At 47.0% G+C, this 57,671-nt stretch carries 53 protein-coding genes, 1 tRNA gene and 1 riboswitch (1 of these 55 running past the window's edge); of the genes, 20 read left to right on the top strand and 34 right to left on the bottom strand.

The genetic code is table 11. From position 1 onward, the window contains the following. On the top strand, nt 1-182 hold the 3' end of the coding sequence (locus ACH3Y6_RS14925; RefSeq protein WP_490836426.1) for a (4Fe-4S)-binding protein. The gene continues 265 nt to the left of window position 1, outside the view; only the last 182 of its 447 coding nucleotides appear in the window; the start codon falls outside the window, past its left edge; it ends in the stop codon at nt 180-182. Between the two features lie 152 nt (nt 183-334). On the opposite strand, the gene ACH3Y6_RS14920 is transcribed toward ACH3Y6_RS14925, so the two are convergent. From ACH3Y6_RS14920 to ACH3Y6_RS14910, 3 genes are all read right to left on the bottom strand, one after another. After that, nucleotides 335-679 (bottom strand): translation initiation factor, encoded by a 345-nt coding sequence (locus ACH3Y6_RS14920; RefSeq protein WP_490836425.1) that lies wholly within the window; start codon nt 677-679, stop codon nt 335-337. Nucleotides 680-761: 82 nt separating this feature from the next. Beyond that, a complete protein-coding gene (gene nadC / locus ACH3Y6_RS14915; RefSeq protein WP_490836424.1) occupies nt 762-1,622 on the bottom strand; it encodes a carboxylating nicotinate-nucleotide diphosphorylase in 861 nt (286 codons plus the stop codon). Between the two features lie 80 nt (nt 1,623-1,702). Then, nucleotides 1,703-2,083 carry a DUF4783 domain-containing protein gene (locus ACH3Y6_RS14910; RefSeq protein WP_490836423.1) on the bottom strand — a complete coding sequence of 127 codons (381 nt, stop codon included), beginning with the start codon at nt 2,081-2,083 and terminating at the stop codon, nt 1,703-1,705. Between the two features lie 116 nt (nt 2,084-2,199). On the opposite strand from ACH3Y6_RS14910, the gene gpmI reads away from it, so the two are divergent. The 3 genes from gpmI (at nt 2,200) to yihA (ending at nt 4,967) form a co-directional block, all read left to right on the top strand. Then, nucleotides 2,200-3,720, top strand: a complete 1,521-nt coding sequence (gpmI, locus tag ACH3Y6_RS14905) for a 2,3-bisphosphoglycerate-independent phosphoglycerate mutase (RefSeq protein WP_490836422.1) — start codon at nt 2,200-2,202, stop codon at nt 3,718-3,720. Between the two features lie 18 nt (nt 3,721-3,738). After that, nucleotides 3,739-4,233, top strand: a complete 495-nt coding sequence (locus ACH3Y6_RS14900; RefSeq protein ID WP_490836421.1) for a heme-binding domain-containing protein — start codon at nt 3,739-3,741, stop codon at nt 4,231-4,233. Nucleotides 4,234-4,322: 89 nt separating this feature from the next. After that, nucleotides 4,323-4,967, top strand: a complete 645-nt coding sequence (gene yihA / locus ACH3Y6_RS14895) for a ribosome biogenesis GTP-binding protein YihA/YsxC (RefSeq protein ID WP_490836420.1) — start codon at nt 4,323-4,325, stop codon at nt 4,965-4,967. A 62-nt stretch (nt 4,968-5,029) separates the two neighbouring features. On the opposite strand, the gene ACH3Y6_RS14890 is transcribed toward yihA, so the two are convergent. Beyond that, the gene (locus tag ACH3Y6_RS14890) at nt 5,030-5,503 is read right to left on the bottom strand and encodes a ribonuclease H-like YkuK family protein (RefSeq protein WP_490836419.1); all 474 of its coding nucleotides are present in this window, start codon (nt 5,501-5,503) and stop codon (nt 5,030-5,032) included. A 195-nt stretch (nt 5,504-5,698) separates the two neighbouring features. Between ACH3Y6_RS14890 and ACH3Y6_RS14885 the strand changes: the two genes are divergently transcribed. After that, nucleotides 5,699-6,577, top strand: a complete 879-nt coding sequence (locus ACH3Y6_RS14885) for a glycosyltransferase family protein (RefSeq protein ID WP_490836418.1) — start codon at nt 5,699-5,701, stop codon at nt 6,575-6,577. 10 nt (nt 6,578-6,587) lie between these two features. Next, entirely contained in the window at nt 6,588-7,559 is a 972-nt protein-coding gene (locus ACH3Y6_RS14880) for a class I SAM-dependent methyltransferase (protein ID WP_490836417.1), read from the top strand. Nucleotides 7,560-7,604: 45 nt separating this feature from the next. Here the strand turns inward: ACH3Y6_RS14880 and ACH3Y6_RS14875 are convergent, their stop codons facing one another. Beyond that, complete coding sequence (locus tag ACH3Y6_RS14875; protein ID WP_490836565.1) at nt 7,605-8,498, bottom strand: glycosyltransferase family 2 protein; 894 nt, start codon at nt 8,496-8,498, stop codon at nt 7,605-7,607. Nucleotides 8,499-8,512: 14 nt separating this feature from the next. Then, entirely contained in the window at nt 8,513-9,568 is a 1,056-nt protein-coding gene (locus ACH3Y6_RS14870; protein ID WP_490836416.1) for a glycosyltransferase family 4 protein, read from the bottom strand. Nucleotides 9,569-9,706: 138 nt separating this feature from the next. Here ACH3Y6_RS14870 and ACH3Y6_RS14865 point away from each other — a divergent pair, with 138 nt between their 5' ends. Then, nucleotides 9,707-11,509, top strand: coding sequence for an ABC transporter ATP-binding protein (locus ACH3Y6_RS14865; RefSeq protein ID WP_490836415.1), 1,803 nt, complete (start codon nt 9,707-9,709; stop codon nt 11,507-11,509). 82 nt (nt 11,510-11,591) lie between these two features. On the opposite strand, the gene ACH3Y6_RS14860 is transcribed toward ACH3Y6_RS14865, so the two are convergent. Further along, nucleotides 11,592-12,035: a DUF2721 domain-containing protein gene (locus ACH3Y6_RS14860; RefSeq protein WP_490836414.1), complete on the bottom strand. Its 444-nt coding sequence runs from the start codon at nt 12,033-12,035 to the stop codon at nt 11,592-11,594. Nucleotides 12,036-12,176: 141 nt separating this feature from the next. Here ACH3Y6_RS14860 and ACH3Y6_RS14855 point away from each other — a divergent pair, with 141 nt between their 5' ends. Beyond that, nucleotides 12,177-14,453 (top strand): TonB-dependent receptor, encoded by a 2,277-nt coding sequence (locus ACH3Y6_RS14855; protein WP_490836413.1) that lies wholly within the window; start codon nt 12,177-12,179, stop codon nt 14,451-14,453. Nucleotides 14,454-14,458: 5 nt separating this feature from the next. On the opposite strand, the gene ACH3Y6_RS14850 is transcribed toward ACH3Y6_RS14855, so the two are convergent. Beyond that, a complete protein-coding gene (locus tag ACH3Y6_RS14850) occupies nt 14,459-16,888 on the bottom strand; it encodes a TonB-dependent receptor (protein WP_490836412.1) in 2,430 nt (809 codons plus the stop codon). Between the two features lie 48 nt (nt 16,889-16,936). On the opposite strand from ACH3Y6_RS14850, the gene ACH3Y6_RS14845 reads away from it, so the two are divergent. Further along, the gene (locus ACH3Y6_RS14845; protein WP_490836411.1) at nt 16,937-17,353 is read left to right on the top strand and encodes a hypothetical protein; all 417 of its coding nucleotides are present in this window, start codon (nt 16,937-16,939) and stop codon (nt 17,351-17,353) included. A gap of 55 nt (nt 17,354-17,408) precedes the next feature. On the opposite strand, the gene ACH3Y6_RS14840 is transcribed toward ACH3Y6_RS14845, so the two are convergent. Together ACH3Y6_RS14840 and ACH3Y6_RS14835 are read right to left on the bottom strand one after the other, a co-directional pair. Beyond that, complete coding sequence (locus ACH3Y6_RS14840) at nt 17,409-18,977, bottom strand: DUF1501 domain-containing protein (RefSeq protein ID WP_490836410.1); 1,569 nt, start codon at nt 18,975-18,977, stop codon at nt 17,409-17,411. 10 nt (nt 18,978-18,987) lie between these two features. Then, a complete protein-coding gene (locus ACH3Y6_RS14835; protein ID WP_490836409.1) occupies nt 18,988-20,661 on the bottom strand; it encodes a DUF1800 domain-containing protein in 1,674 nt (557 codons plus the stop codon). A gap of 187 nt (nt 20,662-20,848) precedes the next feature. On the opposite strand from ACH3Y6_RS14835, the gene ACH3Y6_RS14830 reads away from it, so the two are divergent. The 4 genes from ACH3Y6_RS14830 (at nt 20,849) to uvrC (ending at nt 25,382) form a co-directional block, all read left to right on the top strand. Then, complete coding sequence (locus ACH3Y6_RS14830; RefSeq protein WP_490836408.1) at nt 20,849-21,430, top strand: RNA polymerase sigma factor; 582 nt, start codon at nt 20,849-20,851, stop codon at nt 21,428-21,430. A gap of 18 nt (nt 21,431-21,448) precedes the next feature. Then, the gene (locus ACH3Y6_RS14825) at nt 21,449-22,891 is read left to right on the top strand and encodes a hypothetical protein (protein WP_490836407.1); all 1,443 of its coding nucleotides are present in this window, start codon (nt 21,449-21,451) and stop codon (nt 22,889-22,891) included. Nucleotides 22,892-22,980: 89 nt separating this feature from the next. Continuing rightward, on the top strand, nt 22,981-23,565 hold the full coding sequence (locus ACH3Y6_RS14820) for a hypothetical protein (RefSeq protein ID WP_490836406.1): 585 nt from the start codon (nt 22,981-22,983) through the stop codon (nt 23,563-23,565). Between the two features lie 8 nt (nt 23,566-23,573). Continuing rightward, nucleotides 23,574-25,382, top strand: coding sequence for an excinuclease ABC subunit UvrC (gene uvrC / locus ACH3Y6_RS14815; protein ID WP_490836405.1), 1,809 nt, complete (start codon nt 23,574-23,576; stop codon nt 25,380-25,382). 186 nt (nt 25,383-25,568) lie between these two features. Here uvrC and porN read toward each other — a convergent pair whose 3' ends face one another. The 7 genes from porN to ACH3Y6_RS14780 form a co-directional block, all read right to left on the bottom strand. Next, complete coding sequence (gene porN, locus ACH3Y6_RS14810) at nt 25,569-26,603, bottom strand: type IX secretion system ring subunit PorN/GldN (RefSeq protein ID WP_490836404.1); 1,035 nt, start codon at nt 26,601-26,603, stop codon at nt 25,569-25,571. Between the two features lie 8 nt (nt 26,604-26,611). After that, a complete protein-coding gene (gene porM, locus ACH3Y6_RS14805; protein ID WP_490836403.1) occupies nt 26,612-28,162 on the bottom strand; it encodes a type IX secretion system motor protein PorM/GldM in 1,551 nt (516 codons plus the stop codon). Nucleotides 28,163-28,226: 64 nt separating this feature from the next. After that, complete coding sequence (gene porL, locus ACH3Y6_RS14800; RefSeq protein WP_490836402.1) at nt 28,227-28,994, bottom strand: type IX secretion system motor protein PorL/GldL; 768 nt, start codon at nt 28,992-28,994, stop codon at nt 28,227-28,229. Between the two features lie 111 nt (nt 28,995-29,105). Continuing rightward, the gene (gene porK / locus ACH3Y6_RS14795; protein ID WP_490836401.1) at nt 29,106-30,389 is read right to left on the bottom strand and encodes a T9SS ring complex lipoprotein PorK/GldK; all 1,284 of its coding nucleotides are present in this window, start codon (nt 30,387-30,389) and stop codon (nt 29,106-29,108) included. A gap of 211 nt (nt 30,390-30,600) precedes the next feature. Next, nucleotides 30,601-32,649, bottom strand: a complete 2,049-nt coding sequence (locus ACH3Y6_RS14790) for a thioredoxin domain-containing protein (RefSeq protein ID WP_490836400.1) — start codon at nt 32,647-32,649, stop codon at nt 30,601-30,603. Between the two features lie 118 nt (nt 32,650-32,767). Then, nucleotides 32,768-33,568, bottom strand: a complete 801-nt coding sequence (locus ACH3Y6_RS14785) for a uroporphyrinogen-III synthase (protein WP_490836399.1) — start codon at nt 33,566-33,568, stop codon at nt 32,768-32,770. Between the two features lie 25 nt (nt 33,569-33,593). Beyond that, entirely contained in the window at nt 33,594-34,619 is a 1,026-nt protein-coding gene (locus tag ACH3Y6_RS14780; RefSeq protein ID WP_490836398.1) for a DUF4271 domain-containing protein, read from the bottom strand. Between the two features lie 100 nt (nt 34,620-34,719). On the opposite strand from ACH3Y6_RS14780, the gene hemW reads away from it, so the two are divergent. Then, on the top strand, nt 34,720-35,841 hold the full coding sequence (gene hemW / locus ACH3Y6_RS14775; RefSeq protein WP_490836397.1) for a radical SAM family heme chaperone HemW: 1,122 nt from the start codon (nt 34,720-34,722) through the stop codon (nt 35,839-35,841). 134 nt (nt 35,842-35,975) lie between these two features. On the opposite strand, the gene ACH3Y6_RS14770 is transcribed toward hemW, so the two are convergent. The 5 genes from ACH3Y6_RS14770 to ACH3Y6_RS14750 all read right to left on the bottom strand — a co-directional run bounded on the left by ACH3Y6_RS14770 (nt 35,976) and on the right by ACH3Y6_RS14750 (nt 42,585). Then, entirely contained in the window at nt 35,976-36,980 is a 1,005-nt protein-coding gene (locus tag ACH3Y6_RS14770) for an NAD(P)H-dependent glycerol-3-phosphate dehydrogenase (protein ID WP_490836396.1), read from the bottom strand. A 108-nt stretch (nt 36,981-37,088) separates the two neighbouring features. Continuing rightward, nucleotides 37,089-38,450 (bottom strand): HlyD family secretion protein, encoded by a 1,362-nt coding sequence (locus ACH3Y6_RS14765; RefSeq protein WP_490836395.1) that lies wholly within the window; start codon nt 38,448-38,450, stop codon nt 37,089-37,091. Between the two features lie 53 nt (nt 38,451-38,503). After that, a complete protein-coding gene (locus ACH3Y6_RS14760; RefSeq protein WP_490836394.1) occupies nt 38,504-39,967 on the bottom strand; it encodes a TolC family protein in 1,464 nt (487 codons plus the stop codon). 84 nt (nt 39,968-40,051) lie between these two features. Next, nucleotides 40,052-41,227, bottom strand: coding sequence for a trans-sulfuration enzyme family protein (locus tag ACH3Y6_RS14755; protein ID WP_490836393.1), 1,176 nt, complete (start codon nt 41,225-41,227; stop codon nt 40,052-40,054). Nucleotides 41,228-41,229: 2 nt separating this feature from the next. Continuing rightward, nucleotides 41,230-42,585: an APC family permease gene (locus ACH3Y6_RS14750; protein WP_490836392.1), complete on the bottom strand. Its 1,356-nt coding sequence runs from the start codon at nt 42,583-42,585 to the stop codon at nt 41,230-41,232. A 233-nt stretch (nt 42,586-42,818) separates the two neighbouring features. After that, a riboswitch (cobalamin riboswitch) is annotated at nt 42,819-43,060 on the top strand. Between the two features lie 115 nt (nt 43,061-43,175). On the opposite strand from ACH3Y6_RS14750, the gene ACH3Y6_RS14745 reads away from it, so the two are divergent. The 6 genes from ACH3Y6_RS14745 to ACH3Y6_RS14720 all read left to right on the top strand — a co-directional run bounded on the left by ACH3Y6_RS14745 (nt 43,176) and on the right by ACH3Y6_RS14720 (nt 47,436). Next, complete coding sequence (locus tag ACH3Y6_RS14745) at nt 43,176-45,101, top strand: TonB-dependent receptor plug domain-containing protein (RefSeq protein ID WP_490836391.1); 1,926 nt, start codon at nt 43,176-43,178, stop codon at nt 45,099-45,101. A gap of 4 nt (nt 45,102-45,105) precedes the next feature. Further along, nucleotides 45,106-45,321, top strand: coding sequence for a cysteine-rich CWC family protein (locus tag ACH3Y6_RS14740; protein ID WP_490836390.1), 216 nt, complete (start codon nt 45,106-45,108; stop codon nt 45,319-45,321). Nucleotides 45,322-45,413: 92 nt separating this feature from the next. Beyond that, nucleotides 45,414-46,016 (top strand): alpha-ribazole phosphatase, encoded by a 603-nt coding sequence (gene cobC, locus ACH3Y6_RS14735; RefSeq protein ID WP_490836389.1) that lies wholly within the window; start codon nt 45,414-45,416, stop codon nt 46,014-46,016. Between the two features lie 152 nt (nt 46,017-46,168). Beyond that, nucleotides 46,169-46,747 carry a MarC family protein gene (locus ACH3Y6_RS14730; RefSeq protein WP_490836388.1) on the top strand — a complete coding sequence of 193 codons (579 nt, stop codon included), beginning with the start codon at nt 46,169-46,171 and terminating at the stop codon, nt 46,745-46,747. A gap of 34 nt (nt 46,748-46,781) precedes the next feature. Next, the gene (locus ACH3Y6_RS14725; RefSeq protein WP_490836387.1) at nt 46,782-47,072 is read left to right on the top strand and encodes a DUF2752 domain-containing protein; all 291 of its coding nucleotides are present in this window, start codon (nt 46,782-46,784) and stop codon (nt 47,070-47,072) included. Nucleotides 47,073-47,079: 7 nt separating this feature from the next. After that, nucleotides 47,080-47,436 (top strand): TM2 domain-containing protein, encoded by a 357-nt coding sequence (locus ACH3Y6_RS14720; RefSeq protein WP_490836386.1) that lies wholly within the window; start codon nt 47,080-47,082, stop codon nt 47,434-47,436. A 102-nt stretch (nt 47,437-47,538) separates the two neighbouring features. On the opposite strand, the gene ACH3Y6_RS14715 is transcribed toward ACH3Y6_RS14720, so the two are convergent. The 12 genes from ACH3Y6_RS14715 to rfbC all read right to left on the bottom strand — a co-directional run bounded on the left by ACH3Y6_RS14715 (nt 47,539) and on the right by rfbC (nt 57,605). Further along, nucleotides 47,539-47,610: transfer RNA gene (locus tag ACH3Y6_RS14715), tRNA-Arg, on the bottom strand. A gap of 33 nt (nt 47,611-47,643) precedes the next feature. Continuing rightward, a complete protein-coding gene (locus ACH3Y6_RS14710) occupies nt 47,644-48,807 on the bottom strand; it encodes a lycopene cyclase family protein (protein ID WP_490836385.1) in 1,164 nt (387 codons plus the stop codon). Between the two features lie 80 nt (nt 48,808-48,887). Beyond that, nucleotides 48,888-49,376, bottom strand: a complete 489-nt coding sequence (locus tag ACH3Y6_RS14705) for a sterol desaturase family protein (RefSeq protein WP_490836384.1) — start codon at nt 49,374-49,376, stop codon at nt 48,888-48,890. 1 nt (nt 49,377) lies between these two features. Further along, nucleotides 49,378-50,061, bottom strand: coding sequence for a carotenoid biosynthesis protein (locus ACH3Y6_RS14700; RefSeq protein WP_490836383.1), 684 nt, complete (start codon nt 50,059-50,061; stop codon nt 49,378-49,380). After that, a complete protein-coding gene (gene crtD, locus ACH3Y6_RS14695; RefSeq protein ID WP_490836382.1) occupies nt 50,058-51,542 on the bottom strand; it encodes a 1-hydroxycarotenoid 3,4-desaturase CrtD in 1,485 nt (494 codons plus the stop codon). Before crtD ends, ACH3Y6_RS14700 begins: the two co-directional genes overlap by 4 nt. 21 nt (nt 51,543-51,563) lie before the next feature. Next, nucleotides 51,564-52,094 (bottom strand): isopentenyl-diphosphate Delta-isomerase, encoded by a 531-nt coding sequence (gene idi, locus ACH3Y6_RS14690; RefSeq protein WP_490836381.1) that lies wholly within the window; start codon nt 52,092-52,094, stop codon nt 51,564-51,566. 29 nt (nt 52,095-52,123) lie between these two features. After that, complete coding sequence (locus ACH3Y6_RS14685) at nt 52,124-52,960, bottom strand: phytoene/squalene synthase family protein (RefSeq protein WP_490836380.1); 837 nt, start codon at nt 52,958-52,960, stop codon at nt 52,124-52,126. A 97-nt stretch (nt 52,961-53,057) separates the two neighbouring features. After that, the gene (locus ACH3Y6_RS14680) at nt 53,058-54,551 is read right to left on the bottom strand and encodes a phytoene desaturase family protein (protein WP_490836379.1); all 1,494 of its coding nucleotides are present in this window, start codon (nt 54,549-54,551) and stop codon (nt 53,058-53,060) included. Nucleotides 54,552-54,575: 24 nt separating this feature from the next. Continuing rightward, nucleotides 54,576-55,076 (bottom strand): RNA polymerase sigma factor, encoded by a 501-nt coding sequence (locus tag ACH3Y6_RS14675; protein ID WP_490836378.1) that lies wholly within the window; start codon nt 55,074-55,076, stop codon nt 54,576-54,578. Between the two features lie 139 nt (nt 55,077-55,215). Next, entirely contained in the window at nt 55,216-56,094 is an 879-nt protein-coding gene (locus tag ACH3Y6_RS14670; RefSeq protein WP_490836377.1) for a MerR family transcriptional regulator, read from the bottom strand. Nucleotides 56,095-56,183: 89 nt separating this feature from the next. After that, the gene (gene rfbA / locus ACH3Y6_RS14665; RefSeq protein WP_490836376.1) at nt 56,184-57,044 is read right to left on the bottom strand and encodes a glucose-1-phosphate thymidylyltransferase RfbA; all 861 of its coding nucleotides are present in this window, start codon (nt 57,042-57,044) and stop codon (nt 56,184-56,186) included. A 3-nt stretch (nt 57,045-57,047) separates the two neighbouring features. Further along, nucleotides 57,048-57,605: a dTDP-4-dehydrorhamnose 3,5-epimerase gene (rfbC, locus tag ACH3Y6_RS14660; RefSeq protein WP_490836375.1), complete on the bottom strand. Its 558-nt coding sequence runs from the start codon at nt 57,603-57,605 to the stop codon at nt 57,048-57,050. Nucleotides 57,606-57,671: the final 66 nt, after the last annotated feature.

The following is a 57,671-nucleotide window of genomic DNA, read 5'->3' as shown; positions in this document are numbered from 1 at the left end:
AGATATTGAATATACAGATCAAACCAAACGGCCCGATCCTGATAGAGACCGATTGCCGCATCACACACAGCAATGGGAACGTGGAAGTCAAGAAAGGAAGAACAGCCCTCTGCCGCTGCGGCGGGTCGGCCAATAAACCGTATTGTGACGGATCACATAAGACCAATGGTTTCGAGGGGTGAATCGTCAATCGTGAGTGGTGAGTGGTGAGTAGGAAGTGAATGGGCAATGATGAATTGTCAATTGTCCTATTGGCCATTCACCATTGCCCATTGACACGAAAGGCAGGGATCCATTACCCATTCGCAAATACTCACTACTCACCACTCACCACTCACGCCCTCTTCGATCCCGAATACCCGTTCTTGAGCAGCCATTGCAATACCTTGTCCCGCTGATCGCCCTGCACAATGGCTTCGCCGTCTTTTACACTGCCACCGGTACCGCAAAAGTTCTTGAGTTTTTTTCCCAGGTCTTCCAGGTCCTCGTCTTTTCCAACAAAACCGGTGACCAGCGTTACTGCTTTGCCTGCTCTTTGTTTGGTATCCAACCGGATGCGCAGTTTTTGCTGGTTGGCGGGTAAAGTATCCTGCGTTTCCGCTGCCTCCTCTTCAAAACGGAAAGAAGGATCGGTGCTGAACACAAAACCTCTGGTATCGGGTCTGTTTTTTTTGCTCATTGCGTTTTGAATAAAATTTGATCAATAATTCGGGTTACGTGAGGGTTGCATTATTTGCTCGCAAAGGCGCAAGGGCACAGTTTTACAGGAGTATGGCTTTCAGGCTAAGATCGATGCTTTGTGCCTGGTGTATCAGGCCGCCCACACTCACATAATCCACACCGGTTGCGGCATAGGCCTCGATCGTGTCTAAATGAATGCCGCCGCTGGCTTCCGTCTCAAATGCGCTTTTGATGATCTGCAAAGCTTCCGTGATCAGAGCCGGTGTAAAATTATCCAGCATGATACGGAACACTTTACCCTTGCCCATTTCGCAAACCGTTTGTACATCTTCCAGACTGCGTGTTTCCACTTCTATGCGAAGGGGGTTCGCCATTTTCTGCGTATAGGCATACGCCGCCTCAATGGCCTGCGTTATGCCGCCGCAATAATCAATATGGTTGTCCTTCAGCATGATCATATCATACAGACCGAAACGATGGTTCACCCCTCCGCCGATCTTCACTGCTTCTTTCTCCAGCAGGCGGAAATTGGGTGTGGTTTTGCGGGTATCCAGCAAACGGGTATGATAGCCCTTTAGTTTTTCCGTGTAGCGATGGGTAAGGGTAGCGATACCGCTCATGCGCTGCATACAGTTCAGCACCAGTCTTTCGCAGGTGAGGATGGTATGTACACTGGCTTCCACCTCGAAGGCTTTTTCGCCGCTTTGTACGGCGTCACCGTCTTTCTGAAAAGCAGTGAAGACCGCACCGGGCTCTTGCATACGAAAGATCTTTTCGGCAACAGCCATACCGGCCAGTATACCATCCTGTTTGATCTTTAATACGGCTTTGCCTCTTTTCTGCGGTGGTATACAGCTGAGGGTGGAATGGTCACCATCGCCCACATCTTCCTGCAAAGCTTCATTTACCAGGTGTTCCAATTGTTCGTCGAACGATTTCATGTTGTAAATGTAGGGGCTGCTAAATGAAAATCCCGCTCGGGGTTTCGAAGCGGGATTTTTTAGTGTTTTTCTATCGCTTATCAGCTGATCCGCAAAGTGATGATCTGCCTTTTACCATCTTTTACCTTGAGCATGATGGTGATATTATGCCCTTTGGCATTGTTCAACAATTTACCAGCCAGGTACATGGTGGTGCCGATCTCACGTTCGGAGGTCTTTTCAAAGCCCTTGATGCCATTTTCTGCAAAAAAAGCCTTCAGGGTAAGGGTAGCCTGGTTACGGCCTATGTTTTTTACCTCATCTTTATCAAGTAGTTTGATATCAACATAATCATCAAAATAATTGCCCACCTGGCCTGCATCGGCCGATCTGAACGCATTCACAATGGCATCTACATCGCCCTGGGCGGTAAAGGACATCAATCCCACTACCAGACCGGTCAATAAGAGTAACTTTTTCATAATACACGATTTGTTACACCCCACCGGTTGCCAAAAACATGCCAAACTCAGGTATACAGGGTATTGGGATAAAGTTAACATCTATTCATCAATTGTAAATGCAGTAATTTTATCCCATGAGCAAGAAAGTCATTTTAGTTATTATGGACGGCTGGGGCCTGGGAAAGGTCAAATCAGCCGATGCTATCCAGAACGCGAATGTTCCGTTCGTAAGTTCTTTGTATGGGAAATACCCCAATACCACCCTGGTCACCTGTGGCGAAGAAGTGGGTTTACCCGACGGACAAATGGGTAACAGTGAAGTAGGACACCTGAACCTGGGTGCAGGCCGTATCGTTTATCAGGAATTACAACGCATCAATGTAGCTATACGCACAGGTGAATTTGCTGAGAACAGCCAGTTGCTGGGATCGATCCGTTTTGCCAAAGAGAACGGCAAACCCTTACACCTGTTAGGACTGGTGAGTGATGGTGGTGTACACTCTCACCTGAACCATATCAAAGCCATTTGCGATGTCTGCAAAAAAGAAGGCCTTCATGAAGTATATATTCACGCATTCACTGATGGCCGGGATACCGATCCCAAAAGCGGACTGGGTTTTCTGACCGAATTGCAGCAACACCTGAACAACTCGGTGGGAAAGATCGCATCGGTAAGTGGCCGGTACTATGCCATGGACCGCGACAAACGCTGGGAACGCGTAAAACTTGCCTATGACTGTCTGGTAAAAGGTGTAGGCCCCAAAGCAACTGATGCGCTGGCGGCCATTGAACAATCCTATGCAGCCGATATCACCGACGAGTTTATCAAACCCACCGTTATTGTTGATGAAGCGCAGCAACCGCTGGCAACCATCAAAGACGGGGATGCCGTTATCTGTTTCAATTTCCGTACCGACCGCTGCCGCGAGATCACAGAAGTGCTCACGCAAAGCGATAACCCGGAATTTGGCATGGAGAAGCTGATCCTGCACTATACCACCATGACGATGTACGACCAGAAGTTCCAGAACGTACATGTGATCTTTGAGAACGATAACCTTAGCAATACCCTCGGCGAAGTACTGGCTGCCCATGGCAAAAAACAGATCCGTATTGCCGAAACGGAAAAATACCCACACGTGACTTTCTTTTTCAGTGGCGGCCGCGAAGAACCTTTTGCAGGTGAGAGCCGTATCATGGTGCCATCACCCAAAGTAGCCACTTACGACCTGCAGCCGGAGATGAGTGCCGTAGAGATCACAGATAAACTGGTTCCGGAAATCGAGAAGGAATCGGCCGACTTTATCTGTCTCAACTATGCCAACACCGATATGGTGGGACATACCGGCGTTTTCAGCGCCGCTGTCATTGCAGCTGAAACCGTAGATGCCTGTGTGAACAGGGTGGTAAGCGCCGGCCTGGAACATGGCTATACCATTTTCCTGACAGCTGACCATGGCAATGCGGACTACCTGGTGAACGAAGATGGCAGTCCGAATACCGCGCATACCCTGAACCCCGTTCCCTTCTTTATCATCGACAAAGAATGGAAAGGCCAGGTAAAAGCCGGCAAACTGGGCGACCTGGCTCCCACTATTTTAACAGTTATGGGATTACCCGTTCCGAAGGAAATGACGGGAAATATCTTAATTTAAATGTCTAAACCTGCTTATATGAAAATGCTGAAAAAGGTTCTGATCGTATTACTGGTGCTATTTGTGGCGGCTCAGGCATTTCGGCCGGCCAAAAACAATTCGAACGACACCAGCAAGGATATTTCCAAGAGTTATGTAGTTCCGGAGAATGTGAAAACCATTCTTGCCAAAGCCTGTTATGATTGTCACAGCAACAACACGAAGTATCCCTGGTATGCAGAGGTACAACCTGTGGCCTGGTGGCTGAATGACCATATCAAGGATGGAAAAAAACATCTGAACTTCAATGAATTTGATGGCTACCGCATTGCACGCCAGTACAAAAAACTGGAAGAATGTATGGATGAAGTAAAAGATGGAGAAATGCCAATGACATCCTATACCATCATCCACAAAGAGGCCAAACTTACCGACGACGAGAAGCAGGCGCTTTTTACCTGGTGTGAAATTGTAAGAGACAGCATCAAGGCAAGATACCCGGCCGACAGCCTGGTTCTGCCCAAAAGAAAATAACACTACCGGCTAAACTGAAGTCTGGTATCGGGATTGGGAGTTGTAAAAAAACTTCGGGCTCCTGATGCCAGACTTCTAACTTTACACCCATGCAGATCAACTCAGCCAAATACCTTATTTCTTCCGCTTTGGTAAGTCAATGCCCCAAGCCCGACAAGCCGGAATATGCATTCATTGGGAGGAGTAATGTGGGTAAATCATCGCTGATCAATATGGTTACCGGTCAGAAAAGTCTGGCCAAAACATCGGCCACGCCCGGCAAAACCCAACTGATCAACCATTTTGAAGTGGAGAGCAGTTCGGGAGATAAGAGGCCGAAATCCAGGTGGTTCCTGGTAGACCTGCCGGGTTATGGATACGCCAAGAGATCACAGACCGAACGGAAAAAATGGGAGGAGATGATCAATGGTTACCTGCGCAAAAGAGAGAACCTGGTTCAGGTTTTCGTGCTGATCGACAGCAGGCATGCACCCCAGAAGATCGACTTGGAATTTGTGAACCAGCTGGATCACTGGAAAGTGAATTTCAGCCTGGTATTCACCAAATCAGACAAGGAAAAACCCGGTGTTGTGGCAAGAAATGTACAGGCTTTTTTAGATAAGTTGAGAGAGACCTGGCAGTTCCTTCCCCGCCATTTCGTAACCAGCTCAGAGAAAAAACTGGGTCGTGATGAGATCCTCCGGTTCATTGATGATTGTAACCGAGAAATACTGGAGAATAACAGGACCGCATAAGGGAGACGGTGCCACTTTCATAGCCGGACGGCTACAAATCAACGTTATCAAACAACAACGGTCTAATTCACGGCCTTATCGGCACAACAGCTGCTGGCGAATGCTTCCGGTTTAGCCTTGAATGCAAAACCCATACCCAGGATATAACCCATGGCTTCCCGCAGGGCATCATTGCTTTTGAACTGAGGGTTGGTGTTGATGTCGGCATGCACTTCCATATCCACCTGGTGCTCAATAAAAAGATTACAGAGTTCGTAGGCAATTTCGATGCTCTTGGCTACTTCCACCAGCATGCGTTCCTTGATGTGATACTTCTGTTTTGTCTTCTCATTGTGAATGTACATGAACCCGCCATTGTGTTCCCGGAGGAATACGATAACGGTGGCGAATTCTGTATCCTCGCCCTTTACCTGGCTGTCGGTACCAATACAGACTTTCAGTTTGGTTCCCATGGCACGCTCCCGCTCAATGGCTTCTTTCACCGCATCTTTGATAGGAAGCTGAATGTGCTCTCCGTTGAATTTTCTCCAATGCATATGTTATGAGGTTTCCCTAATTTACCGATTTGTAGCCAGCTTATCCCTTTTTACAGATGATGTTATTATTAACATGCGTGGAAAACGAGAGAAAGGCGACAGTTTGTGGTTTGTAGTTTGGGGTTGTTGACGGTTAAAATAACTACAGACCACAAACTATAAACCACAAACTGCCTTACATAGTATATTTGTTGCATGAGAGTGGCCGGTTTTACCTTTATTAAGAATGCAGTGCAGTTTGATTACCCGGTGGTGGAGTCGATCCTCTCAGTCCTGCCGCTATGTGATGAGATGGTGGTGGCTGTGGGCGATTCCTCGGATGCCACAAGGGAGCTGATCCTTTCAATTCCCTCTGACAAGATCCGGATCATTGATACCGTATGGGATTCTACCCTTCGGGAAGGTGGCGCGGTACTGGCCGATGAGACCAATAAGGCTTTCCGTGCCATCAGCGGGCATGCGGACTGGTGTTTCTATATCCAGGGTGATGAAGTGTTGCACGAACAATACCTCGAGACCGTCCGGCAGGCCATGTTACAATGGAAAGACCTTCCGGAAGTGGATGGACTGCTGTTCAAATACAAACATTTTTATGGATCCTTCGACTATGTGGCCAGTTCCTCTGACTGGTACCGGAACGAGATCCGGATCATCCGTCACAATACTAATATCTATTCATACCGGGATGCACAGGGTTTCCGGAAAGACAATGACCAGAAGCTGAAGGTAAAAGCCATGGATGCGTTCATCTATCACTATGGATGGGTAAGACCCCCACAGACCATGATGGATAAGAAACGAAATTTTGGTAATTACTGGGGGGGCGACCGGGTAGACGAGACCTTCCTGAAAACCTATTCAGGTGAATTTGATTACTCGCAGATAGATGCGCTGGAAAAGTTCACCGGTACGCATCCCCGGGTGATGAAGGAAAGAATTGACAGGATGAACTGGCAGTTCACCTACGATCTCTCTTACAACAACCTGAGCCTGAAAGACCATTTCAAGAACTTCATGGAAAAATGGACAGGTGTCCGGCCTTTTGATTACAAAAACTATATTCTACTCAGGTAATACATACACCATGACAACACCCTGCCTGCTTTGTGGCAACACGGAAAACAACCAGCTGTTCAAGGTAAAAGAACTGCAACTGGGTCTGGATGAATATTTCAACTACCAGTTATGCGGCCATTGTGGCAGCATGCAATTACAGGATGTGCCTGCTGATCTTGGAAAATATTACCCGAACGAAGATTACTATTCCTTCAAGCTCGATTTGAACATCCGGAAAAAAGCCGACACGCTCCGTAAGATCAAAGCCGATTATTTATTGTTCGGAAAGAACAAAGTGCTGGGTGGCCTGCTTTCGATCGGCTACAAATTACCCGAACAGTTCCAGTGGATGAAAGACCTGGGAGCCCGGTACGATGACTCCATACTCGATATCGGTACAGGGAATGGTAGTCTGCTGGCGCGTTTGTTCCAGATAGGTTTCACCAACCTAACCGGCATTGATCCTTTTATCAATGAAAGTCATGACTATGGTTCTATCCGTATCCTGAAAAAGAATATTTACGAGGTAACTGAACAATATGATATCGTAATGATGCACCATTCGCTGGAGCATATGTTCGAGCCGGGGAAAGTATTGACACAGGCGATGAAGATTACCAAACCTGGTGGCGCGGTGATGGTCCGTATCCCCATCATGGGCAATTATGGATGGCAAACTTATGGCGTGTACTGGTGTGGCATTGACGCACCCCGGCATATCTTTATCCCATCGGCCAGGCAAATGCGGAAACTGGCAGAAGAAGCAGGCTTCACCATAGAAAAATTCTATTACGACAGCAGCGATTACCTGATCTGGAGCAGTGAACAATACAAAGTGGGTATGCCGTTACATGATCCCAAAAGCCATATGTTCAATAAAGATGGCAGCAGTATGTTCTCAAAGGAAGATATCAAGCGATTCCGCGCCATCATGAAAACCCAGAACGAAAAAGGGAACGGAGATACGGCAGTGATCTGCCTGCGGAAACCTGCGGTATAAATTAACTGTACTACGCAAACCTTCAGCCTGTCGTTTTAAGAATTGTTATTTGCGCTCACCCCTGCTCAATTTCCTGATCTCGATCAGGCGGCTGAGGGAAGATTTACGGGTGAAAGAAAATAATTCTTCCTGGTACTGCAGCAAAAAGGCAAACAACTTCCAGACAAACCTGCCCTTGGCTTTCAGTGAATACAATTCGTATAACCTGGCATAAAATAATTTCCGGTTACCATTTTCAGAATCCCTGATCAATCCGATCCAGTTCAGTTTGTCTTCAAAATCACGGTATCGTTGCTCATGTTTACGGGTAACCGCTTTCTGCGCAAGGGTGGTCGTCACCGTTTTTGCATGCTGTCGATATAAAGTCAAGGGTTCATCCAGATAACGAATACCCGTATAAATAGTGGCCCGCATAGCGAACCAGATATCATGGGGTACTCCAGCCGGAATGGGCAATACATGCGGCATCAGGTCACGGATCACCAGCATGGCATGCCCCCAGACCACATTGCTGAAAACGAAACCCCGTGTATCAGCCCCGCTATACATATTGCGTAACTGTGAAAGATTTTTCTGTAAACTCAGACCATCTTCATTCACAAGGATACTGTCGCTGTATATCAGCCAATGATCGCCGATGGCCCTGTATAATTTTTCGATCTTCTCCGGCAACCAGATATCGTCCTGGTCGCAAAAAGCGATATAAGCGCCAGTTGCCTGCCTCGCAGCAAAATCAAAATTAGACACAGCTCCCAGGTTCTGCGGCTGGTAAGTGATGCGAAAACGCGGGTCTGTTTCATATGCCGCCAGGATCTCCCTTGTCCTATCTGTAGAACAGTCGTCGGATACAATGATCTCCAGATGGGGCCAGGTCTGTTGCAGCAAAGAATCTAGCTGCGCCTGTAAAAAACGTTCACCGTTATAGGTGCAGAGTACAATGGAGATAAGGGGTTCTATAACAGCATCTGTTTATACACGTCAATATATTCTTCCGCGCAGCGGTCCCAGCTGAAGCGTGCCGCCTGTTGTTTGATCTTGTCGATGGGCTGATAAGTAGCATAATGCTGCATTCCTTCCGCAAATACGCTGCGCATGTGTTCGGGATCGAACTGGCGGAAATAATAGGCTGCATCGCCCCCAACTTCCGGCAAACTGGTTTTATCAGAACTGAATACGGGTTTGCCATGGTACATAGCTTCAATGATCGGCAGTCCAAAACCTTCTGCATAAGAAGGAAACAGGAAGGCTTCACAATTTTTATAGTACCAGTATTTTTCTTCTTCTGTTGCGGGGCCGATCAGTTTCACCCTGTCTTCCACACCAAATTTTTTGGCAGCTTCCACCACTTCCTTACCATAGTCGAATTCATTGAGCCCTGCGATGACCAGTTCGTAATCATTACCCACGAGCAATGGAGGCAGCGCATGAAAATTCTTACGGGGCTGTACCAGGCCAATGGTAAACAGGAAGGGTTTGGATGGTCTGTATTTGGGTGAATCAAAACCCGGAAAGGTAGATACAGTGCAGCCCAGGTGAATGGCTTTGGCAGGTTTGTTACCCAGGTTCAGGTGTTTGCGTGCCTCATCAATGGCAAACTGCGAAATGCCGGTGATATAATCGGCCCTGTTGATTCTTTCCTGTGTCTGCTGCAGTAGCCGTTTGTTGCGTTTCACATTACCCGCATCTTCGATCAGGTAACTGAAATCGTACAAAGTGTACAATACTTTGGTCTTACTATTAAAGGGCCGGTACCAGGAGAGCTGGGTGGTCACATGCCAGAGATCATATTTGCGGGTGCCGAAGCGGTAATATTTATCGATGGAACGATGTTCGGTATAACGGGCATCAGCGCCAAAAATGCCGAAGTCTTTTTTGGGAACATAATATACCAGCTCCATATCCGTCAGCGGGATACGCGACAACGCCTTGCCCAGGTTGATGCATGTACTGTACAAACCATTGAACGGGTTATACTTCAAACGATGCATATCTACCAGGACCTGCTTCATAAAACGTCAGTTTGCTGGCAAAAATAAGCTTCCGGTCACGGAAATCGTACGCTTATCCGGTGTATAATGGAAACTTTGTCAGTTTTCGGAAAAATGTACGGAAATTGACAGCTATTCACTTTCCAAACAACCAACCACATGAAGATACTCTTGCACTACCTGCGTCCCTATAAATGGCTGATCGGCCTGGCACTGCTGCTGGCGGCCATCAACCAGTCCTTTTCGATGTTGGATCCCTATTTTTTCGGGAAACTGATCGACCGGTATGCGACCCATCCATTTCAAACCGGTTATTTTGATGCGAAAAAACAGTTCATCGTGACCGGTACCCGTAGCGAATCAGAATTCCTGCTGGGTGTCATGGGTTTTCTGGGTATACTGATCAGTGTGGCCATGGTATCCAGGATCGCCAAAGCTTTCCAGGATTATTTCAGCAATGTGATCGTTCAGAAATTCGGCGCAAAGATCTTCACGGATGGGCTCAAACATTCCATGCAGTTACCTTACCAGGAATTCGAGGACCAGCGCAGCGGTGAGACCTTATCGATCCTGACCAAAGTGAGAACGGATACGGAGAAATTCATCATTTCCTTCATCAACGTACTGTTCAGCATCATTGTAGGTATTGTCTTCATTTCCATCTATTCTTTCCGCCTGCACTGGTCCATCATGCCGATTTATGTGGTGGGCATCATCTTCTTATCATTGCTGACCAGTTTTCTCAGCAAAAAGATCAAACTGATCCAGAAAACGATTGTGAAAGAAACCACGATGCTGGCCGGCAGTACCACGGAAAGCCTGCGGAACATAGAACTGGTAAAAAGCCTGGGCCTGACTGACCAGGAGATCAGCCGGCTGAACAAAAACACCTATAAAATATTAGGACTCGAATTGCGCAAGGTAAAAAGTATCCGTACCCTGAGTTTCATACAGGGAACTTTTGTGAATTTCCTGCGGCAGGTGATTATGTTCACCTTATTGTGGCTGGTCTTCCGCGGAGAGCTAACGGCGGGTGAAGTGATGACGCTCACTTTTTATTCTTTCTTTATTTTCGGGCCCTTGCAGGAGATCGGAAACATCATCCTTTCTTATCGGGAAGCAGAAGCATCGCTCAACAATTTCCATAACCTGATGCAGAAGCCATCCGAACCAAGACCCGTATATCCTGAGCACCTCGGCGATATCCGGCACCTCAGTTTCAAAAATATCTCTTTCAAACACCAGACCGCACAATACAAGGCGCTGGACGATATCAGTTTTGATGTAAGTCTTGGAGAGAGTATCGCCTTTGTAGGTCCAAGCGGCGCGGGTAAGAGCACTTTGATGAAATTGCTGGTAGGACTGTATCACACACAGGAAGGAAGCATTTTATACAACGGCATCGACAGCAAGAATATCCTCTTCGATGAACTGCGTAACCAGATTGGTTTTGTAACACAGGATACGCAGTTATTTGCCGGAACGATCCGCGAGAACCTCACGTTTGTTTACCCCGAAGCCACTGAAGCAGATGTACTGGAAGCACTGCACAAAGCCAGTTGTGATAACCTGTTGGCCAGGGCAGAGAACGGACTAGATACCATGATCGGCGAAGGTGGACTGAAACTCAGTGGCGGTGAGAAACAGCGTTTATCCATCGCCCGGGCCCTGCTGCGACACCCACACCTGCTGATCTTTGACGAAGCCACCTCTGCTTTGGACAGTATCACCGAAGAAGAGATTACCAACACCATCCGAACCATTTCGCAGGAGAAAGAACAGATTACTGTAATGATCGCTCACAGGCTGAGCACCATCATGCATGCCGACAGGATCTATGTGCTGGAAAAAGGCCAGATCGTAGAAACAGGCACACACCAGGAATTGCTTGCTGAGAAAGGATTGTATTATGCGATGTGGAGACAGCAGATCGGAGAAAGAAAAATAATGGCGATGGCTTAGAATAGTTAAAAGGGTTAAAATAGTTAAAAGGGGTTAGGATCATGCTTTACATACATTTTAACCCACTTTAACTATTTTAACCCTACTCCTTATCAAATTTCTTCTTCAAATATTCGATCACCGAAGGATCTTCCAGGCCTTCCATATCACTCAGTTCCAGCTCCAGGGCTCTTGTACTGAGCTGTATCTCCAGTAACGACAAAGCCAGCGAAGTTGAAAAGCTGATCAGGCTGAAGGCAAAAGTGATATGTGCAAACGACATTGCTTCGATGTAAATGAAGTACATGCAGAAAATGCAACTTAAAAAAGTGATCACGCCAAGTGCCTGCATATTCTTGATCAGTTTCAACCGGTAACGCAGGTTCCTGATCTGACCATGGATAATATGGCTCTGCTCATGGTTCTGGTATTTCTCATGCAGACTTCTTACCCGGTTTGACAAAGCCAGGAACCGGTTGGTATAAGCCAGCATGATCAGGCTGATGGCCGGAAATAACAGGGCGGGCGTATTGATAGAAATATCCATGCCGCCAAAATACAAAATATTCAATACCAGCCGGGATTCGTTTTCCCGACCTTCTCTAAGCCACTGTATTACAATTAGTTTAAAAATTATTTTATATCAATCAAAACATATTTTTAGATTTGTCTAAATTTAATGTTTGTTATGAAAACCCATGGATGGATAAGGCTGGCATTTGCAGCGCTTAGTTTCTGTACAAATGAGTCGAAGGGGCAGGTATCCGGTCTGACATCCAGAACCTGGAATAACCGTGACACATTATCGCTGGACCAGGTAGTGGTCACTGCCGTAACAGGGGCCACGCGCATACGCAAAACTCCGATCTCTGTCGCTATCGTATCACAAAAAGAAATGAACAGGAGTACCAGCACCAATGTTATCGATGCATTGCTGAAATCGGTTCCGGGTATTACGGCCATCACAACCGGCCCCAATATCAGCAAACCATTCATCCGTGGGTTGGGTTATAACCGTGTACTCACACTATATGACGGACTTCGGCAGGAAGGCCAGCAATGGGGAGATGAACATGGAATAGAGATTGATCCCTATGGTATCAGTCGCGCAGAAATTGTAAAAGGTCCCGCCTCCTTACTCTATGGCTCCGATGCCATTGCCGGTGTAGTGAACCTGATACCCGGTGTGCCTATGAACACAGATGGTGTCATCAGGGGTGATGCTGCAACAGAATACCACAGCAACAATGGCATGATCGGTGTTACCACCGGACTATACTACAAAAAAAAGCAGTTTTCCTGGAGTGTCCGGGGTTCGATGAAAACAGCTATGGATTACCAAAACCCGATAGACCATCGTGTGTACAATACGGGCTACCGCGAAAAAAATCTCTCCCTGTTGCTGGGATGGGAGAACAGCAAAGCCAAAAACCATCTTCAATTCAACCTTTACGATAATCTGCAGGAAATCCCAGATGGCAGTCGCGATTCAGCAAGCCGGGCTTTTACCCAACAGGTGGCAGAAGCCGATCAGGATGATATCAAACAAAGACCGATTGTTCACCCGACAGAATTATCCACCTACCGTTTAGCGTCGCTGCACCAGCATATCCAGCATTACCGTGTATATCACAAGGGTAGTTACTCCCTGGGAAAAGGAGAGCTGAACATATTAACCGGATTTCAGCAGAATATCCGGAGAGAATACAATCATCCCACTGCTTTGCAGCAGGCGGGCTTATTTGTGGCTTTGAATACTTTGAACTACGAGGCGCGATATCGTTTTCCCAAATGGGCAGGACCGGATATTCATATCGGGGCAAACGGCATGTACCAAAGCAACCGCAACAGGCAAGCCACTGATTTTCCGATACCCGATTATCACTTATTCGACATCGGCAGTTTCCTGATCCTGACGAAAGATTTTCATAAGACCCTGGTCACTGGAGGTATCCGCTATGATAACCGCAGCATTCAATGGCAGGATTTTTATATAAGGAAAAACAACAACAGTGGTTTCATGGAACAGGTATCCTTTCCGGATACAGCAGGTGCCACCCGGAATTTCGCGGCTTACCGGCATCATTTCAGCGGGATATCCGGCAGCGTGGGTATCGTACACAATTTCTCTCCTTCGCTGACACTGAAAACCAATATTGCCAGGGGCTACCGGAGTCCCTCCATACCCGAGATCGGTTCAGACGGTCTAGACCCAGGCGCGCATATCTATTATATCGGCAATCGTGATTTCAAACCGGAATACAACTGGCAGGCGGATATCGGTTTGTTCCTGACCCATACCGACTGGGATGCCAACCTGGAATTCTTTCATAACCGCATCAGCAACTATATCTTTTTCCAGAAACTGTTTGATGCCAATGGACAGCCCCTGGAGCTGGTTCCGGGTAATTTCACCTATCAATACAAACAGGGAAATGCGGTGTTATACGGAGCGGAAGCCAATATCAACCTGCACCCGAAAAAAATGGGCTGGTTCCGGTTGCAACACAACCTGTCAACCATTACCGGCATCAACAATGACCCGGAAACCAGGAAACTTTTTGGTGATGATGCAAAATACCTGCCGCTGATCCCCCCATTCCGGACCGTGACACGCATGCGCTTTCAGCTGCCGGATCTCAATACCCGGTTAACAGATATTTACCTGCAAACCGAAATAGAGACACATGCCCGTCAGAACCGTTTTTATGCAGTAGACAATACCGAAACAGCCACACCGGCTTATACACTGGTCAACCTGGGTGCGGGTATCAGCTGGCAGAACAGGAAGGGAAAAGACCAATGGCAATTATTGATCAATGCCAATAACCTGTTCAACAAGGCTTACCAGTCGCACCAGAACCGGTTGAAGTATTTTGAATATTTCCAGTCATCACCCAATGGCCGTTCCGGTATGTATAATATGGGCAGGAATATCGCAGTGAAGCTGCTCTTCAGTTGGTAGAACCCTTATCCTGCTTTAAATTCCAGCGGTACGTTTATCTTGATACTGAGGTTCCTTCCCATATTGAACACACCCATGCGACCTGTGAGCACATTCACGTCGGTATATTTTAACCGGCTAAGGTGGTTCTGGTACGCAACATCGAATATATTGTTCAGCGAAAGGTTAACAGAGAACAAGGTCTTGCCTTTGCGTACAAATTCAGTTCCTGTACCCACATTGAACAGAGTGTACCCTTTAGTAACGGTCTCTGTGTTGTAGGCAGAGAATATGCGGTTCTGTGTACTTACCTGGTCCATTTCCAGTTTGCAGTAAAAGTTCCGGATCGACTTACCATTCTTAGCAAGGTCGGCCCTTAATTCACTTTGCAAACGGGGCGCAGGAATAAAAGGCAAACGATTGGTGCCTTCCAGTTTTTCGCTGAAATGACCTGCCACCATGGAGAAGCTATTCTCAAAATGTAACCAGTCGAGCGGGTGTGGGTGCAGATCGAACTTGACCTCAAAACCTACCAGGGTAGCGGCCGCCTGTTTGAAGGTAAAAGCCGTGAGGTCTTCCCCATTCACTGTAACCAGTGAGTCACCACCACCTGCTGCTTCCAGTTTGCTGTAGAAGATATAATTCTGGATATGGTTATAGAAACCATTCAGCGTAAAATTGAAATGCTGCGTATTCACTTCTATGCCCGCATCTGCCTGCAGCGACGTTTCTGTTTTCAGGTTCTTGTCACCGTACTCGTAACGATTGGTCCCTTCGTGTGCACCGTTGCTGGCCAACTCACTGACACTGGGTGCCCGGTAACCGCGTGCAAAGTTGAACCGAAGCGTAACAGCATCGTTCACATTATATCCCACTCCAACACTTCCGCTGATATTACCGAAAGACTGATCGAATGCCGCAAACCTGAGTGTGCCGTTTTCCAAGTAGCTTTTCCCGTTGACTTTCCGCATATCCCCACGTAAGCCACCACTGAGGGTAAGGTTATTGTGAAAGGTTTTTTTGGTGTAGACGAATGCACCCAGATCAAACTGGTTGTATTCAGGTATCAGCACTTCTTCCGCGCGATTACGATTCTGCTGGTACATACCGGTTGCACCCACGGAGGTCTTCCAGCCATTCTTTTCAGAGAAATTATACTGCAGGCTGTAATTAATGGTCTGCAGATCAAAAAAGAGTCCCGGTGTTTGATAGGCGTCGGGATCACCGAACTCATAGCGTTTGTTTCGCTGGTAGCCGATATTAACGGCGAGCCTGTCTTTACCCACCGCAAAACTGTTATCCAGTGCCACTTTAAAATGGTTGATTCGCTGGTAAGGCGTAAACAGGTCGCGGCTGTTCAGTTCATCATTATTGGCCATACGGGCATGCACGGTTTCCGGATAGATCAGGAATTTACCGGTAACCGTATCCCTTGCCCCTTCTACCATGCCCAGTTTCTGGTTAAAGCTGGTGACCACCAGGTGGCTGTACCCCCAGGCTTTGTTGATACCCACATAACCGCCAAAATTCTTTTCTGAGAAACGGCTGTTGAATACTTTTCCATCATACGCATTACTGTAATCCGCCGCCGATTTGGAAGTACCATACACGTTCCAGTTAAAACCATTCTTCAGGTGACCGGCCAGGTTGGCGCTTGCGCCCCATAACCCATTGTTATCGGTATGTGTGGCCAGGATATTTCCTTTGATGGTACCCTGCTCTACCGGCGCGTTGGTGATCAGGTGCACCACACCGGCCATGGCATCACTTCCATAGAACAGGGATGCCGGGCCTTTCAGCACTTCCACTTTCTGGATGCTGTATTCATCGATCTCAATGCCATGTTCATCACCCCACTGCTGTCCCTCCTGCCTTACACCATCGTGAACGGTCACCACCCGGTTATAACCCAATCCTCTGATAACGGGTTTGGTCACTGCCGGTCCCGATGACAGACCTGACATGCCGGGAACGACCTTACTTAATGCATCTATCACGTTGGTAGCACTGGTCTGCAACAATTCACTTTTTTTAACGATCGATACCGGTTGTGCCGATTGACGCACTTTGGTGGCAGAAGCCACACCCGTAACGGTAACCGCTTCGTTCTCGATATAAGTTATTTTCAAAGCAAAATCCCGGGTCGGGTTACCGCTGATATCGACCACTTCCAGCTGTGAGGTGTAACCGATAAAAGAAACTTCCACCAGATATTTCCCATCAGGAACAGCGGGTGTTTTATAAGATCCGTCGCTGGCGGTCAGCGTTCCGGTTTTGGCTTCATGCAGGTAAATGACCGCTCCCACAAGCGGTTTGCCTGTTTTGGCATCGGTGACCTTACCGCTGAGTATACTATTGGCAACATCTGCCAGAGGTTTGGCCTTTGCCTGTAAAGAAACAGATAAGATAGACAAGAGAAAAACGGAAACAATTTTTATCGGCGCTAATGATTTCATACAATAGTAAATGAGGATACATGATGATCGTACATCGGAATAGGTTTCATGAAAAAGTGCAGGAACTTACCTGCCCATGCAGGTAACGATCAACAGGCGGGGGGACCGCGTAAGGAATGGCCCAATACAACCGACGAAAAAACATCCGCAGCAAACGCATCAGCGAAAACAGGATACACCGGAACGGGAGGCGTCACTACCAATGGCGTGACCTCTGCCACAAAGGGCGACTCGATGATCAGGTTATCACACTGGCAATTAAAAGAAGCTTTGCTGAGCTGGGTAGAAAAAGGATCCGGCAGTGCACATCTGGTTCTGCCATCTTTATGCGTGGCAACCAGGTTGTGCAAAGTGATCTTTGGCGTAATACCATACGCAAACAGCACCAGGAAAATGGCTGCCAATATCTGCCGTATGGTGATCGCTTTTGCCAGGATTAATTTTGTTACGTTGTTGCAAATGTAGGGGCTTTTGGTTCACCACCTAATTCTCCTGGCAATTTTGAGATTTTTTTACAAGTCTACCGCACTTTGAGCATGGCTCGTACCTGCTGGGTGGCCAGGTTCTGGAGCCTGGCATAATACACGCCGGTGGGCAATATCTCCCCGTTAAAGGTGACAGTATAAGTGCCTGCGGCATATTCCTTATCCACCAGGTTGGCCACTACCCTGCCCGTGGTATCAATGATCTGGATCAGGGTATGTCCGCCCGCCGTGGTGAATGTAATGATAGTAGAAGAAACAAAAGGGTTGGGATAATTGCTGATCAGCATATCGCCTGAAAGGTTCACTGCTTTTTTGCAGGCGCCTGCATTCACCAATGGCAATACCTGGTAACTCCTGAGCATGATCTGCTGCAGATCGTCATCATTCACACATAACCAGTTGGCCAGTATGGTAGCATACACACTCCTGAAATCGTACTGGAACGGAAGGTTCGCACTTACCGTAGCGTTGGCGGGTATGGATGGCGTATCGCCCAACACACCGCCCAGTACATTTTTACCGAACACGAACAAGGGAGCAGCCGAACCATGATCGGTACCATCACTGCCATTGCTTTTGATACGGCGGCCGAATTCAGAAAAAGTCATGCCCACTACCCGGTCATCCACACCCAGGAACTTCAGGTCATCCTGGAATGCTTTGATGGCATCGCTCACATTCATCAACAGATTGGCATGGTAACCCTTGGTAGTATCTACGCTGTCTACCTGCGCCGAATGGGTATCAAAACCGCCATAGTTCACCATGTAGATCCTTGTCTTCAAGCCCCCCTTGATCAGTCTTGCCACGATCTTCAGCTGATCACCCAGTGAGTTTTTGGTGGGATAACTTACCTGTTGCACGGTATTGCTAGCAGCTGCTTTGATAACCGTAGCATATTGTTGTGTCTGCTGTGCTATCTGCCGGATAAAAGTAAGCTCCTTACCCGCAGGTGTATTGGGTGCAGGATCCTGTACACCATTGACGAGGTTATAGAAATTACTCGTATTGCTGATGCTCATACCCATACTCACTGCCGGTCCCTGCAGGGTAAGCGAAGTGGCAGACCCTATCTGTATGGCCAGCGGATCGGTCATGGTGGCATTGGGATATCCGTTGGGAAAATTCGGGTACTCATAATTCAGGTAACGTCCCGCCCAACCCGTATTCACGAGCTCATTGCTGTCGCTGCCACTCATCCAGATATCCGTTGCCCGGAAATGAGAGAAACTGGGTTGCGGATAACCGACTGACTGTACCACTTTCAGATGCCCTTTATCATACATGGCTTTTAAACCTGTCATAGCGGGATGCAGGCCCGCTTTGCCATTCAACGCCAGCAGGTTATTCTCCGGTATGTAGATGTTCTGCCTGGCATTGGCATAATTACTGAAGTTCTCGATCGGCACCACCATATTCAAACCATCATTCCCTCCATTCAGCTGGATAATCACAAACACATGATCCGTTTCCGTCACCGGCAGCATCAATGATTGCATGATATCCGAATCGGCACTGAAAGCCCTGAACGAGAACCCACTCACCAGGGAAGGCAGCAAAACACCGGCGGGTATGGATTTGCGAAGGAAGTCTCTTCTTTTCATCCTTTCTGGTTTAAGCCAATTGGTATTCGGCCAGGTTCATGAAATATTTTAACAGGTCTCGTAAGCGGTTTTTGATCGTGGTGGTATTCGATGTATTACCGGGATTGCTGATGAATACGTTCCAGGCATCCGTCCAGTAATGGTCCGACGACTGCCCGCCCAACAGAATATCTGTCTTCAACTGCAATTTGGATGCGGTAGAAAGATCGATCCGGAACAGGATCTTCAGAATATCGTCTATGAGTTGATTCGGATCACCCGGACGTGAAAGTGTTTTGGCAAACTCAGCCGCATCGATCCATAATTTTTTCCCATTGAATGTATACCCGCTCTGTACCATCGTATCAGTGAACTGGTTCCGTTTGGGCAGGGTATCACTGGTGATCCAGACTTCATAGAACTGCGGTTCCTGGTAATATGCTTTCCAACCGCTTACATCCGGCGGATCGCCAATACTCTGCTGCATATTGTTGGCCCAGTTTACGAGATAACTGTAAAATCCGGAATTGGTGATATACTCACTGGCAGGCTGGAACTTCAGTTCCAGTTCTCGGCAGGTGCCTACTACCAGGTCTACCGGACTTTTGATCTGGCAACCTTTGGCCAGCACATCAAAAAAATGTTCACTTTTCAGCAATACATTCAGCACCGGTTTTATTTCGTAATGATGGGTTCGTAAGACATCGGCCAAGGGAGTAATGATATTGGCTTCTACAGTACTGTCTATATCATAGTACACGAACCAACGGTATAATTTTCGACAGAGGTATCTGGCTACTTCTTCCGTTGCAAAGATCATATCCAGTAAAGCATCCAGCTCTTCATCACCGGCGGTAGCCGTATTCTTTCCCTTGATGACCGTATTCCCGTAAAATGCAGAGAAAGTCTTGTCACCGGTATGATGCCGCTTCAGGTCGAAGGAAGAGGAAATACTCGCGGCATCATTGCGCCAGCCGGTCAACACCTGTGCTGCTGCTCTCACGTCTTCTTCCGTATATTGGGAACCAGGTCCTTTGCCGCAACAGAACAGTTCCTGCAGTTCACGGCCGTAGTTCTCATCAGGAGCCGTTTTGGTATTCCGTTCCCCATTCAGGTAAACCAGCATGGCGGGATCGATGGTGACCGCCCTTGTCAAAGCCTTAAAATTACCCAGCGCATAGGTTCTCAATAATAAGTGGTGTTTATACACATACTGGGCATTACCAATCGTTGCTGTTTCGGTAGCAAAATGGTTGTGCCAGAAAAGGGTCATTTTTTCACGGATACTTCTGTCCTGGTTGATCATGACCCCCATCCACCATTTTTTGAAGGAGCTGTTGCGCAGGCTGTTCACGGTACCATCCGTACTGGGATCAAGCACCCAGGTGCTGCCTTGTGCAATATGACCGTCGGGTTTCTGTGCGTTGGCAGGTGTATTGTATTCTTTTACAGGAGGATCCGGCAGTGGTGCCACAGGGTTCAGCAGCTCATCAACCGCCTGCTGCAAATCCAGCTTGCTGAAATACGCGATATCGGCACGTGTAGCGCCAAACAAAGTTCTTTTTAACAGATGGATGACCTCATTCTCTGTCCAGGCACCGGCATAAGCCGCTAACCCACCATTGGGTGGTGGCGCAGGCATGACTTCTACCCTGCCCGGACCAGAAGAGGGAATAGTGGATGTTAAAAAGGATCTTCTGTCCATAAAACGCAGTTAACAGGTGTTGTTAGGATGCAGGCAGGCCCGAAATTGCAGCCCGGTGCTCAAAAAAAGCCTATTTATTTCATTCAGGAGCATTAAAAAATGCCTAAAGCAGGCCCTGTTTTGTTGGGCATATGCAGCATTTGAAACGGAATAATGTCCTATATTTAGGGTAAACATTATCCCCTACATGACGGAACAAGCCATCATTACAGGCTGTTTACACAACGACCCTGCAGCGCAGCGCGAATTGTACAACCGCTATAGCCCCAAGATGCTGAGCGTTTGTTACCGGTTCGGGCAGAGCCGTGAGGACGCCGAAGACATGTTACAGGAGGGGTTCATCAAAGTTTTTACCCAGATACATACCTTTCAGAACAAAGGTGCTTTTGAAGGCTGGATCAGGCGGATCATCGTACATACCTGTATCAATTTCCTGAAAAAGCACAAGAAGTTCAACGAGAGCGTTGACCTGGCTTATGCCAATTCATTACAGGTGAAAGAGGAGACCATCCCTTCCATCATGCAGGCAAGGCAGATCGTGGAATGCATCCGGTTGTTACCGATCGGTTATCGTACCGTATTGAACCTGTATGCACTGGAAGGTTATAGCCACAAAGAGATCGGCGAAATGCTTGATATTGAAGAAAGCACCAGCCGTAGCCAGTATACCAGGTCAAAAGCTATGTTGGAAATGATCCTGATCCGTAAAAAGATCATTGAAAAGCCAAGAGAAGAGTTTAACTGGCTGGCAGCTTTGAAAAACAAGTAGTGTTGATTGCGATTGCACATGGATAACAAAATGTACCACGACGAGTTTGAGCAGTTTTTACAGGATGAGGTAAAACAGCACCGTATGTATCCTTCCGACCATATCTGGAAGAACATACGTACAGAACTTCATGGGTATAGGGCATGGCCGGCATTAACCTTCATGTCGCTTTTTATCATTACAGCTTTAACGATTTCCACTTTACTGAATAATCACCCAGGCAGACAATTGCCACTACAGCATAGGTCAGCCGGGGCATTCAACAGCCAGTCAGCGAAAAATCACCCTGTTCATAACAGCAAACCGGTTAAAGATTATTTCCAGCAGATCGCTCCGGAACAGATCACTGCCGAAACTTTTGCTGACCTGAACACACCCGCCATTCCCGAACAGGAAATACTGGTTACCCGCAACAGAGCAGCGGATCTGGCTGCCGTACCGGTAAAAACGGGTATACAACGTAGTACTTTTATTGCTAAAACAACTCATCCAGCTCCCGGTACTATCGCCACCATAGATCCGGCTATCCTGGAAAGCAGTGTAATACGGCCGGTCATGACGGTTACGGAAGAGCAAAGCATTGAAAATCCAGAGACCGCGAAACCTGTTACCCAGCCTAAACAGACCGATGCCCACAGCAGTGCCGATGAGTTCCTGAAAGACTTCAATTATATCGCCACTACAAATGCCAGTCGCAGAAATTCGAAATTCGGGATACAGTTTTACATTACACCTTCTACCAGTTATCGCAAGCTGTCAGATCAGAAAGTAAAAGAAATCATACAACCGGCAGTGGCGGCTGCTTCGGCCTCCGCTTCACAGAATGTGCCGTTGAGTCCCAACCTGGCGGCAGACGTGAACAATGTGGTAAGGCACAAACCTGCTATGGGCTTTGAGCTGGGTTTTGCCGTATTGTATAACATGAGCCCACGCCTCAAATTCAAAACAGGGGTACAACTGAATATCAGGCAGTACTATATTGAAACTTTCCAATCGCTCACCAATGACCTCACTTCTTTATCGCTGATCAATTATAGCGGTATTGAAACCATCAATTTCTATTCGCCCTGGAACAACAATACCGGCTACCGAAAAACACAGCTGGACAATAAGGTATACCAATTGTCTATACCGTTGGGCATACAGTGGGACCTGATCAGGGGTAAACGTTTTGGCTTCAATACAGAAGCTTCTGTACAACCCACCATGACGCTGAACAACAATACCTACCTGCTTTCAACCGATTACAAACATTATACAGGAGGTGGCAGTTTCATCCGCAAATGGAATATCAATACAAGTGTTGGTTTTAACCTCACCTACACTACCGGTTCTTCTTCCTGGCAACTGGGACCGCAGATCAGGTACCAGCACCTGCCCACTTATTCTAACCAATACCCCATCAAAGAATACCTGATGGATTATGGGGTTCGTCTCGGATTTACCAGACAGATCAAATAAATCTGTTCCACACAGGCCGATACTTCTATTTAACAGGGAATAAAGATGGCTTTGGCTGATTATTGCGCGGGTTTGGATAATTTTACCGCATGAAACCTGCACTGGCGTTATCCTGCCTCCTTTTGATATTAATAACAGGCTGTCAACCCAAAAAAACTGCTTCCGGCAAAAACGAGGTACAGGCTTCGGATACTGCCAAATTCTATCCTTTGCACCAGTTCTTTACAGACCAGATACAATACGTTGATCTCCGGAACTTTCCCATCTACCAGATCAGGGAGAAAGATGGTAAAAGAGATTCATTACCACTTAGCAAAGAACAGTTTATCGGGCTATCACAGGTGTTTCTTGCCCATTCGCTGACTGATCCGAAAGTGAAGATATTGTATAAAGAATCTGTTTTCCAGGACCTGAGTACCGGCAGTGTTACCCTGAATTATACACCTGCCGATGACAATGCGGAAGTGCAGAACATAGATATCCTGCTGGAGGAATCAACCAACCTGGTAAAACGGGTATTCATCCGTTGCCTGCATACCAAAGGGGACACAACCATTGCAGAACAATGTAACTGGAAGGCCAATAAAAGCTTCCAGATCAACCGGACCGTCACAACCGGTAATGGCTATTCCGCCACCGAACTGAATTATATCAACTGGAACGATAAGCCTTAGGATGTTTTATGACCGCCGCAGCATTTCAGCAGATCGCACATACCATTCCGCTTTTACCGGGTATCTATAAATATTATGATACCGGGGGCACCCTGTTATATGTAGGCAAAGCCAAAGAACTCAGGAAAAGAATCAGTTCTTATTTTTCCAAGACCTTCACTTCCTATAAGACGCATGAACTGGTTCAGCGGATACACCGGATCGAGTTCACGATCGTAGATTCAGAACAGGATGCATTCCTGCTGGAGAACTCACTCATCAAAGAATACCAGCCCAGGTATAATATCAACCTGAAAGACGATAAGACCTATCCCTATATCGTTATCAAAAAAGAGCCTTTCCCACGCATTTTTCTTACCCGCACAAAGATCAATGATGGTTCTGAATACCTGGGCCCCTTTACATCGGCGGGTAAAGTGCGCGACCTGATCGGTTTCATCAAACAGTATGTGCCCTTACGTACCTGTAAACTGAACCTGACCGATAACAATATCCGGAAAGGTAAGTTCAAAGTATGCCTGGAGTACCACCTGGGTAATTGCAAAGGCCCTTGCGAAGGTTTACAGACAACAGCAGATTATCTGGAAGGTTTACAACAGGTACGCAATATCCTGAAAGGAAACCTGGGTTCTGTGATCAGTCATTTCAAATCCGTCATGCAGGAACAGGCGGCTGCCCTGGAATTTGAAAAAGCGGAAACCACCCGCAAGAAAATAGAACACCTTGAGAATTACCAGGCGCGTTCTGTCATCGTCAGCAGTCATCTTTCCAACCTGGATGTATTCTCTATCATCAAAGAAGATAACCTGGCATATGTGAACTACCTGATGGTACAGAACGGTACCATTGTTCAGACACATACGGTACCACTGGAATCCAAACTGGAAGAAACGGAAGAGGAAGTACTGGGTTTTGCCATCGCCCGTCTCAGGACTTCTTTCAACAGCCTGGCTAAGGAAGTGATTGTTCCTTTTCCTGTTGAGTACCCGGATGACCAGCTCATTTTCACCATACCAAAAGGAGGCGATAAAAAGAAATTACTGGATCTTTCCCTGAAGAATGTGACCTATTTCCGTGAAGAACTGAAGAAAAAAAGAATCCTGCACCTGGAAGGCAAAACTGATATGGAGAAGAAAAAAGTATTGTATGAATTACAACAATACCTGCACCTTCCCGAAGTGCCCGACCATATTGAATGTTTTGATAACTCCAATTTCCAGGGCAGTTACCCCGTATCGGCCATGGTCTGCTTTAAAAATGGTATGCCCAGTAAGAACGATTATCGCCACTTCAATGTAAAGACCGTATCCGGCATCAACGATTTTGCCACCATGACCGAAGTGATCCATCGTCGATACAAAAGGGTATTGGCGGAAGAACAGCCACTGCCCAAACTCATCATTATCGATGGCGGCAAAGGACAACTGGGAGCAGCCATGATCAGCATCCGCGAACTCGGACTGGCCGGTAAGGTTGCTGTTGTGGGTTTGGCCAAGAATGAAGAGGAATTGTTTTTCCCTGGCGATAGCGAATCCTTCAAACTGCCTTGGGACAGTGACAGCTTAAAACTCGTAAGAAGGATCCGTGATGAAGTACACAGGTATGGCATCACATTTCACCGCAATAAACGGTCGAAAGGCACTTTTAAAAATGAGCTGGAGGGCATCAGTGGTATTGGAGAACAGACCATTCAGCAATTGCTGACCACGTTCAAATCCGTAAAACGGATCAAAGAGAGCAGTGAAGAAGAATTGGCAAAACTGATCGGAAAAGCAAAAGCCAGGATACTGAGGGAGCACTTTGCAAAAGGAGCCTGAAATAAAAAGGGGCCAGGATAAAAATCCAGCCCCGTTTTAAAATCCAATATCCTATGAAAAACCAGAGCGAAGATAGGGATTGTAATGAAATTAACAAACAATGTGGCATTTAATTTTCAAGCTGTAGTATAATCACTAAAAAGAGGCCCCTCGGGGCCTCTTCAAGATATCACTTTAAATATTTTATTAATATTGCCAGAGATCCTGTTCGTAGTTGAAGATCCTGTTCTTGATATTCTCTCCTTCCAGTAAACGGAACAAAGGATCTTTAATAATAGCATTCAGGTAGCGGTCACCAGGATTATTAGCACTGGTCTTGATCAGGTAACTGTTAAAGAAGCGGCTCTCAAAAAGTTCCTCCCAGGTCATTCGACTGGAATTGTTCTTGGGATTGTATACGTCTACTTTGGCCAATGTTTTGCGCAAATCGGGGTAATAAATCCAGAAAAGAATACGGGGTTGTGATTTTCCGCCGATTACCTGTTTGGCTATTGGCGCAATACCGATGATGCGGGTGAACATACGGCTGGCTTCTTTATCAAAGATCATCTGCTCCTTGATTCTGAAAGTATAAACAGAATCCGGGCTGAACTTTGGTTTCTTGGTGATATACCGCTCTACAGTACCCGAAACCGGATCCGGAACATCCACGGTATCATACGCACCTGCTGTCTGATTCAATACCTGGTCGGTCGTCAATGGGGTAGAGAAACGGTCATTATCCGCAGAAAAAGCCGTTACGCTATCATTTTTGATGGCATTTAACAGGATCGAAAAGAAGCGGCGGTCATCACCATTATCATCTTTACCGGGATACATGAACGACTGGTTGAATTTTTCACGGGCATCGATCTCTCTCCACAGGAATTCACTCCAAACATTGTCATCATCGCGCAGGTGTTCGTATTCCAGCGGTTTACGGTCACGGATCGCACTCCTGTCTACCGCAGAATTGTTACGCAAAGGCATTTCCGGTTTGGCATCAAAACCACCCGGGTTGGTGGTATCATACTTTACCGTAACAGCAGTTGCGGGATTGGTAACCGCCGGCGTAACACCAGCAGGTTGCTGGCTAGGTTGACCTGCTGTTCTGGGCACAGTGTCTCTTACGGCTGTTCTGGTGGCGTTAGCGGGACGTCCATAACGTGTCTGACCCTCAACCTGTGCTGAGGCAGCCACGAGTAACACCAGACAAACAGCTTTAACAAACATCTTTTTCATACACACATTTATTGAAGAGTAAATGAAATATTCTGGTCAAGCATACGGGTACCGCCGGGACCGGACACTTTGATCTCATCGATCACAATGGTGGTTCCGGGCTGGCAACGCCTGAGCAATGCCTGCGCTTCCGCATTGAAATACGGACCGCTTACTTCAGCCAGACCGATATTTTCTTCGAATCCTTTACCGGTGCAATATATGGTGAAAGAAACCACATCATATTTCACACCTTCGAATACAAAATCCCTTAATTCGGCAGCAACCCCTTTCTGTACGCGGAATGCATTGGCTGCAATAGGACCACCCGCTTTACCACCTACAGTTGCCAGTGGATTAGGTACCCTTTTGATCGGAATGGTGATGCGCTGCGTATTCTTACCATCGGAAGCAGTTACCACAGCACTGCCGAGGTTAGCACAATTGATGATATACTGACCGGCACCTGCCTTGCGGGTACTTACACCAGCACCTTCTACATTCACATTCACTTTTTCATCGCCACCACCGCCGGTAATACTTAACTGGTTATCCAGTCCCTGGTAAAACACACGTGTTTTATCGGTAGATACCACCAGTCCGGAAGGAACACCCACGGTATATTTCACTTCTTTTTCTACAGTGGCGGTGGTTCCGTCAGGTTTTAAGAAAGAGATACGTACGCGTTTGGTATTGGCTCCTGAACCGCCTACGGTTGTTTTGTATTCGGCCGAACCATCGGGTTTCAAAGGCACATTGGCGCCATCAATGGAGATCGAAGGTTTGGCAGCTTTACTGAAGGCGCCCACACCTGCCGTGATCACCAGTTCTTCACCGGGCATCAGGTAAGTTGCATTGGTTCCGGCAAAAGCCTGGAATTCGTCGTATACAATCTCCACTTCACCGATCTCTTTATGGCAGTATTCCACCACCTGTGCCTCACTGTTCCGGATATCGTTCTGGAACTTGCTCAGGATGGTGATACTGGCCACAGCCGGCGTCATATGAAAATAACCATAGGCCCAGTCGTCCTGGCTGGCCTTGTTATTACTTTTGGGAATCGACAGATCCAGCGGCAGGTTGGCACCGATATCGGTTTTGATCGAAGGATCGATACCCAATAACTGCTCTTTGAATTGTTTCAGTTTTTCATACAGTTCCTTTCCTTTCCCTTTTCCTTCGGGCGGATTGGAGATGAACAAACGGGTAGAGGATTCCAGGTCATCTTCTTTGTATTGCTCTTTCCCATCTACGATTCTCCCGTCAGATTCTTTTTTCAGTTCAGCCTTCAGCGATTCAACATAGTTATACATTGCATCGGAAAGTTCTTTTGCTTTCATTGCCTTGGGCAACCATATTTCTGCTTTCTCTTTGGTTTTGGGATCTTCTATCTTACGCTGAAAGGATTTAAATATGTCGCTGTTCTTCTGCTCAGCAATCATGCTGGCATTGGTAAGGCTTTGGTCAACTGTTTTGAAGGCGTTCAATATTTCGGCAGATACATTCAGTGCCAGCAGTGCGGTAAGCACCAGGTACATGATGTTGATCATTTTTTGCCGCGGCTCCTTGGGTAGTGACATTCTCGCTTATATTTTTAAAACATCGGTTTTACTAATTGGATTTCTTCATAGGTTTTTCGGTAAATTATCTTCCCTGCATAGCAGTAAGCATATTACCATACAGCTGATTCAGTTTACCCAGGTTATTGGCCAGTGCCGCTATCTGCTCTTTGGCTTTCAGCGCATCATCCGCACTGCTGGCCATGGCAGTAGAAGCCTGTGTTAATTTACCATAGAACTGGTTCAGCGCTTTCAGGTGGTTATTTCCTTCCTGCAGCTCCAATTCATAAATCGTATTCAGGGAAGCAAGATTTTTATTCATCGCCATCATCTGCTCATGAAACTGTTTTGAGCTGTCTGATGCACCATGGAAACCAGCCAGCGACTGCGTGGCATGTAATGCGGCATCCTTGATACCGGCAATGGCAACGGTGGCTTCTTTGGTCTTGGCAGAAAAATCACCTGCAGACTTAGCTATCTCAGAAACATCGGCCAACTGGCTGACCGTGGTATTCAACTTCTGGAAACCGGCACTCAGTTTACCCAGGGTATCTGCATTGATATTGGCATCTTCCAGCATCTTATCCAGGCTGTCCAGTGCAGTATTCTGTTTAGCAGCTTTGGCACCGCCGGGAAGATGTACTTCATGATCGTCTATAGCCGGGTATATCAGGTACAATACGCCGTATCCGAGGAAAATGACAGCTTCCACTGTCAAACCAAGTTTCAGCATGAAATCGGCAATTGGAGAGTGCAATAATTTTTGCAGGGCGCCATAAATAACCACCGCCGCAGCGATAGATACAAATACGTCAAACCATTTGGAAATCTTAGGAGGAATCGCAGCTGCCATTGTTCTTTTTTTTAGATTTTTGAATGACACTGAAGAAGCGCTGAGTAAACAGACCTGTTCAATGCGGGGTTATCATTAGGATTTGGAAAACGGATGGATTATTAGGAAAAGTTATTTTTTCATTTTCGGTGCCAGGTCTATTACACAGCGGAATCCGATATAGGATTTGGCCGTATCCTGATACTCATAGTTACGGGTACTTACCTGCAGGAAATAAGAAACATCTTTCCAGCTTCCGCCGCGAACCACTTTTCTTTTCTCCCTGGGACGATCGGAATCCTTAGCCTCATAACGGATATCCGGACTCATATCATGCATGAAATTGTAGGCACCTTCGTAGTAATAGGAACCGGTCCACTCTGCCACGTTACCCGACATGTTATACAGGCCATACTGGTTAGGCCAGTACATTTTGGCCGGAACGGTATAAAAACCACCGTCTTCCGCATAGTTACCGCGGCCGGGTTTGAAATTGGCCAGCAAACAGCCTTTTTTATTCCTCAGGTAAGGGTTACCCCAGGGGAACATGGAGTTGGTAAGACCACCCCTTGCGGCATATTCCCACTCGGCTTCGCTGGGCAGGCGGTAGTCACCGTCAACAGCAAATTTCTTCCTTTCCAGGAAAGAGTTCTGGAGATGGGTTCTCCAATGGCAGAAGGCAACAGCCTGTTTCCAGTTGATGCCCACCACGGGATATTTTCCGTAAGATGGATGTGAGAAATAGCGCTTGGTCATGGGTTCATTGTAGGAATAAGAGAAATCCCTCATCCACACCAGGGTATCCGGGTAAACTTTCTGATCGGACCTGCGGATAAAATTGCTTCTGGGTAAACCTGCATTCTCTCTTTTGGCTGCAGCACCCAGGTCAAAGTATTCGATTCTGTAAACGAGTTTGTCAGGATCAATCTCCGGTTTGCCGTAAATGCGGTTATCGGGTGCCAGGTTCAGTTCATTCATCTTTTCAATGGTGTTCCTGTCCCATTTGATGGTGGCCACTTTTTTCCAGTCAACCGCCATGGTATCATCTGTTTTGTTGATGCCCTGTCCGAACAGGATCTTAAACGCTAAGGAATCCCTGGTCCAGTTCACAAACTGACGGTACTGATCGTTGGTGATCTCCGTAGCGTCCATCCAGAAACCGGGAATAGAGACCTGGCGGTTACGGGTGGTATAGTTGAAACTGATATCCTCATCACTCGGCCCCATATGAAAGGTTCCTGGTGGGATATAGACCATGTTCAGGGGAGGATTCATGCTCTTATTGGCCGTAGGTGCCACGCCATGCAACTGACCATCATCAGGCAGGCCTTTCGACTTCGAATTCTTTTTCAGAAAACAGGATCCGAGGCTCAGACAGAATGCGACCAATACTATCTTACTTAAATACCCTTTCATCGTATCAAACGGATTTTTATGACAGTGACAAATATAAGTTTTCCATCGGCAGTTGTGCCGATTTTGCAATTTTGTTACCAATAAAATTTACTTCGCGGGTAAAATTGGGCAGTTACTACAAAATTAAAAGTATGATTACTACAATTGAGGTTTCTAACGATGCATAGGGCGTGAAACCACTGTCATAAAAGGCAATTTACTTCAAACTTTGTTACATTTTTGCTAAAAGCGCATCTATTGTAAGAAAAGGCGTTTGACAGGCATAATTCTTACAGAGATAAAAGAGCGTGCCTCCATTTTCAGCCCCTGTTTTCCCAGCTAATAACGGAAAATCTGAGGAATTAGTTTCTTGGGACTGAAGAATTTTATTCGGCACAAATTTCTCCAGTACAGGACACAAAAAATCCTTGGCCTGCTGCCCCACGATGGCGACCTCCAGCATGCCCATCGTCATCAATTGCGCCAGCATGGCCCATACCCCGAAAGAGCCGGGATATTGGCTGACAGCCTTACCCAAAGAACGCAGCATGACTTCACTTCTTTCTGCCCATCCGGGCTGGTTAAAAACAATGGAGAGATAGTACAGGTTATGTGCCATCACAGCATTCCCACTGGGTACGGCACCATCATATACTTCTTTTTTACGGACGATGACATCCGTCTGGCTGCTGTGCGTGTAAAAGAAGAAGCCGGTTTCCGCTTCTTCAAAATGAGCGATCACCCATTCGAGCAGGTTTCGGGCTTTCAGCAGGTAGGATCCTGTTCCGGTGATCTCCTGCAAGTGCAGGTATGCCTGTATCAGGTAAGCGTAGTCATCCAGGAAAGCAGGTATTCTGGCTTTGCCGTTTTTGTAGGTATGGAACCAGCCCCCGGCATTACCCGACATGTTTGTTTCCAGGAAAGCCATACTGTTCACAGCCCGCTCGCGGTAAGCTTCCTTACCCAGCGCCGCAAAAGCTTTGGCATATGCCGTGATCATGAGGGCATTCCAGCCCAGCAGTATCTTATCATCCAGTTGTGGCCGGATACGTAACGAACGCTGCTCCATCAGGCGCTGGCGACATCCCGCCAGCCGGTTTTCCAGCTGGTCGGGGTTAATGCCCATTTCAGCAGCGATCTCCACTACCGGGCGGGTGATGCGGAGGATATTGGTATGCTCCCAATTACCTTTTGCTGACATATCGTAACAGGCGGCAAAGACCTGGGCCTCCTCTCCGAGTATATCCCCGACCTCCTGCAGCGACCATGTATAAAATTTTCCTTCCACGCCTTCACTGTCGGCATCCAGTGCACTGTAAAAGCCCCCTTCCTCATCCAACATTTCCCGTTCAATGTAGGCAAGGGTATGTTCGATGGTTCTTGCATATAGTGGTTTCCGGGTAAGCTGCCAGGCTTCGGCCAGTACGTTGATGAGCAGGGCATTGTCGTACAGCATTTTCTCAAAATGGGGAGCCAGCCACTCATTATCGGTACTATAACGGGCAAAACCTCCCCCCAGCTGGTCGTAAATACCCCCCTCGATCATTTTATCGAGACTTAACAATGCCTGCTGTAAAGCAGTTGCCTCCCTGGTGAAATGATAATGGCGCAGCAGGTACTGTATGGAAAATGTTTGTGGAAACTTGGGGGCTTTCCCGAAACCGCCCCATTCTGTATCAGCCGTAGACAACAGATTGGTCGCAATAGTGACTAACTGTTCGGGGGTGAAGAGCTGGTCAGACGCTCCCGGCTTACTGATCCCGAAGGCATTGGAGCCCATCAGGTGTGATGTAAGGTTTGCTGCCTGCTGCAGGATCTCCTGTTTTTTATCCTGGTAGGCACTGTGTACCCCTTCCAGTATTTCTTTCCAGCTGGCCCGGTTGTATGCCCGCTGTGGCGGAAAATACGTGCCCCCATAAAAAGGCCGGGTATCTGGTGTCAGAAATACGTTCAGGGGCCATCCGCCACTGCCTGTCATGGCCTGTACAGCATCCATGTAAATATGATCCAGGTCGGGGCGCTCTTCCCGGTCTATCTTGATATTGATGAAATATTCATTCATTATCGCTGCCGTCTGCTCATCTTCAAAACTCTCACGCTCCATTACGTGGCACCAGTGGCAGGCGGCATATCCGATACTGACCAGGATGGGTTTGTCTTCTGTCCTGGCCCTTGACAATGCTTCTTCGCCCCAGGGATACCAGTTGACCGGATTATGAGCATGTTGCAACAGGTAAGGGCTGGTTTCGTGTACCAGTTGGTTGGCATGGGTAGTTTTCATGTGGCTGGCGGCGTAGGTTAATAAGCAAGATTCATCGGCATTTGCCATTCTCTACGGCTATATTACAAAATAAACAGCCCCCCGGTTTGGGAGGCTGCAATATTTTACAGGCGGTATGCTATTTTTTAACAGCAGCAGTGCTTTGCAGGTATTGATCCAATGCAGCTACCATACTGGGTTTTTGGGGAGAGGGTACTTTGATTTCCAGTTGCAGTCCGGCATCTTCCACTGCTTTAGCCGTATTGTTGCCGAATGCACCGATCACGGTTCCTTTCTGCTGAAAGCCCGGGAAATTATCGAAGAGGCTTTTGACACCACTAGGGGTGAAGAAACAGATCACATCATACTCCCTTGAGCAAAGCACGTCCTTAATATCGCTGCTGATGGTACGGTACATGAACCCCAGCTGGTACTCGCACTTATTTGTCTTGAGCCAGTTCACAATCTCGTTATCCTGCTGGTTTTCACTGCACACATACAGGAACTTTTCGTTCTCCTTGTGTTTATTGATCACATCGAACATGCTCTTGTTGGTACCATCGGCGCCATAGAACACTTTCCGTTTGCGGTAAAGGATGAATTTCTGGAGATACAGTGCAACAGCTTCAGTGATGCAGAAATACTTGGTATCCTGGCCGATGGTCACTTTCATTTCTTCACACATGCGAAAAAAATGATCGATGGCATTACGGCTGGTGAACATAACGGCCGTGTAATAAGTGATATCAATCTTTTGCTTTCTGAACTCTCTCGCAGGGATACCTTCCAACTTGATGAATGGATGAAAAAACAATTCCGCATTGTATTTTCTTTCCAGGTCAAAGTAAGGGGATTTATCACTCTCCGGACGGGGTTGAGAAATCAGAATCTTTTTGGCAGCCTTAGCCGTACCAGAATTTTTTGAGCCGTTCTTTAGCATGCGTCTTGTCTAAGATTGTGCAAAATTAAAGACTTCCGTTAAAATAATTCATCAATATCTTATATATCAATGCCAACGGAAGTAATTCAACGGCACAAAGGTATAGTAAAAAATGTAAGGCGTTTACTTTCAATTTATTCCTGATAGCTGTAAATGAAACCCAGTAACGATAACCCAGCAACAACAAAATGACTCCCAACGATATTGTAACCGCCACCTGAACAATGCCGGGGTCTGCAAAAGCCAGTACCAGCAGAAAAGGAATCAGTATCACACCCAATACTTTGTTTACCAGGAAAACAACGAATACATATGAGCCGGCCGCTTCCTTTGAGTTAAAGACCCAGCCGGTAAATACCAGGAACAGATATTTCACAAGGTATACCGCCAGCAACACCGATGCGGAGCCGGCTGCCAGCCACCAGAAAGGGATATCGGTCCAGTTCTTATAACGGATCAGTAATGTGATGTACAGTCCGGCGCTGATCACAAATAAAAAATTCATCAGCAGGGAGGCCAGGTTATCCTGCAATAGCTGGTCGCGGGTCTGTTTCTGCCGGAGGGATGTCTGGAAGAATAACAAGAACAGATTCCGGAAATATTTGGAGAAAGCCGCACGTATAAATGCCACTATAAAAATGATACCTGCCATCAGGTAAAAAAGCTCATCCTTCGGCTCGCGCTGCCGGTAATCGATCAGCATATATAATGCCGGCTTATGCAGGGGCAGGTAGGGATGGGTTGCGTATATACGATAAGTAGACGTATCGTATATGGGCAGATCCGCTTTTACCGCAGACAGTTTGCGAACAGAGTCGGCCCGCAAGCTATCCCTGAGGGTCTGCGCCAATACGAGGCTATCATTCTGCAAACTGGAGTCAGCCGGCACAACCTGTATGCTGTCTCTTGCCACGGGTTTACGTTGCAGGGGCGTGGTCACTTTACGGATACGGCTGGTTTCCGCACGATTACTGCTATCCGCCTGGCCAAAACCACATACAGACAAACACAGCAGCACACACGCCACAAAAAAATACTTGGAACCAGACATGTCACAAAAATATTGAATTGGTTTGATGTTTCGGATGAAAGCGGGAACAGAAATGACCGGCCGGAAAAGAGTATGTTTGCACAGAATCATTTATTGTTGTATGGCTGGCATTTATATACATATTCCTTTCTGCAGAAAAGCCTGCCATTACTGCAATTTTCATTTCTCCACCACACACCAGCGGATACCGGACATGGTGCAGGCGATCGGTAAAGAGATGTTTTTGCAGAAAAGTTATCTCAGCGAAATAGTTGAAACGGTCTATTTAGGTGGTGGAACTCCTTCCCTGTTGCCTGTGACGGATCTGGAACAACTGCTGACACATTTGTATAAGCAATATACGGTCAGCACCCATGCAGAGATCACGCTCGAAAGTAATCCGGATGATATCACTGCAGCCAATCTTGCTGCCTGGCGCAGATTAGGCATCAACCGCTTGAGTATTGGCATCCAGTCATTTTTTGCACAGGACCTGCAGTGGATGAACCGGGCGCATACAGCTCAACAGTCCATCAATAGCATCCGGATGGCACAGGCTGCAGGTTTCAGCAATATCACCATCGACCTGATCTATGGTACACCGGGCCTGACCGATGAAAACTGGGAACAGAATATTGATACCGCTTTATCCTTACAGATACCACACCTGTCCTGTTATGCTTTAACCGTTGAACCCAGAACTGCGCTTGATAAGATGATCCATACCGGGCAATTACCCGATGTAGATGCTGAACAACAGGCAAGGCAGTTCAGCATCCTTACCCAAAAAACAGCAATGGCAGGAATGGAACATTACGAGATATCCAATTTTGCACTACGGGGTTTCAGAAGCAGGCACAACAGCAGTTACTGGCAGGGGAAACCTTATCTCGGACTGGGACCTTCTGCCCATTCATTCAATGGTGAAAGCAGGCAATGGAATGTTTCGAACAATAGTTTGTACCTGGCTGCACTGGCAAAGGAAGAGCTGCCTTTCGAAGTTGAAATACTTACTGAAACGCAGCAACTGAATGAATACATTATGACAGGGCTACGGACCATCGAAGGGGTTTCGCTGACACAAGTGGCAGAACGGTGGGGCGATAACAAAGCACACAGCTTACGGAAGAGCGCAGAAAAATATATCCGGAATGGACAGGTCCGCCTGAACAACGATCATTTACAACTGGAACCGTCAGGCAAATTCTTTGCCGATGGAATCGCAGCAGACCTGTTTCAGTAAACAGTTACCTGCCGCCGGAATGCCCGAACAATCTCTTACCAATCTGCACAGCAATGATGCCCGCGATCAACAGTAACAGTAGTTCGGGATTCAATATGAAGAACGAGAAAGGCATACTGTAAGTTACGACAATCCTATACCAGAAATGTTTCTATTTTCTTAAATCCTTCCGTAGCGGGCAGTTGCTCCCAGAGAATCTCATAGATGGCTGAAGCGATCGGCATTTCTGCCTGCATCTGCCTGTTCATCAGGTGAATACACTTGCTGGCATTGTATCCTTCGGCCACCATGTTCATCTCCAGCTGGGCTGCCCTTACCGAGTAGCCCTTTCCGATCATATTACCGAAAGTACGGTTACGGCTATAGAGGGAATAACAGGTCACCAACAGGTCTCCCAGGTACACAGAGGCCGAATAATTATGCGTATCCGGCACACAGGGATCCGGCTCATTGATCTTTTTCAGGAAACCCACCATTTCGTTGGCACTGTTGGCAATGTACACACTCAGAAAATTATCACCATACTCCAATCCATGTGCAATACCTGCACCCAGGGCATAAATATTCTTCAGCACAGCGGCATACTGTACACCCAACACATCATTGTTCACTACTGTATTGATGTATTCTGTCTTGAAAAAAGCAGCAATGGAATGGGTAGCTGCCAGATCCGTTCCCGAGAAAGTGAGATACGATAATTTTTCAGCAGACACTTCTTCTGCATGACAGGGACCGAGCAGTGTGAAATAATCCGTCAGTGGAAGGTTAAAATGTTTGTCCAGGTAATAATTCATCAACTCATTTTCCGAGGGCAGGATACCTTTTACGGCAGATATCACCTTCTTTCCTTTTAATGACGCAGGTGGTATTTGCGCAAATGTCTGCTCCACAAAGGCAGAAGGCACAGCCACGATCAGTACTTCCGAATCCGCGACTACTTTCTGTATATCACTATTGAGTTGCAGCAGGGATGGGTCGAAATAAGCGCTGTGCAGGTAATGCGGGTTATGCCGCCTTTTTTGCATAAAAGCGATGCTCTCTTCATTCCGCATCCACCACTGTATCCTGTTCCCGTTATCTGTAAGTATCTTAGCCAGGGCCGTTGCCCAACTGCCGCTTCCAATAATTCCAATCTGCATGGCAATCGCATTTGATGATACTGCAAAAATACGAACACCCGTTCTTCAAAAGACAAACGACAGGCAGAACCTGTCGTTTGTACGGATATACCTGTATGTTGTTACCGCTTAATTCGATTTCTTCTCTTCAAAGAGTTTGTCTTTCGGAACCACCGTTACCAGGTTACCATCTTTCAGCGTTTTACTCACGATGGAATAAGGTCCTGTGATCACTTCATCCCCTGCTTTCAGGCCTTCCAGTATTTCAATATAGTTCAGGTCCTGGATGGCGGTCTTCACTTTTACCTTTTTCACTTTATTGTCTTTCTGCAATACAAACACCACTTCTTCAATACCATCATCTGCACTGGTGGATTTGGTTTCCTCCTGTGGTTTCTTCTCATCTTTTTTATCGCCAGGAGCCGCATCCCCGTTTTTATCGCGTGTGGTAACCGCATTCAGTGCTATGGAAAGCACGTTCTGTTTGGTACGTGTCTGAATATCTGCACTAGCACTCATTCCGGGACGGAAAGGGAATCCCTTACCTACCGCAACCAGGTCTTTGTAGCTTTCCGGCAACAGTCGTATATGCACCTTATAGTTCGTCACTTCCGCACTGGAGTTAGATGTGGTCAAACCGCTGGTGCTCGGGTTAGCGATCTTATACACCAGGCCTTTGAATTTCCGGTTGGTATAGGCATCCACTTCCACGACGGCTGTATCGCCCAGTTTCACTTTAGGGATATCATTCTCGCCTACATCCACCCGCACTTCAATACTGCGCATATCGGCCACACGCATCATTTCGGTTCCCACGTTAAAACTGTTACCGGCAACACGCTCCCCTTTTTTCACATTCATCAGGCTGATCATACCATTCATCGGAGATACGATCACCGTACGGGAAAGGTCCTTGTCTGCTTTCTGCAACTGCGCCTGTGCACTCTGGATAGACGCTTCACTGCTCTTCAATCCTTCCCTCGCAGCATTGTAGTTGGCCTGTGCTGTAAGGTAATTCTGTTCAGACGTTTCGAATTCGGCACGGGAAACTACTTTTTCGTTGTACAGTTTCTTTTGTCGCTCGTAAATGTTTTTCAGGTTATCCAGGGTCGCTTTTAAACCGCCAAGACTGGCCGTTGAGTTAGACAACTGCGCCTTGCTCTGGTTCACACCTGCCGCCACCTGATCGCGTTGGGTAAGATAGATATCGGCATAGATACGGGCAAGCACCTGTCCTTTTTTTACGCTATCGCCCTCGTTCACATTCAGTTCCACGATCTCACCGCTGATATCCGGACTCACTTTCACCTCGATCTCAGGATATACCTTTCCGCTTGCATTGACGGTTTCTATGATGGTTCGCAGTGCGGCTTTTTCAGAAGTCACCTTGATCCCTTCCTCTTTCCCAATGACACCTGCTTTTTTAAGTCCGATCAGTGCAACGATCAGAACAACCAAAGCAATAATGATCCAAAGCAATTTTTTATTCATACAATGTTTTTTCTTTTTGTCAGCCAGTTAATAATGGGTGGTACAATATCGATTTATAATTTCATTCCCTTGCCTTTGTAAAATTCAAGCAGCTTCATCTTGAATACATAGTCGTATTGGTTGGTGAGTTGTGTGATCTTGGCCCTCAACAGGTTATTCTGGTTGGTGATCAGGTCGAGTGAGCTCAGCAGACCCACTTCGTATCGCTTCATAGCAAAATCATAGGCTTTCTGTGCGCTTTCCACCTGTTTTTTGCCGGCATTGAATTTCTGTAACGCCGTAACCGCATTGGTATAGGCCGTGTAGATATTCTGACGCAGGGTAAGATCCGCCGATTCTTTCTGCAGCTGGGCTGCTTTCACATTCAGTTGGGCTGTCTGGTAGCTTGTACGTGCAGAGAAATTGTTGAAAATAGGTATGCTCAGGCTGATACCTACGTTCTGACCGAAGTTATTGCTCAGCTGGTTGCTCCAACCGTTCCACAGATCGCCGAAACTTCTGGACTTCTGGCTGACTTTATATACGGGGCTCTGAACATAGTAGTTTACATTACTGATGTTTACGATCGGTTCGGCTCCGGTAATCGGGCCGTATCCGAGGAAAGAAACTCCTGACACCGTTTTAAAAGAATTCGAGAAGTTGGTCGACAGGTTACCACCCAGGCTAAGGGTAGGATACATCAGGGCCCGGGATACCTGCACATTCTTCTGTGCCGCTTTGATGCGGAATTCATTGGCTTTCTGCTGCGGCTGAAGCTGTAAGGCGCTTTCATACACCAGGTTCGGCTGCAATTCTGCAAATGATTCGATAGGGATCTGGTCAACCGAAGGGGTTTCAATACCAAAAAGTGTGTCCACATCCAGGTTTAGCAGACCGCGAAGATTCAGCAGGTTTGTTTCGTAATTACCTTTTGCAGTATAATAGTTGCTGCTATCCGTAGCTAATTGTGACTCAACCTCGGCCAGGTTCAGTTCGGGCAATACACCTGCATCTACCCTTTTGCGGGTGATCTCTAACTGATTCTGTGTTTGCGCCAGCTGTACTTCACTGATCTTTACCTGCTCTTTGGCTGCCAGTACCTGCAGATAATAAGTGGCCACATTGAAGGAAATATCGTTGGAGGCTTTGGCCACATCCTGCAAAGCAGCCTGGGCATTGAACTCGGCCATTTGTACAGAGTTCCTGAGCTTACCATGATTGTACAATTGGAAACCGGCATTCACACCAAAGTTCTGGTACAGGAACTGGGAAGTGGAGAACACGTTGGTGGTAGGATCAATGGAGCGACCGAAACGCACACCGGTACCTGAATTGGCATTGATACTGGGATAGATATTGTATTTGGCCTGTTTTGCCTGCAATGCCGCGATCCTTGCCTGTATATCGGCCTGTTTGATCGAGATATTGAATTGAAGGGCATGTTCGATACAATGGCGCAGGTCCCAGCTATCGGATGCCCGCTGTGCAAAACTTTGGGCAACGATTGTGCAACATATCAGGGTCAAATACTTTCTCATATATAACAAAAATAACAGTTTCCCTACCACTTGCCTAAATTTTGGACAGGTGGAAAGGATAGGGCCTAAACCGTTGAAAATATGTTATGAAAGGTCAGCAATGGCCTCAAAACCCCTCGAAAGGTCGGCCAAAAGGTAATCCGGCTCTTCCAAACCCACATACAACCGCAGGGAACGGTGTGTGGGATCGGCAGCATCGAAGGCATCCGGTGCCATACCGGCACATTTAGGCAGTATCAGCGATTCATAACCACCCCAGCTTACCGCCATCAGTATATGCTGTAATGATTCACAGAAAGTCTCAATGGTAGTTCCTTTTTCTGCCTTCAGATAGAAAGTCAGAAGTCCGCAGGCTCCTGTCATCTGCCGCCGGGCCAGTTCGTACTGTGTAAAAGAGGGATCGAGCGGGAAGATCACTTTTTCTACCCTCGGGTGTTGTTGCAGGAAACGCACCACCTCCCAGGTGGTGCGGGTGATCCTTTCCAGCCTGGCATGCAAGGTTCGGAGACCACGGATCAGGAGCCAGGCATTAAAAGGCTGGATACCAGAGCCTATGTTCATGTATTCGCTGTTGAAGATCCGCTCTATCATAGCACGGCTTCCGGTGAGCACCCCTGCTACCGTATCGCTGTGCCCCGAAATGTATTTGGTGGCAGACTGTAACGACAGGTCAATACCCATCGTAATCGGTTTTTGATAAAGAGGTGTACAGTAGCTGTTATCGATAATGGTAACAATACCGCGCTCTTTGGCCAGTGCTGCCACCGCCCGCAGGTCCTGCAGGTCATAAAACCAGCTGTTGGGCGATTCGAGATAAATCAGCGTGGTATTGGACTGAATAGCTTTGGCAAAATTTTCTGTAAGGGTTCCATCCACATAGGTAACCGTTACGTTGAACCGCGGCAGGATGACTTCAAACATCTTCACCGCCCAGGTATAAGGATTTTTAACACTTACGATATGGTCGCCGCTTTTTACATTGGCCAACACCGCTGCGAAAATAGCGGCAGCACCACTGTTGAAAACCAGGCAGTCCTCGGCTTCATCGAGGGCGGCCAGCTTTTTCCGGAGGATCTCCACGGTGGGATTCAGGCCCCGGCTGTACAGCCAGGTGGCATACTCATCCTTAAAGGACTTCCGCAGATCCGCCACTTTTGAAAAAGCAAAATTGCTGGTCTGCACAATAGGTGGCGCCACGGCGCGAAAATATTCGTCGCGGTGTTCGCCCAATTCATTCAGGATATAGGAGAGTTCGTCCATACTTATTGGTCTTTACCCGACAGATCGGTGCCGATCGCGGGATTCAGTTTCTTTGATATAAAATAGATCACCATAAATGCCGCCAGCACGGCAGCGCCTACCACTGCGGTATCAGGAGTTTGCATGGCAATGCTGATACCCACAAAAAGATAGGCACTCATGAAGATCAGCGGTATCCAGGGATAGAATTTCATTTTAAAAATACCTGTTCCATCCAGGTGCCGGGTCCTCTTACGCAACACGAAAATAGTAGCACTGGATGCCACCATACCGAAACAATCGAGAAAGATGGTGAAGTTGAGGATCTTATCGAAGGTCTGTGCAAAGAACAGGATGATGATACACATGGCAGCGAATACCGTCAGGGAAATGGTGAGTACTTCGTTCTTTGGATTCTGGCGGGAGAAGACCTTGGGCAATACACCTTCGTTGCTCATGGCATACATCACCCTCGGGTTACTCATCAGCAGGGCATTCACATAGGCCAGCACACCAAAGAAGAGAAAGAAAGCAAATATATCGGCGCCTGTTTTGCCGAATACTTTTTCCATCAGCACATACGCGATCTCTTTTTCTGCTTTCATATTATCGAACCCTACGATCGAATAGTAACTGAGATTGGCGAGCAGGTATAAACCGATGATGATGGCGATACCGATGAAGATACCCCGCGGAATATTTTTAGCCGGCTTATCCACCTCATTGCCGAAGTTGATGGTCTGCTGGTACCCGCCATAGGTAAAAGATACAGCGATAAGACTGACACCCAGGCTCTGTATCCAGCTCATTTCAGGAACCGGCGTACTGGCTGCGGCGACAGTAGTTGTAATATCCTGGTGCGGGAAAAACAACGCTAAGATCAATACCACGATCATGCCGATCTTGATCAGCATCAGCATATTCTGGGCACGGGAGCTCATTCGCAGCCCGCGCAGGTTGATCAGGTAAAAAAACAGGATAGCCGCACAACTGAGCAATGCTTTATCGATATCTGTCTGAATAAAAGAAGGGAAAAGTTTGGCAATATACCCGCTTCCGATCAGGGCTACACCGCTTAAGCTGGCGGCATTACTGATAAGAATGATGCAATTGATGGCAAATGCGATACTGGGGTGATAGGCATATGAGAAAATCTTATAGTAACCGCCCGTTACAGGATAACGGCTACCGATCTCGGCATAGGTCAATGCACCGCATAAAGCAAAGAATCCGCCCAATAACCAGGCAGTAAAATATACAGAGGGTTCAATGGCATGTTTGGCACTGGTAGCGGCCGTTCTAAAAATACCCATGCCAATCACCAGGCCCACCACGATCATGGTGAAACTAAAAAGATTGAGTTTCTGTTTTCCGTGCATACAGTCTGATATGGCTTTAAATGTAGGAAACTTCAGGGAAACGGCCGGTGTGAATCGGCGATCGCGTTACTGAAAGGGTGAAAGAAGAATAGCAACAGAACTTTGCACAAAAAAGGATTCCTGCTGTTATTTTCTGAAGATGCCAACCTGCACATTCATTTTGATGAAATAAGTTTTCAACTTAGCGTGCAAAACTTAAACAAGAATAAATCGCATTCTTCCGGGCGGCCCTTTACATTTGCCCCGTATTTGGTTCCCGCCTCAAACGGGATTAAAAGGGAAGTCCGGTGTAATTCCGGCGCTATCCCCGTAGCTGTAAGCTGTAAACGTGAGCGCCCGTTGGTAATGATTTCTAATAATCTTCACTGACACACTCACGGCTGATGAATCTGCAAACCACTTTTCCGGAACACGGAATGGGAAGGTTCTCATCAAGCCAGCAAGCCAGAAGACCTGCCAGGTACCCATTTATCATTCACGGCTTTCGGGTGAAAAGCATGGAATGTAAAAGGCCTGCTGCAGCGGCCGTTTATATTTCTCCGTTTTTTTATTTTCCTGAAAGCTCATTGTTCAATTCAAAAACAACAACAATGAGCAAAACATTCACGCTCCTCACTGCCCTGCTTGCAGGCAGCACTGCCTTTGCGCAGAAAGACACGGTAAGTACCAGAACCCTCGACGAAGTGGTAGTAACTGCCAATAAACTGGAACAAAAACAAAGTACCACCGGTAAAGTCATCACCGTGATCGGCAAAGCGCAGATCGAAAAAAGTCAGGGCAGAACCGTTGCCCAGGTATTGAACGAGCAGGCCGGCATCACCATTAATGGTGCACTCAACAACACCGGCGCTGTACAAACCGTATATATGCGGGGCGCTTCGGCAGGCCGCACCCTGATCCTGCTCGATGGCATTCCGATGAACGACCCGTCCACCATCACCACGGATTTTGACCTGAACCTGTTTTCCATCAACGATGTGGAAAGGATCGAAGTATGCAAAGGCGCACAATCTACCCTGTACGGCAGTGATGCTATCGCAGGTGTGATCAACATCATCACAGTAAAAAAAGATGTGCAAAAACCCTTTAACATCAAGACCACGGTGAGCCAGGGAAGTTTTGCCACTTCCCGCATCAATGCGCAGGTATATGGCAAGAAGGATAAGCTCACTTATTCGGCCAGGTTTGCAAGACTGAACACAAGCGGTTTCTCATCTGCCTATGACAGCACCGGGAAGAAGAATTATGACAACGATGGTTATAACGGCACCGTTTCCAACGCACAGCTGCTGTACCAGTTGAGCCCGGCCTTATCGTTCAAAACCTTTGCCATGTTCAGCCAGTACAAAGCAGGTATTGATGCCGGGGTGTTTACGGATGATAAAGACTACAACATTCACAACACTTCCTTCACCAGCGGAGCCGGTTTCCAGTACCGGAAAAACAAATTGAGCCTCAACGGTAATTACCAGTTCAGTGAGTTGACCCGTACCTACCGGAATGACAGCCTGGACCGCACCAGTACCATTTTTGAGAACAATACGTATTCAGGTAAATCACAGTTTGTGGAACTGTATGCCAGTCTGCAGGTTGTCAAAGGATTCACGTTGCTTGCAGGGGGCGACTACCGTCACCACTCCTATAACCAGCAATATTTTTCCATCAGTATGTTTGGACCTTACAGCAGCCAGTTCCGGGATACTTCCTTTAACCAGCAAGCCCTGTATGGGTCTGTCCTCTTCAACAGTGAGGATAAAAAATGGAACATAGAGCTGGGCGGCAGGTACAACCATCATTCGCGTTATGGCAGCAATAGTACCTACACTTTCAACCCTTCCTACAGCATCAATGAGCAGGTTAGACTGTTTGCCAGCGTATCCAGCGGCTTCAAAGCGCCCTCGCTGTACCAGCTGAGCATTAACGACAAACTGGATGCAGAGAAATCCGTGAATTATGAAGGTGGTATCAGCTTCGACAAAAAAGCAGTGAGCACACGTATCGTGTATTTCAACCGCCGCATCAATAACGGTATCGATTACAATTATATCAGTTTCAAATATTTCAACTACATCAAACAGACCGTGAACGGACTGGAATGGGAATTCAGCGTCAGACCTAACGACAGGCTCAGCATCACCGGTAATTACACGTTGCTGACCAGCGAAGAGGTTACCCAGAACCGGGTAACGGTAAAAGATACAGTCATCTACCAGTACCTGTTACGCAGACCCAAACATTCGGTTAACCTGTCGGTGAATGTGAGTCCTGTTAAAGGGCTGAACATAGCCCTATCCGGAAAATACGTAAGCAAGCGGTTTGATATCGGCGGGTATAAAAAAGCGGATATCAGTCTCGACAGTTATGTGATACTGGGTGCCTATGCCGACTATACCCTGAACGAACATGTTAAGTTTTTTGCAGACCTGCAGAACCTTACCGGTAAAAAATTCTTTGATGTACGGGGCTTCAATAGTATCCCTACCCTGTTCAATACCGGTGTCACTTTTAACTGGTAAGGTCATGGCACAACACGAATCCAAACCCTGCCCGCGCTGCAAACGGAGTTTTGAGTGCAAAGTGGGCAATATAGCCGAGTGCCAGTGCAGCCAGGTAATATTGACCTATGAGGAACGTGTGTACATAGAAAACAAGTACCAGGATTGTCTTTGTGCGCAGTGTTTACAGAGCCTGCAGTTCGAATACCGGTTATACCGCAACCGCATTTTCCGGTTTTAGTCACCAGCCACAGATTTCAGGATACCTGACCGGATCTTTGAAATCTGTGGCTTTCTTCTGTTTGTTTCACAATAATTCCGGTAATTCGCAGCATGGAGATATACCTGATCAGGCATACCACCCCTGCTGTGGAGAAAGGCATCTGTTACGGACAAACAGACCTGGATGTTACCGATAGTTTTGCTGCTGAGGCAGACAGCATACGCCCCTGGTTACCCACCCGTATGGGAGCTGTGTACAGCAGTCCTCTGCAACGCTGCCGCAAACTGGCTGAGACCCTCTTTCCCGATCATACCCCGGTCCTTCACAACGACCTGATGGAGCTGGACTGCGGCAACTGGGAAATGCAACCCTGGAACGAAATACCCAAGACAGAAATGCAACCCTGGCTGGAAGATTTTGTGAATGTGGTGGTGCCTGAAGGAGAAAGTTATGCTTTGATGCATGAGCGGGTGATCAACCGTTTTAATGAGATCAGTCAACACGCATCTCCCGCAGTGATCGTGGCCCATGGCGGTGTGTTAAGAAGTATCCTGGCGCATATCACCGGCACCCCCATCAAAGAGTCGTTTGACCTGTTTACCTGCCACTATGGTTGCGTGATAAAACTGACGCAGGAGGAAAGTGGTTTCCATCACGAGTTCCTCTACAATATTTCCCTTGCCGGAAAAGAATGGCATAGGCCGACGGTGTGAGGCGTCAGTGGTGAGTAGTTAGTAGGCAGTCAGTTGAATACTCATTGACCATCCACTACTGACAATTCACGACTCACCATTCACGTCTCACGACTCACCCCCACCCATTGCCTATTCACAAAACTATTATTATCTTTAAACAAACCTGCTTTATGACCTTTCACCTGGACCAACTGCTCACCATAACTTTCACCTTATTTGCGGTGATCGATATTGTTGGTTCCATCCCGCTGCTGATCTCTCTGAAAGATAAAATGGGCGCTATCCGGTCTATCCAGGCCACATTGGTGTCAGGTGCATTGATGATCCTTTTCCTGTATGCCGGCCAACCATTCCTGAGCATTCTCGGACTTGATGTCCGCTCTTTCGCAGTAGGCGGTTCGGTGGTGATCTTCCTGCTGGGACTGGAAATGGTGCTGGGTCACGAGATCTTCAAGGGCGATACCAATGCTCAATCCGGCACCGTGGTACCGATCGCTTTTCCCATCATTGCAGGTAGCGGAACACTAACCACCATCATGTCGCTGAAAGCCAACTTTGAAGAAAGTTATATCCTTTCAGGTATCCTGATCAATCTGGTGGTAGTATATATCGTATTGAAATCATTGAAGTTCATCGAACACCTGCTGGGACCTGCGGGTTTGCTGGCTGTCCGTAAATTCTTTGGGGTGATATTGCTGGCCATTGCAGTAAAGATCTTCAGTACCAATATTGCGGCATTCGGCAAATAAGGATCTGCCGTTACCGGTAAGAAAACCAAATTCGATGATCAGTTACACAACACGTATGCTGAAATGGGGGCGGCAACACCTGGAACTCCTTTTCCTCCTGGCGGCCTTACTCTTATTGTTTTTTCTTCCTGTAGAAAAAAAGCAGAGCTCCCTTTGCCTGTTCAGTCTGCTGGGTATTGGCCAGTGCCCGGGTTGCGGACTGGGTCATTCTATTTATTATGCCTTACACCTGAAACTGGCAGCTTCTTTTCAGCATCATCCCTTCGGAATCTTCGCTGTATTGGTTATATTTAGCAGGATCAAACAACTCATACACCTTAAATAACCAACCCATGAAACCCAACCTGATCAACATGATCCCTTCTATCGAGGGGGAAGAACTGGTTTATCTGCAGTCGCTCACCAACGAACTCCGGGAAGATGAACTGCTCAGCTTTATTGCCGTATACAACGGTAAACGCCGGACAACTGACCAGATATTGATCGGCTGCGTATTGGGTTTTGTTTGTGTGGGTGGTATACAACGTTTCATGATCGGTCAGAATGGGATGGGTATTTTATACCTCTTCACCGGCGGACTCTGTTTGATCGGAACGATTGTTGACCTTGTCAACCACAAAAAACTGGCTTTCGAGTATAACCGGAAAATGGCTAATGAAAGTATGGCCATGTTATATGCGAACCGGTAGGTTCACATATATTATCGGGCTTATCAAGTGTATGCAAACAAAGATGACGGGCAGGATCAATACCATCAATGCCTGTGCAAGGCAGAATCAGAGATAATTGTGTGGCCTTGCCAGGAATCGAACCTGGATCAAGAGCTTCGGAAACTCGCATACTATCCATTGTACTACAAGGCCAAGGCTGCAAATGTAATAGAAAGCCGTTAACTTTCAAGAGCCCAATTCCTGAATGGCGGCGGGGAGAAAAATACCTGTAGGTACGCTACGCATGATCTGGAGGTCTTCCCATAAGGTAGTTTCATTATCAAGGAATCGCAACACCCGTTGTGGGGGATTGTGCTGAAAAATACGGGCAAAGACCTCAGACCCAGCCATTTTCCTATGATGCAGTACGTGCAATAACACACTGTCGTACAAACGGAATTTCTTATCTGCCAACGTTTCCCTTAGATCAACACTGTTTTTGTGCACCAGTGAATCCACGATGGCGGCCGCTCTTTTTTGTATGAACCGGAAAGCATACCCACTGCTGCCTTTGGCCTGACCGCCAGCAATTCCTGTAAATACCACCCGGCCCTCCTGTGATGGAAATCGCAGGTTGGTCATGGGTATCACACCAAATTCCGTATGCTGCACTGAATAATCAGTCAGTTGCAGATGTGAGGAGATATATTCGCGCAAAGCAACATCATACATTTCTTCGGGAAGCAGTTGCTCTGTGAACAGGGTGTATTCCACCAATGCCTGACGGGGAGAAACGGGTAGTACATAAAAAAAAGCAACTCCATTCTCCTGACTCACGCGAAAATCCATGAAAGTGGCTTTGTCGGGATTGAAACGATCCCCGGGCGTTTCGATCAGCCAGCCTTTAAAATGCTGGAGGAGATAATAGGCTTTGCTGTTCTCCCGTGAAGGCGGTCTCAGAACATCTCTGAACGGTATGCTGTTGAACACATATTCCGACCGGTACTCATTCTGATCTGTGACCACACGCGCATGATCCGAACCTGTTTCAACCCGCTTTACCGTTTCGTTTCTCCATTCGATATTGGCATGCTGTGCCGACATCTGCCTGATATGATCATATAGATCGATACCCCGGATCATCTTGTATTGATAGGGTTCAATGTTGAGCTCACGGAAAAACGAATCGGAATAGAACTGAAGGGTGGGCCATCGGTGATGAACAATGGATTCAAAAAGCCCCGCTTCCTTTTCCCAGAAACACCAGGTGCGGTCGTTGCTGTTCTTTGCTGAATGATCCAGTACAAGGATCTTTTTATCCCGGAAGAAATCCTCCTGCATTATCCGCATCAGCAGACTGGAACCTGCGCATCCGGCTCCCGTGATGATATAGTGATACTGATTGGACAATGGCGAATGGTGCGTAGTGAATGGTGAATATCCCCCAAGGTTTTCAACAACCTGTTACGTTATATACCTATTTACTTTATCTACTTATTTACTTTACTTCCTCCTCCACCCTGCAATAATTCGTCCTGTTTTACCTTATCCCAGTATTTTTTGGCAACCAGCAACATACCGAAGCTCTCTCCCTCTTCTTTCCCGATATGTTTATGATGCATTTTATGCGCCCAGCGGATGGCTTTGATATAACGGTTATTGCTGCGGGTAAATAATTTAAACCGCTGGTGAATGATGATCTCATGTACCAGGAAATAAGCAAATCCATACAGGGCAATGCCTGCGCCGATACTTACCACCCAATATACCTGGTTCATACTGCCCAGCATGATGCATAACCAGCTGGGAATGGCAAAAATGACAAAGAAAGCATCATTTTTTTCAAAAAAACCAGGTCCTTTCTGGTGATGATCCTCATGCAGGTACCACAAAAAACCGTGCATCACATAACGATGGGTGAGCCAGGTAATACCCTCCATCAGAATAAAAGTAATGAGTGTGATCAATAAATACAGCATATTATAAAAAGGTTCTGAGTGCCAGGAAAAACAATGCCTGTATGATAAACAAATGTACCGCAAAATGGTTGGCCTTGTTACAACGGAGCCATCGCAGCACAAGCTGCAAAGCAACACTGATCAGGAACCAGCAGACATAATTATAAAGAGGGATATCCTGACCGGACCATTTCCAGAATCCCAGTTTCACGGCAACAGGCTCCATCAGCCAGTCGAAAAAAGTGGCCAGCAGCGCTCCGTCGATCACCATGGACAAAGCCGCTATCCGGGGAGGCAGGTCAAAACCATCTTCCCCAATTTTGGTCCGGAACCAATCCTGAAACTGCTGCATCACCGCCGCGCTGCAGAACATCACCACAAACCAGTTAAAGCCTATCAGCACAGGTACTTCGTTGAATTTGGGACCCAATACAGATCCGTACTGATACGTCCCGAAAAGATGGCCGGTGTGTACACCGATCATTTCTGTACCCATCCCTACCAGAAATGCGGTCAGCAGGAAAAGATAAAAGGAAATATTCCTGCCTTTATGGCTCCAGATCAGCAACAGGGCCATCAAACCCAGGTTTAGTGGCGTATTTTGTATGAACCAATCTTTATAAGGCGTGAAGAGAATACCAACCAGTCCGCTCACATGAAAAAGGATTGCCAGGAAAGTAGCAATATGTTGTTTCTCTAATCTCATTTTCTGTCTTTTTCAACCATTTCACTCATGATCTTCGCACTCTGCAAACACAAGGGTATTCCACCACCCGGATGTACACTCCCTCCCACAAAATACAAACCCCTGATCATACTGCTAAAGTTGGGATGCCGTAAAAAAGCTGCCATCCGGGAATTGGAACTGGTTCCATACAAAGAGCCCATATAAGAAGCGGTCCTTGATTGGATCAGCACAGGATCCAGCACTTCTTCCGCTTCGATGAGTGGTTCAATATCTGTCTGCAGGATCCGGTTAAGTTTTGCGATAACAGCACTGCGGTACTGTTCGCGGTATAACGCCCAGTCCTGGCCAACATTTGCGGGTGCATTCACCATCACAAACCAGTTCTCTGCACCTTCCGGTGCCTGCAAACCCGGTTCGCATTTACTGGTGATATTGATATAGACGGTCGGGTCGGGATACGACTGTTTTAAACGGAAAAGATGGTCGAACTCTGCCTGATAATCCTTCGCGAAAAAAATATTGTGCAGGCCCAGCTGCAAAAATTCTTTCCTGATGCCCCAATAGAAGATGAGCGCACTACTGCTCCGTTCCTGTTTCAAGATCTTTTCTGACCGGTATGTATCGCGCAGCAGATGACGATAGGTGAAATATACATCCATATTGCTGACCACGATATCAGCCGGTATATTCTCTCCATTTGCCACGACTCCCTGCACCACTCCTTCGTTATGGATGATCCGCTCTACTGGGGTGTTAAAACAGAAGCGAACGCCTTTTTTCTCTGCAAGCCGGTACAATGCATGGGTAATACTGATCATGCCGCCAGCGGGATAATAACTCCCTTCAGTATGTTCCAGGTGAGGTATCAGGCTCAGCATACCAGGCGCCTGGTAAGGATTGCTGCCATTATACGTAGCATATCGGTTAAATAACTTTACTGTTTTGGGATTGCGAAAATGTTTCTCGTTCAGCTGGTGCATGGTACGAAACAGGTAGGGCCAACGGGTAGCTTTCAAGGCACGTAAGATATCCGCTTTAAACAGCGTTGCCCTTTTATGCAGCGAATGATTCAGAAAAACGGAACCAATATCCCGATAAATATTTCCTGAACGCTGCAGGTAACGCTGCAAGCTTCCGGGTTCTTCAGCCAGTTTCTCCACCAGCTCGCGATCGAACAGGTCATGGTCAGCAAAAGCTTTTACCTGTGTACCATCTTCGTAAAAATAATGGCAGGAAACGGGCATCTTTCTGTAACGTAAATAGTCCTCGACCGGCTCTCCGGCCAGGGCAAACAAATCCTCTATATGACCCGGCTGTGTAAACAAACTGGGACCGGCATCAAACTGGTAAGCACCGATCGTAAAATGGCTGAGTTTACCGCCGGGATATGCATTCTTCTCATATATCGTAACCTGCATACCCTGTACGGCCAATCGTATAGCGCTGGCCAGGCCGGCTATTCCGGCGCCGATCACAATAGCGGTGGGGGTTGATTTCATACGGCAGGATGGGATGAACTTTTACGAAAGGTTTTGTCGTGACTGTCTCCACCAATGCATCACTTTTGGAAAGGCAATATGGAACCAGGCAGTAAATCTCTCCGGGGTTTTTCGCAGTGCCTCTTCGATATCGGGCATGGACATGAATGCAAAATCATGCACTTCTTTACTATCGGGCAGGACCTTGCCATCGTAATGGCCTACAAATACGTGATCGAACTCATGTTCGGTGAGTCCATTAGAAAAATCCGCCTTGTATACAAAATCGAAGATCTTCGTAAGAGCTGTCTCAAACCCCATTTCTTCCCGTAAACGGCGCATTGCCGCTACCTGTGTATCCTCTCCGGGACGGGGATGGCTGCAGCAACTGTTCGTCCACAAACCACCGCTATGGTACTTTTCAAAAGCCCTTTGCTGTAATAACATTTCCTCCCGGTCATTAAAAACAAATACACTGAAAGCCCTGTGCAAAAGGGCTTTTTCATGTGCCTCCATCTTTTCCATGGTGCCGGTTAACACATCCTGCTCATCAACTAAGATCACTTGTTCCATGTAGGGTAAATAAGGACTAAGGTCGGTAATTACAACAAATTCAACTGGGCACGTATCCCCGCTTTTGCCAGGATCATCATTTTGCCATAATCCGGTATACGGATCCTGTTTTCAAGGATCCGGTGAGGATGCATCTTTTTGATCTTCCTGAACAGTGAAACATAATATTTATATGCCACATATACGCCAAACCGGGCTTTTACGGGAAGTTTCAGGATGCCTTGATACGCGTGGTCGAAATCACGTTGTATGTCCGTTTCAATGGCCGATTTATCTCGTTCGGTAAAATTAGAGAAATCGCAGCCCGGGAAATACATCCGGTCTAACCCTTCCACATCCGCTTTCAGGTCGCGCAGGAAATTCACTTTCTGGAACGCTGCTCCCAGGCTACGGGCATAGGGTTTTAGATCTTCGTATAAGTCTTTGTTACCGTCGCAGAAAATATACAGGCACATCAGGCCCACTACTTCTGCACTACCATAGATATATTGTTCGTAACCGGCCCTGTCATAATTTCTCTTTTCCAGGTCCAGTTCCATGCTATACAGGAAGGCATCGATCAGTTGCCTGTCGATACCGTATTGATTCACTGTGAGCTGAAAACTATGCAAAATGGGATTCAGACTAACGCCGCGATCAATGGCCTCATAGGTTGCTTTCTTAAATTCATCCAACAGCAGGGATTTGTCGTGCTGGTGAAAAGTATCCACGATCTCATCCGCAAAACGTACAAAACCATACACATTGAAGATCGGCACACGCAGATCCTTGTGCAACAGCTTGATGGCCGAAGAAAAACTGGTACTGTATTTCTCGGTGGCAATCCTGCTGCAATCCTGACTCACTTCATGAAACAGGTTCATCATAGTGTTATTTTTTTGAGATTTTTGGGTATCTGACTGCTATGTTCGGATTTTCAGATCGGCACGCATGAATGCTACTCTGCCCCTGATCCGCTCATCATTATTCCTTCCCGAAAGTCTTGACCACTTCACCGGCCACCACTTCACCACTGATCAGGCTGGGGGGAACACCGGGACCGGGAACGGTCAGCTGACCGGTATAAAACAAATTACTCACTTTCTTACTTCTGCACGAAGGTTTTAAAACAGCTGTTTGCTGCAAAGTGTTCGCTAAACCATACGCATTTCCCTTAAATGCATGGTATTCGCTGATAAAATCGCTATGGGCAAAGGATTTTTTATAGATCACCGCATCCTTGATCGATTGACCCAGGTGTTTCTCCATCCGGGTGACGATCTGGTCAAAATATCTCTCACGGAGTTCCTCGGTATCATTCTCAAGTCCTGTTGCCACCGGTATCAGGAGAAACAGGTTCTCACAGCCTTCCGGCGCAGATGAAGGATCGGTAACAGACACGGCACTTACATAAAACAAGGGGTTGCTGGGCCATTCTTTGGTATCATAGATCTCTTTGCCATGTATGGCAAAAGAGGTATCGAAAAACAGAGAATGATGCTGGATATTCTTCAGTTTCTTATTCAGTCCCACATAATACAGAATACAACCCGGCGCCATTACACGACTGTCCCAGTAAGCATCTGTATAACTCCGGCTGGCAACGGGCAGCAGTTGTGTTTCGATATGATGATAATCGGCCCCTCCGATCACCACATCCGCATCATAGCTAACAGCAGTACCCTGCGGGGTTTGAGCCTGTACGCTTTTTGCCCGGTTACCTGTTATATCGATCGCGGTCACTTCCTGTTCAAAATGAAACCGAACCCCCAGTTCAACGGCCAGGTCGTACATCGCCTGAACAATCTGGTACATCCCTTTTTCTGGGAACCAGGTACCGCCTTTGATATCTGCATAGTTCATCAAACTATAGAGAGCCGGTGTTTTTTCAGGCAAAGCCCCCAGGAACAGAACGGGAAACTCCATCAGCTCTACCAGCCGGGGATGTTTGAAATATTTGGCCACATGGGCTTTCATGGAACGGAACACATCCAGTTTGAAGAGTCCTTTGGCAAGGTCCCAATCAAGGAATTCCTTTACCGATTGGCCGGGTTTGAACACCAGTTTATTGATTCCAACTTCATATTTATAGGCTGCTTCTTCCAGGAACTTTTGCAATTGTTTGCCCGCACCCGGTTCCAGGGATTCGAACAGTTGTTGCAGGGCTGTGAAATCAGCCGGAACATCCATCGGGCCATCCGGGTAGTATACACGATAAGAAGGATCCAGACGGATCAGGCGATAATAGTCGGAAACTTTTTTACCAAAGCAGGCAAAATAACGTTCAAATACATCCGGCATCCAGTACCAGCTGGGGCCCATATCAAACGTAAATCCTTCGGCTGTAAGGTAACGGGCACGTCCGCCCGGAATGGCGTGTTTTTCAAGCACGGTCACATCCCAGCCCGCTTTGGCCATGAAAGATGCAGCCGAAAGGCCTGCGAAACCACTTCCAATAACAACAACTTTCCTGCTCAAGCCAGTGATTTAAAAAGTAAAAAATTAATGACGCTGAATCTGTGATTTCAGCAGCTTGCGTGCAAAGTGGATCCTGCTTTTGATAGTTCCTAAAGGCTCACCCAGCATGTCTGCGATCTCGTTGTATTTATATCCATCAAAGTACAGGAGAAAAGGATTGCGGAATATCTCTGGCAGGTTATAAATAGCTTTCTGCACTTCTTTGAGGTTGATACCCGCAACCGCCTCATTGGAAACAGCGCCCTGGTTCAGGTTCAGCAGATATTCGTTCGGAGTGCTGTCGAAGATGGTGGACTGCTTTGCTTTACGACGGTAGTTATTGATAAAAATATTGCGCATGATGGTGTACAACCATGCTTTGATATTGGTGCCCACATGGTATTTATCCTGGTTGGCCAGGGCACGGTACATGGTTTCCTGGAGCAGGTCCTTGGCTGCTTCTGTATCATGCGTAAGTGTAACCGCAAATGGCTTCAGAAACTCTGCATTGGATAAAAGCATCTTGTTAAATTCTACAGTGGACATAAAACTGTTTAATTTTTTATACATCAAAGTTAAACAAAATAAGGGCGCCTACAAATTTATCTTTCCGAACTTGGTATTTGATTGATTATCAGCAATATATCTATTGATTTTTTAGAATCCGCTCTTTTTTGTGGATAGATCAGAGAGAGGATATGTACTCCAGTACTTCGCCCAGGGTCTTTTTAAAACTAAAATTAGCCGGAACCCGTTTTTTATAATTCTGGGTAAGTGCCCCTGATACGATGACTTTCCGATCCGGCATACGGTTATGGGTATTCGTCAGGAATTTCTCAAAATTGAAATTATGCGCAACCGAGGTAATATGTGTATATAAGAAGTCCGGATTCTTTAAAGAAGCTACATAGTCCACATCTTTTAACGGCACATTGGCCCCCAGATACATGACTTTTACGCCACGGCTCTTAAGCAGATAATACACGAAAAGCAGCCCAAGTTCATGGTGTTCAGCCTCTGGTAAAAAAAGCAATACCGATTTCCCGGTGTCCAATGCAGGGCGCAAACCGTCGATACCCACAATCAGTTTCTGACGAACCAGGTTACTTACCAGGTGCTCCTGTGCGGGATTAATATGATTGGTGAGCCATAAAATGCCAATCCGTTCCAGGAAAGGAAAAATGATCTGGGTAATGGTTTTCTCAATTCCTTTTGCTTTGATATAGGCATCCAGTACTACTTCAAACTCATCCATTTTTACATTGACCATATAACGGATCAGGTCATTCACAATCCGCTCCTGTTGGGCCTGGGCTTGTGAGAGCGACAGTATCTTGTCATTGATCTCCGAAGCCGTCATGCGGTCTATATGCGAGATCTTATACCCATACTTGTTCAGCAGGGCAATGTTCAGGATCTTCTGTAATTCGTCGTTGGAATAATACCTGATATTGGTTTCCGTTCGTTGCGGATTCAGGAATGAATAACGTTGTTCCCAGATACGGATCGTATGAGCCTTAATACCTGAGAGATTCTCCAGGTCCTTGATGGTAAAAGCATTCATGCAAAAATAACAGGAGGCACCCTATTTTGTTTAACATTCCGGTATAAATATTTGACATTATTGATAATCAAATAGTTACATAAAAATTTTTACTTCCTGATCCTGCGCAGGTATTCTCCATAGCCACTTTTAGCATATAAATCGGCCAGTTGAAGCAGTTGTTGCTGGTTGATGAACCCCATCCGGTAGGCCACTTCCTCTATGCAGCCGATCTTCTGGCTCTGCCTTTTCTCTATCACCCGTACAAACTCCGAAGCATCAGCCAGTGAATCAAAGGTTCCGGTATCCAGCCAGGCAGTGCCTCTATTCATGATGCCCACCTGTAGTTTACCCTGTTGCAGGTATACCCTGTTAACATCTGTGATCTCATACTCACCCCGGGCAGAAGGGGCAATATTTTTTGCGATCTCCACTACGCTGTTATCATAAAAATACAGACCCGGCACCGCATAACTTGATTTGGGAAGCGCCGGTTTCTCTTCGATGGAGACAGCCCTGTTCTTCTCATCAAATTCCACTACCCCGTAACGCTCGGGATCATTCACCTCATAGGCAAATACGGCTGCTCCGTCTACATCGTTAAATGATTGCACCAGTTTGCTGAAGCCTGCTCCATAAAAGATATTATCTCCCAGTATCAACGCCACTTTATCCTGACCGATGAACTTCTCCCCGATCACAAAAGCCTGCGCCAGTCCGTTGGGCACGGCCTGTACGGCATATTCAAACCGGCAGCCCAGCTCAGCGCCATTACCCAGCAAACGCTGGAACTGTGCAGCATCTTCGGGTGTGGTGATGATCAGTATCTCATGGATACCCGCCAGCATCAATACCGAGAGCGGGTAGTAGATCATGGGTTTATCATACACCGGCATCAGCTGTTTGCTGATACCCTTGGTGATGGGGTACAATCTGGTACCGGATCCGCCTGCCAGTATAATGCCTTTCATATGTTAGAATTTAAGTGCAGGCATGGCTTCCCGCAACGTAGGTAATGATTTGTCTTTCCCGGATAATAATAATTCCGATTCGGGTAATTTCCAGTCGATCGCCAGCTCCGGATCATTAAAAATAATACCTCCTTCCGTAGCCGGATCATAATAGTTGTCACATTTATAAAAGAAAACAGCTTCCTCACTCAACACCACAAAACCATGGGCAAAACCACGGGGTACGAAAAACTGCGTATGACTGTCTTCGGAAAGTTCCACTGCCACATGTTTCCCGAAAGTTGGTGAGCCCTTGCGAAGGTCAACCGCCACATCCAGCACTTTGCCCTTCAGTACCCTTACCAGTTTGGCCTGTGCCGCATCGCCCTGCTGAAAATGCAGACCCCGCAAAACACCTCTCTGCGAGAGCGACTGGTTATCCTGAACAAAATTCATATCAAGTCCTGTGTGCTCCAGAAACCTTTTGCGGTTAAAACTCTCAAAAAAATAACCCCGATGATCTCCATGGAAAGTATCCTCTACCAGGAAACAACCGGGTAATATCGTCTGCTCAATTCTCATAATTATCTGTTGGTGTACATGGACTGGTAATAATGCTGGTAGGCCCCGCTGGTAACATGCTCCAGC

Source organism: Sediminibacterium sp. FW305-C-269 (assembly GCF_058231045.1).
The sequence above is the reverse complement of the archived record's forward strand: the minus strand, read 5'-3'. Positions and strand labels throughout refer to the sequence as shown.

What these genes read in the sequence shown, in the direction of transcription:
- ACH3Y6_RS14920 (WP_490836425.1), bottom strand. Translation starts at nt 679, where the DNA reads ATGAGCAAAAAAAACAGACCCGATACCAGAGGTTTTGTGTTCAGCACC.
- nadC (WP_490836424.1), bottom strand. Translation starts at nt 1,622, where the DNA reads ATGAAATCGTTCGACGAACAATTGGAACACCTGGTAAATGAAGCTTTG.
- ACH3Y6_RS14910 (WP_490836423.1), bottom strand. Translation starts at nt 2,083, where the DNA reads ATGAAAAAGTTACTCTTATTGACCGGTCTGGTAGTGGGATTGATGTCC.
- gpmI (WP_490836422.1), top strand. Translation starts at nt 2,200, where the DNA reads ATGAGCAAGAAAGTCATTTTAGTTATTATGGACGGCTGGGGCCTGGGA.
- ACH3Y6_RS14900 (WP_490836421.1), top strand. Translation starts at nt 3,739, where the DNA reads ATGAAAATGCTGAAAAAGGTTCTGATCGTATTACTGGTGCTATTTGTG.
- yihA (WP_490836420.1), top strand. Translation starts at nt 4,323, where the DNA reads ATGCAGATCAACTCAGCCAAATACCTTATTTCTTCCGCTTTGGTAAGT.
- ACH3Y6_RS14890 (WP_490836419.1), bottom strand. Translation starts at nt 5,503, where the DNA reads ATGCATTGGAGAAAATTCAACGGAGAGCACATTCAGCTTCCTATCAAA.
- ACH3Y6_RS14885 (WP_490836418.1), top strand. Translation starts at nt 5,699, where the DNA reads ATGAGAGTGGCCGGTTTTACCTTTATTAAGAATGCAGTGCAGTTTGAT.
- ACH3Y6_RS14880 (WP_490836417.1), top strand. Translation starts at nt 6,588, where the DNA reads ATGACAACACCCTGCCTGCTTTGTGGCAACACGGAAAACAACCAGCTG.
- ACH3Y6_RS14870 (WP_490836416.1), bottom strand. Translation starts at nt 9,568, where the DNA reads ATGAAGCAGGTCCTGGTAGATATGCATCGTTTGAAGTATAACCCGTTC.
- ACH3Y6_RS14865 (WP_490836415.1), top strand. Translation starts at nt 9,707, where the DNA reads ATGAAGATACTCTTGCACTACCTGCGTCCCTATAAATGGCTGATCGGC.
- ACH3Y6_RS14860 (WP_490836414.1), bottom strand. Translation starts at nt 12,035, where the DNA reads ATGGATATTTCTATCAATACGCCCGCCCTGTTATTTCCGGCCATCAGC.
- ACH3Y6_RS14855 (WP_490836413.1), top strand. Translation starts at nt 12,177, where the DNA reads ATGAAAACCCATGGATGGATAAGGCTGGCATTTGCAGCGCTTAGTTTC.
- ACH3Y6_RS14850 (WP_490836412.1), bottom strand. Translation starts at nt 16,888, where the DNA reads ATGAAATCATTAGCGCCGATAAAAATTGTTTCCGTTTTTCTCTTGTCT.
- ACH3Y6_RS14845 (WP_490836411.1), top strand. Translation starts at nt 16,937, where the DNA reads ATGAAAAAGTGCAGGAACTTACCTGCCCATGCAGGTAACGATCAACAG.
- ACH3Y6_RS14840 (WP_490836410.1), bottom strand. Translation starts at nt 18,977, where the DNA reads ATGAAAAGAAGAGACTTCCTTCGCAAATCCATACCCGCCGGTGTTTTG.
- ACH3Y6_RS14835 (WP_490836409.1), bottom strand. Translation starts at nt 20,661, where the DNA reads ATGGACAGAAGATCCTTTTTAACATCCACTATTCCCTCTTCTGGTCCG.
- ACH3Y6_RS14830 (WP_490836408.1), top strand. Translation starts at nt 20,849, where the DNA reads ATGACGGAACAAGCCATCATTACAGGCTGTTTACACAACGACCCTGCA.
- ACH3Y6_RS14825 (WP_490836407.1), top strand. Translation starts at nt 21,449, where the DNA reads ATGGATAACAAAATGTACCACGACGAGTTTGAGCAGTTTTTACAGGAT.
- ACH3Y6_RS14820 (WP_490836406.1), top strand. Translation starts at nt 22,981, where the DNA reads ATGAAACCTGCACTGGCGTTATCCTGCCTCCTTTTGATATTAATAACA.
- uvrC (WP_490836405.1), top strand. Translation starts at nt 23,574, where the DNA reads ATGACCGCCGCAGCATTTCAGCAGATCGCACATACCATTCCGCTTTTA.
- porN (WP_490836404.1), bottom strand. Translation starts at nt 26,603, where the DNA reads ATGAAAAAGATGTTTGTTAAAGCTGTTTGTCTGGTGTTACTCGTGGCT.
- porM (WP_490836403.1), bottom strand. Translation starts at nt 28,162, where the DNA reads ATGTCACTACCCAAGGAGCCGCGGCAAAAAATGATCAACATCATGTAC.
- porL (WP_490836402.1), bottom strand. Translation starts at nt 28,994, where the DNA reads ATGGCAGCTGCGATTCCTCCTAAGATTTCCAAATGGTTTGACGTATTT.
- porK (WP_490836401.1), bottom strand. Translation starts at nt 30,389, where the DNA reads ATGAAAGGGTATTTAAGTAAGATAGTATTGGTCGCATTCTGTCTGAGC.
- ACH3Y6_RS14790 (WP_490836400.1), bottom strand. Translation starts at nt 32,649, where the DNA reads ATGAAAACTACCCATGCCAACCAACTGGTACACGAAACCAGCCCTTAC.
- ACH3Y6_RS14785 (WP_490836399.1), bottom strand. Translation starts at nt 33,568, where the DNA reads ATGCTAAAGAACGGCTCAAAAAATTCTGGTACGGCTAAGGCTGCCAAA.
- ACH3Y6_RS14780 (WP_490836398.1), bottom strand. Translation starts at nt 34,619, where the DNA reads ATGTCTGGTTCCAAGTATTTTTTTGTGGCGTGTGTGCTGCTGTGTTTG.
- hemW (WP_490836397.1), top strand. Translation starts at nt 34,720, where the DNA reads ATGGCTGGCATTTATATACATATTCCTTTCTGCAGAAAAGCCTGCCAT.
- ACH3Y6_RS14770 (WP_490836396.1), bottom strand. Translation starts at nt 36,980, where the DNA reads ATGCAGATTGGAATTATTGGAAGCGGCAGTTGGGCAACGGCCCTGGCT.
- ACH3Y6_RS14765 (WP_490836395.1), bottom strand. Translation starts at nt 38,450, where the DNA reads ATGAATAAAAAATTGCTTTGGATCATTATTGCTTTGGTTGTTCTGATC.
- ACH3Y6_RS14760 (WP_490836394.1), bottom strand. Translation starts at nt 39,967, where the DNA reads ATGAGAAAGTATTTGACCCTGATATGTTGCACAATCGTTGCCCAAAGT.
- ACH3Y6_RS14755 (WP_490836393.1), bottom strand. Translation starts at nt 41,227, where the DNA reads ATGGACGAACTCTCCTATATCCTGAATGAATTGGGCGAACACCGCGAC.
- ACH3Y6_RS14750 (WP_490836392.1), bottom strand. Translation starts at nt 42,585, where the DNA reads ATGCACGGAAAACAGAAACTCAATCTTTTTAGTTTCACCATGATCGTG.
- ACH3Y6_RS14745 (WP_490836391.1), top strand. Translation starts at nt 43,176, where the DNA reads ATGAGCAAAACATTCACGCTCCTCACTGCCCTGCTTGCAGGCAGCACT.
- ACH3Y6_RS14740 (WP_490836390.1), top strand. Translation starts at nt 45,106, where the DNA reads ATGGCACAACACGAATCCAAACCCTGCCCGCGCTGCAAACGGAGTTTT.
- cobC (WP_490836389.1), top strand. Translation starts at nt 45,414, where the DNA reads ATGGAGATATACCTGATCAGGCATACCACCCCTGCTGTGGAGAAAGGC.
- ACH3Y6_RS14730 (WP_490836388.1), top strand. Translation starts at nt 46,169, where the DNA reads ATGACCTTTCACCTGGACCAACTGCTCACCATAACTTTCACCTTATTT.
- ACH3Y6_RS14725 (WP_490836387.1), top strand. Translation starts at nt 46,782, where the DNA reads ATGATCAGTTACACAACACGTATGCTGAAATGGGGGCGGCAACACCTG.
- ACH3Y6_RS14720 (WP_490836386.1), top strand. Translation starts at nt 47,080, where the DNA reads ATGAAACCCAACCTGATCAACATGATCCCTTCTATCGAGGGGGAAGAA.
- ACH3Y6_RS14705 (WP_490836384.1), bottom strand. Translation starts at nt 49,376, where the DNA reads ATGCTGTATTTATTGATCACACTCATTACTTTTATTCTGATGGAGGGT.
- ACH3Y6_RS14700 (WP_490836383.1), bottom strand. Translation starts at nt 50,061, where the DNA reads ATGAGATTAGAGAAACAACATATTGCTACTTTCCTGGCAATCCTTTTT.
- crtD (WP_490836382.1), bottom strand. Translation starts at nt 51,542, where the DNA reads ATGAAATCAACCCCCACCGCTATTGTGATCGGCGCCGGAATAGCCGGC.
- idi (WP_490836381.1), bottom strand. Translation starts at nt 52,094, where the DNA reads ATGGAACAAGTGATCTTAGTTGATGAGCAGGATGTGTTAACCGGCACC.
- ACH3Y6_RS14685 (WP_490836380.1), bottom strand. Translation starts at nt 52,960, where the DNA reads ATGATGAACCTGTTTCATGAAGTGAGTCAGGATTGCAGCAGGATTGCC.
- ACH3Y6_RS14675 (WP_490836378.1), bottom strand. Translation starts at nt 55,076, where the DNA reads ATGTCCACTGTAGAATTTAACAAGATGCTTTTATCCAATGCAGAGTTT.
- ACH3Y6_RS14670 (WP_490836377.1), bottom strand. Translation starts at nt 56,094, where the DNA reads ATGAATGCTTTTACCATCAAGGACCTGGAGAATCTCTCAGGTATTAAG.
- rfbA (WP_490836376.1), bottom strand. Translation starts at nt 57,044, where the DNA reads ATGAAAGGCATTATACTGGCAGGCGGATCCGGTACCAGATTGTACCCC.
- rfbC (WP_490836375.1), bottom strand. Translation starts at nt 57,605, where the DNA reads ATGAGAATTGAGCAGACGATATTACCCGGTTGTTTCCTGGTAGAGGAT.